The 56,651-nt window shown below is 73.0% G+C and carries 50 protein-coding genes, 6 pseudogenes and 1 riboswitch (1 of these 57 running past the window's edge); of the genes and pseudogenes, 31 read left to right on the forward strand and 25 right to left on the reverse strand.

The features are described from left to right. Positions 1-123 precede the first annotated feature (123 nt). The gene (locus BM536_RS40830) at positions 124-465 is read right to left on the reverse strand and encodes a hypothetical protein (RefSeq protein ID WP_073496513.1); all 342 of its coding nucleotides are present in this window, start codon (positions 463-465) and stop codon (positions 124-126) included. Between the two features lie 181 nt (positions 466-646). Here BM536_RS40830 and serB point away from each other — a divergent pair, with 181 nt between their 5' ends. After that, positions 647-1,873, forward strand: a complete 1,227-nt coding sequence (serB, locus tag BM536_RS21205) for a phosphoserine phosphatase SerB (protein WP_073496515.1) — start codon at positions 647-649, stop codon at positions 1,871-1,873. Between the two features lie 58 nt (positions 1,874-1,931). On the opposite strand, the gene BM536_RS21210 is transcribed toward serB, so the two are convergent. The 4 genes from BM536_RS21210 to BM536_RS21225 form a co-directional block, all read right to left on the reverse strand. Next, positions 1,932-2,450, reverse strand: coding sequence for a SixA phosphatase family protein (locus BM536_RS21210; RefSeq protein ID WP_073496517.1), 519 nt, complete (start codon positions 2,448-2,450; stop codon positions 1,932-1,934). Between the two features lie 105 nt (positions 2,451-2,555). Continuing rightward, on the reverse strand, positions 2,556-2,762 hold the full coding sequence (locus BM536_RS21215; protein ID WP_073496519.1) for a hypothetical protein: 207 nt from the start codon (positions 2,760-2,762) through the stop codon (positions 2,556-2,558). Positions 2,763-2,934: 172 nt separating this feature from the next. Continuing rightward, positions 2,935-3,051 carry an SGM_5486 family transporter-associated protein gene (locus BM536_RS44010; RefSeq protein ID WP_094103334.1) on the reverse strand — a complete coding sequence of 39 codons (117 nt, stop codon included), beginning with the start codon at positions 3,049-3,051 and terminating at the stop codon, positions 2,935-2,937. A gap of 69 nt (positions 3,052-3,120) precedes the next feature. Next, positions 3,121-4,434, reverse strand: a complete 1,314-nt coding sequence (locus BM536_RS21225) for a CynX/NimT family MFS transporter (protein WP_425444657.1) — start codon at positions 4,432-4,434, stop codon at positions 3,121-3,123. 82 nt (positions 4,435-4,516) lie between these two features. Between BM536_RS21225 and BM536_RS21230 the strand changes: the two genes are divergently transcribed. Beyond that, positions 4,517-5,206: a FadR/GntR family transcriptional regulator gene (locus tag BM536_RS21230; protein WP_073496521.1), complete on the forward strand. Its 690-nt coding sequence runs from the start codon at positions 4,517-4,519 to the stop codon at positions 5,204-5,206. Here the strand turns inward: BM536_RS21230 and BM536_RS21235 are convergent. The 3 genes from BM536_RS21235 to fabG all read right to left on the reverse strand — a co-directional run bounded on the left by BM536_RS21235 (position 5,187) and on the right by fabG (position 7,176). Continuing rightward, positions 5,187-5,537, reverse strand: coding sequence for a hypothetical protein (locus tag BM536_RS21235; protein WP_073496523.1), 351 nt, complete (start codon positions 5,535-5,537; stop codon positions 5,187-5,189). The genes BM536_RS21230 and BM536_RS21235 overlap by 20 nt on opposite strands. Positions 5,538-5,698: 161 nt before the next feature. Further along, positions 5,699-6,466, reverse strand: a complete 768-nt coding sequence (fabI, locus tag BM536_RS21240) for an enoyl-ACP reductase FabI (RefSeq protein ID WP_073496525.1) — start codon at positions 6,464-6,466, stop codon at positions 5,699-5,701. A 5-nt stretch (positions 6,467-6,471) separates the two neighbouring features. Continuing rightward, the gene (gene fabG, locus BM536_RS21245) at positions 6,472-7,176 is read right to left on the reverse strand and encodes a 3-oxoacyl-[acyl-carrier-protein] reductase (RefSeq protein ID WP_073496527.1); all 705 of its coding nucleotides are present in this window, start codon (positions 7,174-7,176) and stop codon (positions 6,472-6,474) included. A gap of 244 nt (positions 7,177-7,420) precedes the next feature. On the opposite strand from fabG, the gene BM536_RS21250 reads away from it, so the two are divergent. Genes BM536_RS21250 through tyrS form a run of 3 tightly spaced genes read left to right on the forward strand, consistent with a single transcriptional unit; the run spans position 7,421 to position 11,660 of the window. After that, on the forward strand, positions 7,421-8,944 hold the full coding sequence (locus tag BM536_RS21250; RefSeq protein ID WP_094103335.1) for a TldD/PmbA family protein: 1,524 nt from the start codon (positions 7,421-7,423) through the stop codon (positions 8,942-8,944). Next, positions 8,941-10,335: a metallopeptidase TldD-related protein gene (locus BM536_RS21255; protein ID WP_094103336.1), complete on the forward strand. Its 1,395-nt coding sequence runs from the start codon at positions 8,941-8,943 to the stop codon at positions 10,333-10,335. Before BM536_RS21250 ends, BM536_RS21255 begins: the two co-directional genes overlap by 4 nt. A 56-nt stretch (positions 10,336-10,391) precedes the next feature. Then, on the forward strand, positions 10,392-11,660 hold the full coding sequence (gene tyrS / locus BM536_RS21260) for a tyrosine--tRNA ligase (protein WP_073496529.1): 1,269 nt from the start codon (positions 10,392-10,394) through the stop codon (positions 11,658-11,660). An 86-nt stretch (positions 11,661-11,746) separates the two neighbouring features. Here tyrS and BM536_RS21265 read toward each other — a convergent pair whose 3' ends face one another. Further along, the gene (locus BM536_RS21265; protein WP_073496532.1) at positions 11,747-12,025 is read right to left on the reverse strand and encodes a GlsB/YeaQ/YmgE family stress response membrane protein; all 279 of its coding nucleotides are present in this window, start codon (positions 12,023-12,025) and stop codon (positions 11,747-11,749) included. A gap of 200 nt (positions 12,026-12,225) precedes the next feature. Between BM536_RS21265 and BM536_RS21270 the strand changes: the two genes are divergently transcribed. Together BM536_RS21270 and BM536_RS21275 are read left to right on the forward strand one after the other, a co-directional pair. Further along, complete coding sequence (locus BM536_RS21270; protein WP_073496534.1) at positions 12,226-12,672, forward strand: DUF3099 domain-containing protein; 447 nt, start codon at positions 12,226-12,228, stop codon at positions 12,670-12,672. A 175-nt stretch (positions 12,673-12,847) separates the two neighbouring features. Continuing rightward, complete coding sequence (locus BM536_RS21275; RefSeq protein ID WP_073496536.1) at positions 12,848-13,129, forward strand: hypothetical protein; 282 nt, start codon at positions 12,848-12,850, stop codon at positions 13,127-13,129. Here the strand turns inward: BM536_RS21275 and moaA are convergent. From moaA to BM536_RS21290, 3 genes are all read right to left on the reverse strand, one after another. Continuing rightward, complete coding sequence (moaA, locus tag BM536_RS21280) at positions 13,126-14,115, reverse strand: GTP 3',8-cyclase MoaA (RefSeq protein WP_213084256.1); 990 nt, start codon at positions 14,113-14,115, stop codon at positions 13,126-13,128. The two genes, BM536_RS21275 and moaA, sit on opposite strands and share 4 nt — an antisense overlap. A 160-nt stretch (positions 14,116-14,275) precedes the next feature. Beyond that, positions 14,276-15,913, reverse strand: a complete 1,638-nt coding sequence (locus BM536_RS21285) for a solute symporter family protein (protein ID WP_073496540.1) — start codon at positions 15,911-15,913, stop codon at positions 14,276-14,278. Then, positions 15,910-16,266 (reverse strand): DUF485 domain-containing protein, encoded by a 357-nt coding sequence (locus tag BM536_RS21290; protein WP_073496542.1) that lies wholly within the window; start codon positions 16,264-16,266, stop codon positions 15,910-15,912. The genes BM536_RS21285 and BM536_RS21290 overlap by 4 nt, the downstream gene beginning before the upstream one ends. Before the next feature lie 308 nt (positions 16,267-16,574). Between BM536_RS21290 and BM536_RS21295 the strand changes: the two genes are divergently transcribed. From BM536_RS21295 to BM536_RS21325, 7 genes and pseudogenes are all read left to right on the forward strand, one after another. After that, positions 16,575-18,104, forward strand: a complete 1,530-nt coding sequence (locus tag BM536_RS21295; RefSeq protein WP_094103339.1) for a S8 family peptidase — start codon at positions 16,575-16,577, stop codon at positions 18,102-18,104. A 184-nt stretch (positions 18,105-18,288) separates the two neighbouring features. Next, positions 18,289-19,649: pseudogene (locus BM536_RS21300) on the forward strand (CoA transferase). A 195-nt stretch (positions 19,650-19,844) separates the two neighbouring features. Beyond that, complete coding sequence (locus tag BM536_RS21305) at positions 19,845-20,837, forward strand: DEDDh family exonuclease (protein ID WP_094103340.1); 993 nt, start codon at positions 19,845-19,847, stop codon at positions 20,835-20,837. A gap of 79 nt (positions 20,838-20,916) precedes the next feature. Then, positions 20,917-21,150 (forward strand): hypothetical protein, encoded by a 234-nt coding sequence (locus BM536_RS21310; protein ID WP_073496546.1) that lies wholly within the window; start codon positions 20,917-20,919, stop codon positions 21,148-21,150. A gap of 50 nt (positions 21,151-21,200) precedes the next feature. Beyond that, positions 21,201-22,007, forward strand: a complete 807-nt coding sequence (locus tag BM536_RS21315) for an SURF1 family cytochrome oxidase biogenesis protein (RefSeq protein WP_073496548.1) — start codon at positions 21,201-21,203, stop codon at positions 22,005-22,007. A gap of 147 nt (positions 22,008-22,154) precedes the next feature. Next, positions 22,155-23,945 carry a glycoside hydrolase family 15 protein gene (locus tag BM536_RS21320; protein WP_094103341.1) on the forward strand — a complete coding sequence of 597 codons (1,791 nt, stop codon included), beginning with the start codon at positions 22,155-22,157 and terminating at the stop codon, positions 23,943-23,945. A gap of 5 nt (positions 23,946-23,950) precedes the next feature. After that, a complete protein-coding gene (locus BM536_RS21325) occupies positions 23,951-24,706 on the forward strand; it encodes an SDR family oxidoreductase (RefSeq protein WP_073499202.1) in 756 nt (251 codons plus the stop codon). 17 nt (positions 24,707-24,723) lie between these two features. Here the strand turns inward: BM536_RS21325 and amaP are convergent, their stop codons facing one another. Genes amaP through BM536_RS21350 form a run of 5 tightly spaced genes read right to left on the reverse strand, consistent with a single transcriptional unit; the run spans position 24,724 to position 27,043 of the window. After that, positions 24,724-25,311 carry an alkaline shock response membrane anchor protein AmaP gene (amaP, locus tag BM536_RS21330; RefSeq protein ID WP_211362921.1) on the reverse strand — a complete coding sequence of 196 codons (588 nt, stop codon included), beginning with the start codon at positions 25,309-25,311 and terminating at the stop codon, positions 24,724-24,726. Next, positions 25,308-25,946, reverse strand: coding sequence for a DUF6286 domain-containing protein (locus tag BM536_RS21335; RefSeq protein WP_094103342.1), 639 nt, complete (start codon positions 25,944-25,946; stop codon positions 25,308-25,310). Before BM536_RS21335 ends, amaP begins: the two co-directional genes overlap by 4 nt. Next, the gene (locus tag BM536_RS21340; protein ID WP_094103510.1) at positions 25,943-26,326 is read right to left on the reverse strand and encodes an Asp23/Gls24 family envelope stress response protein; all 384 of its coding nucleotides are present in this window, start codon (positions 26,324-26,326) and stop codon (positions 25,943-25,945) included. The genes BM536_RS21335 and BM536_RS21340 overlap by 4 nt, the downstream gene beginning before the upstream one ends. Before the next feature lie 5 nt (positions 26,327-26,331). Beyond that, positions 26,332-26,517, reverse strand: coding sequence for a hypothetical protein (locus tag BM536_RS21345; protein ID WP_073499200.1), 186 nt, complete (start codon positions 26,515-26,517; stop codon positions 26,332-26,334). Positions 26,518-26,560: 43 nt separating this feature from the next. After that, positions 26,561-27,043: an Asp23/Gls24 family envelope stress response protein gene (locus BM536_RS21350; protein ID WP_073499198.1), complete on the reverse strand. Its 483-nt coding sequence runs from the start codon at positions 27,041-27,043 to the stop codon at positions 26,561-26,563. 87 nt (positions 27,044-27,130) lie between these two features. On the opposite strand from BM536_RS21350, the gene BM536_RS21355 reads away from it, so the two are divergent. Next, on the forward strand, positions 27,131-27,859 hold the full coding sequence (locus BM536_RS21355; protein WP_094103343.1) for an Asp23/Gls24 family envelope stress response protein: 729 nt from the start codon (positions 27,131-27,133) through the stop codon (positions 27,857-27,859). An 84-nt stretch (positions 27,860-27,943) separates the two neighbouring features. Here the strand turns inward: BM536_RS21355 and BM536_RS21360 are convergent, their stop codons facing one another. From BM536_RS21360 to BM536_RS21375, 3 genes are all read right to left on the reverse strand, one after another. After that, the gene (locus BM536_RS21360; protein ID WP_094103344.1) at positions 27,944-28,747 is read right to left on the reverse strand and encodes an enoyl-CoA hydratase/isomerase family protein; all 804 of its coding nucleotides are present in this window, start codon (positions 28,745-28,747) and stop codon (positions 27,944-27,946) included. 118 nt (positions 28,748-28,865) lie between these two features. Next, complete coding sequence (locus tag BM536_RS21365; protein WP_004002281.1) at positions 28,866-29,087, reverse strand: helix-turn-helix domain-containing protein; 222 nt, start codon at positions 29,085-29,087, stop codon at positions 28,866-28,868. Between the two features lie 348 nt (positions 29,088-29,435). Then, the gene (locus tag BM536_RS21375; RefSeq protein WP_073499190.1) at positions 29,436-31,034 is read right to left on the reverse strand and encodes an ABC-F family ATP-binding cassette domain-containing protein; all 1,599 of its coding nucleotides are present in this window, start codon (positions 31,032-31,034) and stop codon (positions 29,436-29,438) included. Positions 31,035-31,598: 564 nt separating this feature from the next. On the opposite strand from BM536_RS21375, the gene BM536_RS21380 reads away from it, so the two are divergent. Then, positions 31,599-32,012 (forward strand): VOC family protein, encoded by a 414-nt coding sequence (locus BM536_RS21380; protein ID WP_073497494.1) that lies wholly within the window; start codon positions 31,599-31,601, stop codon positions 32,010-32,012. A gap of 14 nt (positions 32,013-32,026) precedes the next feature. Here the strand turns inward: BM536_RS21380 and BM536_RS21385 are convergent, their stop codons facing one another. The 3 genes and pseudogenes from BM536_RS21385 to BM536_RS21395 form a co-directional block, all read right to left on the reverse strand. Then, complete coding sequence (locus BM536_RS21385) at positions 32,027-33,463, reverse strand: hypothetical protein (protein ID WP_211362923.1); 1,437 nt, start codon at positions 33,461-33,463, stop codon at positions 32,027-32,029. 182 nt (positions 33,464-33,645) lie between these two features. Next, positions 33,646-34,772: pseudogene (locus tag BM536_RS21390) on the reverse strand (alpha/beta hydrolase). 45 nt (positions 34,773-34,817) lie between these two features. Further along, positions 34,818-35,543, reverse strand: coding sequence for a class II aldolase/adducin family protein (locus tag BM536_RS21395; protein ID WP_073497492.1), 726 nt, complete (start codon positions 35,541-35,543; stop codon positions 34,818-34,820). Between the two features lie 220 nt (positions 35,544-35,763). Here BM536_RS21395 and BM536_RS21400 point away from each other — a divergent pair, with 220 nt between their 5' ends. The 9 genes and pseudogenes from BM536_RS21400 to cobI all read left to right on the forward strand — a co-directional run bounded on the left by BM536_RS21400 (position 35,764) and on the right by cobI (position 48,516). Then, complete coding sequence (locus BM536_RS21400; RefSeq protein WP_073497489.1) at positions 35,764-37,002, forward strand: inorganic phosphate transporter; 1,239 nt, start codon at positions 35,764-35,766, stop codon at positions 37,000-37,002. Between the two features lie 34 nt (positions 37,003-37,036). Continuing rightward, positions 37,037-37,258: a hypothetical protein gene (locus BM536_RS21405; RefSeq protein ID WP_073497487.1), complete on the forward strand. Its 222-nt coding sequence runs from the start codon at positions 37,037-37,039 to the stop codon at positions 37,256-37,258. 131 nt (positions 37,259-37,389) lie between these two features. After that, positions 37,390-37,529: riboswitch (cobalamin riboswitch) on the forward strand. A gap of 101 nt (positions 37,530-37,630) precedes the next feature. Beyond that, positions 37,631-38,599: a cobalamin biosynthesis protein gene (locus BM536_RS21410; protein WP_073497485.1), complete on the forward strand. Its 969-nt coding sequence runs from the start codon at positions 37,631-37,633 to the stop codon at positions 38,597-38,599. Further along, complete coding sequence (locus tag BM536_RS21415) at positions 38,596-40,128, forward strand: cobyric acid synthase (RefSeq protein ID WP_073497483.1); 1,533 nt, start codon at positions 38,596-38,598, stop codon at positions 40,126-40,128. Before BM536_RS21410 ends, BM536_RS21415 begins: the two co-directional genes overlap by 4 nt. Further along, positions 40,125-43,779, forward strand: a pseudogene (gene cobN, locus BM536_RS21420) (cobaltochelatase subunit CobN). The gene BM536_RS21415 and the pseudogene cobN overlap by 4 nt, the downstream one beginning before the upstream one ends. After that, positions 43,776-45,788: a putative cobaltochelatase gene (locus tag BM536_RS21425; RefSeq protein WP_094103347.1), complete on the forward strand. Its 2,013-nt coding sequence runs from the start codon at positions 43,776-43,778 to the stop codon at positions 45,786-45,788. The pseudogene cobN and the gene BM536_RS21425 overlap by 4 nt, the downstream one beginning before the upstream one ends. Continuing rightward, entirely contained in the window at positions 45,788-46,387 is a 600-nt protein-coding gene (gene cobO, locus BM536_RS21430; RefSeq protein WP_073497481.1) for a cob(I)yrinic acid a,c-diamide adenosyltransferase, read from the forward strand. The genes BM536_RS21425 and cobO overlap by 1 nt, the downstream gene beginning before the upstream one ends. Beyond that, positions 46,381-47,770 (forward strand): annotated as a pseudogene (locus BM536_RS21435) (cobyrinic acid a,c-diamide synthase CobB). Before cobO ends, BM536_RS21435 begins: the two are co-directional and overlap by 7 nt. After that, the gene (gene cobI / locus BM536_RS21440; RefSeq protein ID WP_073497491.1) at positions 47,767-48,516 is read left to right on the forward strand and encodes a precorrin-2 C(20)-methyltransferase; all 750 of its coding nucleotides are present in this window, start codon (positions 47,767-47,769) and stop codon (positions 48,514-48,516) included. Before BM536_RS21435 ends, cobI begins: the two are co-directional and overlap by 4 nt. A 488-nt stretch (positions 48,517-49,004) precedes the next feature. On the opposite strand, the gene BM536_RS21445 is transcribed toward cobI, so the two are convergent. After that, positions 49,005-49,769 (reverse strand): ZIP family metal transporter, encoded by a 765-nt coding sequence (locus BM536_RS21445; RefSeq protein ID WP_094103511.1) that lies wholly within the window; start codon positions 49,767-49,769, stop codon positions 49,005-49,007. Positions 49,770-49,876: 107 nt separating this feature from the next. Here BM536_RS21445 and cobM point away from each other — a divergent pair, with 107 nt between their 5' ends. From cobM to cobC, 6 genes and pseudogenes are all read left to right on the forward strand, one after another. Beyond that, complete coding sequence (gene cobM / locus BM536_RS21450; protein ID WP_094103348.1) at positions 49,877-50,695, forward strand: precorrin-4 C(11)-methyltransferase; 819 nt, start codon at positions 49,877-49,879, stop codon at positions 50,693-50,695. Positions 50,696-50,703: 8 nt separating this feature from the next. Next, a pseudogene (gene cbiE / locus BM536_RS21455) lies at positions 50,704-51,941 on the forward strand (precorrin-6y C5,15-methyltransferase (decarboxylating) subunit CbiE). Then, complete coding sequence (cobJ, locus tag BM536_RS21460) at positions 51,938-53,620, forward strand: precorrin-3B C(17)-methyltransferase (RefSeq protein WP_094103349.1); 1,683 nt, start codon at positions 51,938-51,940, stop codon at positions 53,618-53,620. The pseudogene cbiE and the gene cobJ overlap by 4 nt, the downstream one beginning before the upstream one ends. Then, on the forward strand, positions 53,617-54,207 hold the full coding sequence (locus tag BM536_RS21465) for a precorrin-8X methylmutase (RefSeq protein ID WP_073494131.1): 591 nt from the start codon (positions 53,617-53,619) through the stop codon (positions 54,205-54,207). Before cobJ ends, BM536_RS21465 begins: the two co-directional genes overlap by 4 nt. Beyond that, a complete protein-coding gene (locus BM536_RS21470) occupies positions 54,204-55,136 on the forward strand; it encodes a sirohydrochlorin chelatase (protein WP_073494133.1) in 933 nt (310 codons plus the stop codon). Before BM536_RS21465 ends, BM536_RS21470 begins: the two co-directional genes overlap by 4 nt. Beyond that, entirely contained in the window at positions 55,114-56,169 is a 1,056-nt protein-coding gene (gene cobC / locus BM536_RS21475) for an Rv2231c family histidinol phosphate aminotransferase CobC (protein ID WP_094103350.1), read from the forward strand. Before BM536_RS21470 ends, cobC begins: the two co-directional genes overlap by 23 nt. Positions 56,170-56,434: 265 nt before the next feature. Here cobC and BM536_RS21480 read toward each other — a convergent pair. Next, a pseudogene (locus tag BM536_RS21480) lies at positions 56,435-56,651 on the reverse strand (SCO1860 family LAETG-anchored protein); it runs 685 nt beyond the window's last position.

Here is a 56,651-nt window from a genome sequence, read left to right on the forward strand (position 1 = left end):
GTCCGGGACCTCCGCGGTCCGGCCCTCCACGGTCTCGGAGGCGGTCACCGGACGACGGGCCCATGCCGCCGCCCCCGCCTCCTCCGCCGCCACCGCCGGACGGGCCGGGCGGGGGCCGGTGAGTCACGGAAGTGTGTGGTGGAGGCAGACGAGCACGGCCAGTGCGACGGCCGCGGCCGGCAACCCCAGCAACGCGAACCGGGCGGCTCGGGCGAGACGGCGGATGCCGGGGGCGAAGTACAGGGGTGTCAGCACGGCCGCGACGCCGCCGACCTGGAACAGGGTGACTCGCGCCCACGCTGACCATTCCCTCATCGGCTGGGCCCAGGCGGCGGAGAGAAGGGTCAGGAGAAGGAGGGGGCCGAACGCGATCAGTGCCGCCCAGCTCCAGAACAACACGGCGAGGGGGAGACACGCGGGCCAGTCGCCGAGGTCGCGGGGCTTGACGTTCCGTCGTACGTTCACGGATCCAGCCTGCGGTCGGCGCCCGGACGGCGGCATGAGTGCGCCTACTCATCCAGGCCGCGCCCGCTACCTACCGCCGCTCCTCGTCGGGCCCGCCTCACGCGAGACACCCTCCGTTCCGTGTCCGCCAGGCGGACCTCGGCGGCGGGAGGCACTGGGTGCCGGATACGGTGGGTACACCATGAGCGCTTCGCAGACCTCGCCGACCTCGCCCTCCGATGTCCCGACTCTCCTTGTCAAGATCTTCGGCAAGGACAGGCCGGGTATCACGGCGGGCCTCTTCGACACCCTCGCCGCCTACTCCGTCGACGTGGTCGACATCGAGCAGGTCGTCACCCGTGGCCGCATGGTGCTGTGCGCGCTCGTGACCGAGCCGCCGCGCGGGCTGGAGGGGGACCTGCGGTCGACCGTCCACAGCTGGGCGGAGTCGATGAAGATGCAGGCCGAGATCATCTCCGGCCTCGGCGACAACCGGCCGCGCGGTCTCGGGCGGTCCCTGGTCACCGTGCTCGGGCATCCGCTCACCGCGGAGGCCACGGCGTCCGTCGCCGCCACGATCACCAAGGTCGGCGGCAACATCGACCGCATCTTCCGGCTCGCGAAGTACCCGGTCACCGCCGTCGAGTTCGCGGTCTCCGGGGTGGAGACCGCGCCACTGCGCACCGCGCTGGTCACCGACGCGGCGGCACTCGGTGTCGACGTCGCCGTGGTGGCCGCGGGTCTGCACCGGCGTGCCCAGCGGCTCGTCGTCATGGACGTCGACTCCACGCTCATCCAGGACGAGGTGATCGAACTCTTCGCGGCGCACGTCGGCTGCGAGAACGAGGTCGCCGAGGTGACCGCCGCGGCGATGCGCGGCGAGCTGGACTTCGAGCAGTCGCTGCACGCGCGGGTGGCGCTGTTGGGGGGACTGGACGCCTCGGTCGTGGACAAGGTGCGCGCCGAGGTGCGGCTGACGCCGGGCGCCCGCACCCTGATCCGTACGCTGAAGCGGCTGGGCTACCAGGTGGGCGTCGTCTCCGGCGGCTTCACCCAGGTCACCGACGACCTCAAGGAACGGCTGGGCCTGGACTTCGCGCAGGCCAACACCCTGGAGATCGTCGACGGGAAGCTGACCGGCCGGGTCACCGGGGAGATCGTGGACCGCGCGGGCAAGGCGCGGCTGCTGCGCAGGTTCGCCGCGGAGGCGGGCGTACCGCTGTCGCAGACGGTGGCGATCGGTGACGGCGCCAATGATCTGGACATGCTGAACGCGGCCGGACTCGGGGTCGCCTTCAACGCCAAGCCGGTGGTGCGCGAGGCCGCGCACACCGCGGTGAACGTGCCGTTCCTGGACACCGTCCTGTATCTGCTGGGCGTCACCCGGGAAGAGGTCGAGGCGGCGGACACGCACGACGACCAGGAGTGACCGAGGACGACCGCGGGGCCCGGCGTGATGCCGGGCCCTCACGCATGCCGTGCCGGTGTCACTCGGACGGCGCCCAGTAGTCGACCAGCGTGGCCGCGCCCGGCTCCAGGGACTTCCAGGAGCCGTCGAAGGCCAGGACGGCGAAGGCGGCGGCGGGGAAGCCGCGGCGGGTCATCCGCTCGCGGGCGTCGTCCTCGGCGGCGCCGGAGAGGATCTCGGCGAGGCCCTCGATGCCCGGGTTGTGGCCCACCAGGACGATGTTGCGCACGTCGTCCTGCATCTCGTTGAGCAGGGCGATCAGCTCGCCGGGAGAGGCCTCGTAGATCCGCTCCTCGTAGACCGTCTTCGGTCGGCGCGGGAACTCGTGGACGGCGAGTTTCCACGTCTCGCGGGTGCGGGTCGCGGTGGAACACAGGGCCAGCTCGACGGGGATGCCGGTGTCGGTCAGCTTGCGTCCGGCGACGGCTGCGTCCTGGCGGCCCCGGTCAGCGAGCGGTCGCTCGTGGTCGGTCACCTGTGGCCAGTCGGCTTTCGCATGCCGGAAGAGGACGATCCTGCGGGATTCTGCGACGCTCATGGCTCCCAGCTTCGCATGAAACAGGCCATGCGGCGCAGGGAGTTGACATGCGCCTTCACCTGAGGTCAGGGCGTGAAGCGTGCAGCCGGGGCGTGATCGACAGCGCTAGCGCGCGACGAGCTGCCGTACGCGGTCGACGAGGTCCGTGATCGCCGGGTCCCCGGAGGCCGCCTGGGCGTCGGACGGGTTCAGTATCAGCGCGAGGAGGGCCACGAAGGCCAGGATCGGCAGGGCCAGCGCCCACCAGGGCAGCCGGACACCGACGCCGCCCGGGGCGGCCGGGAGGGGCCGGGTGTGCGTTGGGGCCGACATGATCGCCTCCGCTGGTCTTCGAGGGGTCCGGGCCGCGTCACGCGGCCACATCTCGAAGGTACGGACCCGGCGGCCCCCGTCCCATCCGGCGATCCACCCACTTGACCCTGACCCTCACCCCCTAGGGGACAGGGGGGTTAACCCCACCGTCCCCACCCGGGGCCGGGCCGCGTCAGGGGGAGGCGATGGTGGCGATGATCCCGATGATCACAAAAATGAGGAGGAACGAGCCGAAGACGAGCAGCATCTTCTTCTGGCCGTCCTTGGGATGCGGGTCGAGCACTGGCATGCGCCCAGTCTCGCACCCGGCGCACGATGCGCTTCCCGCGGGGTCGGCGGGCGAGGAGAGGGCGCACCCTCAGCGGGCGGCCTCGTCCTCCACCGTGCGGTCGCGGCCGGCGAGGACACCCACGGCCATCTGCGGGATCATCAGCGCCGCCATCAGCGCGAGAGGCAGGCCCCAGCCGCCGCTGTGCTGGTAGAGCACGCCCACCAGGAGCGGGCCCGGGATCGACAGCAGGTAGCCGGCGCTCTGCGCGAAGGCCGACAGCTGGGCCACTCCCCCGCCGGTCCTGGCGCGCATCCCGACCAGGGTGAGGGCGAGCGGGAAGGCGCAGTTGGAGACGCCGAGCAGCAGGGCCCAGGCCCAGGCTCCGGCGACGGGCGCGAGGTACAGACCGGCGTACCCGACGAGACCGCACAGGCCGAGGGCTACGACGATGGGGCCCTGGTGCGGCAGCCGGGTCGCCACGCGCGGGATGACGAAGGCCAGCGGCACCCCCATCACCATGGTGACGGCCAGGAGCAGTCCCGCCGTGCTCGCGGGCACGCCCGCGTCGCGGAAGATCTGCGGCATCCAGCCCATGGTGATGTAGGCGGCGGTGGCCTGGAGCCCGAAGAAGACGGCGAGCGCCCAGGCGGTACGGCTGCGGGTGATGCGCAGGACGGCCGGTGCCTCCCCGCGCGCGGAGGCCTGCCCGGCGGGCGTCGTCCCCCGCTCCCGGGCCGCCAGCGGCAGCCACGGCAGTACGGCCGCTGCCGCCAGGCCCGCCCAGACCGCCAGCCCGGTCCGCCAGTCGCCGCCCAGCGCGTCGGTCATGGGCACGGTGACCGCGGCGGCGGCCGAGGTACCGAGGGCGAGGGCCATCGAGTACAGGCCGGTCATGGAACCGACGCGGTCGGGGAACCAGCGTTTGACGATGACCGGCATCAGCACGTTGCTGACGGCGATGCCCATGAGGGCCAGGGCGCTGGCGGCGAGGAAGCCTGCCGTACCGCCCGCGTACGGCCGTACGAGCAGGCCCGCGGTGATGGCGGCCATGCCCGCGCAGACCACCGCGCCGGCGCCGAAACGGCGGGCGAGGCGGGGCGCCATGACGCCGAAGACGGCGAAGCAGAGCGGGGGCACGGAGGTGAGGAGGCCGGCCACGCTGCCGCTCATGCCGAGGCCGTCGCGGACCTCTTCGAGGAGGGCACCGAGGCTGGTGATGGCGGGGCGCAGGTTGAGGGCGGCGAGCACGATGCCGACGACCACCAGGCGGGTCGCCCACGCGCGCGGGACGGGCGGCCGGGGCACCGGGCGTCCCCGGAGGGCCGGGCCCTCGCCGGCCGGCGGGGGTCCCTCGGTCGCGGGGGCCGTGTCGCGCGTGCTCGTGGTGTCCTTGCTCGCCATGCCGCCCATCATAGAATCATGGGATGATTGGTTGTCCATCCCCGGGTGCCCGCTGCCGGTCCGGCCCGTGCGAAGGTGTGCCATGCCCCTGAGCCATCCCCGTCGCTCGGCGCTGTCCGAGCAGGTCATCGCCGCGCTACGCACCCAGATCACCTCGGGCGAGTGGCCGGTGGGCTCGCGCATCCCGACGGAGCCGGAGCTGGTCGGGCAGCTGGGCGTCGCGCGCAACACCGTCCGCGAGGCCGTCCGCGCGCTCGCGCACAACGGCCTGCTGGACATCCGCCAGGGCTCGGGCACCTACGTGGTGGCGACCAGCGAGCTGGCGGGCGTGATGCACCGCCGTTTCGCGGACGCCGACCCGCGGCACATCGCGGAACTGCGCGCCACCCTGGAGTCGGGCGCGGCACGCCTGGCCGCCGAGCGGCGTACGGAGAAGGACCTCAGGCAGCTGGACACGCTGCTGCTGCGTCGCGAGGAGGCGTGGAGGTCGGGGGACGCCGAGGCCTTCGTGACGGCGGACGCGACCTTCCATCTGGCGGTGGTGGCCGCCTCCCACAACGACGCGATGACCGCCATGTACGCCGATCTCGGCGAGGTCCTGCGGGACTGGCTGCGCGCGGACGTCGGCGAGGAGCTGACGCCGGAGACGCACATGGACCACACACGGCTCGTCGACGCGATCCGCGCGGGGGACGCGGAGACGGCGGCCGTGGAGGCGGCGAGCTATCCCTTCCTGTGCCGGCCCGGACGGTTCACACCCGCTGGTGGCTGACCCAGGCCGTGCCGACCTCCTTCCAGCAGCGCCCGGTCAGCAGTACGGTCACGGCGGGTCCCACGTCGGCGGGGGCGCTGTCGGTGTCGAGGTCCCACCAGCGCGCGCACTCGATGTGCAGGCGCACCCGGTCGGTGGCGGCGTGGGGGTTGTGGCAGTAGGCGGTCACCCGGGACCCCACGACGCTGGTCCGGCACTCCGCGGCAGACGGTTCCTCGGGTACGGCGGCGGACCCTGCCGCCGCGCGCGCGTGGGGCAGCGCGTCGTACGGCAGGGACAGGACGAGGCAGACGGCGACGGTCACTGGGGCCACGCTGCGGAACAGGCGCACAAAGGGACCTCCTCGGCCGGGCTGGGGAGGGAAGCGCCTGACGACGCTCACTTCAGAGTGCGGTGCGCGGCTGCTCCGCCGCCCGGCCGGGTACGCCGAACGGGTGACGCCCCGCTCCCCGCGCGAGGCGGGCGGCGGGGCGTCGACGAGCGGGCGGAGGATCAGGCGCCGATGGCGTGCAGTCCGCCGTCCACATGGATGATCTCGCCGGTGGTCTTCGGGAACCAGTCGCTCAGCAGGGCGACGATGCCGCGGCCGGCCGGATCGGGGTCCTTGAGGTCCCACTCGAGCGGGGAGCGGGTGTCCCACACGGCGGCCAGGTCGCCGAAGCCCGGGATGGACTTCGCGGCCATCGAGCCGAGGGGGCCCGCCGAGATGAGGTTGCAGCGGATGTTCTGCTTGCCCAGGTCGCGCGCCATGTAGCGGCTGGTGGCCTCCAGGGCGGCCTTCGCCGGGCCCATCCAGTCGTACTGCGGCCAGGCGTACTGCGCGTCGAAGGTGAGGCCGACGACGGAGCCGCCGTTCTGCATCAGCGGCAGGCAGGCCATGGTGAGCGACTTCAGGGAGAACGCCGAGACGTGCATGGCCGTGGCGACCGACTCGAACGGCGTGTTGAGGAAGTTGCCGCCGAGGGCGTCCTGCGGGGCGAAGCCGATGGAGTGCACGACGCCGTCGAGGCCGCCCAGCTCCTCGCCGACGACGTCGGCCAGCCGGCCCAGGTGCTCGTCGTTGGTCACGTCCAGCTCGATGACCTTGGTGGGCTTGGGCAGCTTCCGGGCGATGCGCTCGGTCAGCGTGGGCCGCGGGAACGCGGTCAGGATGATCTCGGCGCCCTGCTCCTGCGCCAGCTTTGCGGCGTGGAAGGCGATGGAGGACTCCATCAGCACACCGGAGATCAGGACGCGCTTGCCCTCGAGAATTCCGCTCATGGTGATCAGTGACCCATTCCCAGTCCGCCGTCTACGGGGATGACGGCTCCAGTGATGTACGAGGCGTCGTCCGAGGCGAGGAACCGCACCGTCGCGGCGATCTCGTCGGGCTGCGCGTACCGGCCGAGCGGCACCTGCGAGACGATGTTCGCGCGCTGCTCGTCGGTGAGCGCCTGCGTCATGTCGGTGTCGACGAAGCCCGGCGCGACGACGTTGAAGGTGATGTTGCGCGACCCCAGCTCACGGGCGAGGGAACGCGCGAAGCCCACCAGGCCGGCCTTGGAGGCGGCGTAGTTCGCCTGCCCCGCGGAGCCGAGCAGTCCGACCACCGAGGAGATGAGCACGACACGGCCCTTGCGGGCGCGCAGCATGCCGCGGTTGGCGCGCTTGACCACGCGGAAGGTGCCGGTGAGGTTGGTGTCGAGGACCGAGGTGAAGTCCTCCTCGGACATGCGCATCAGGAGCTGGTCCCTGGTGACGCCGGCGTTGGCGATCAGGACCTCGACCGGGCCGTGCTCGGCCTCGATCTCCTTGTAGGCCTGCTCCACCTGCTCGGAGTCGGTGATGTCGCACTTGACGGCCAAGAAGCCGGCCGGCGGCTCCCCCGACCGGTATGTGATCGCGACCTTGTCGCCGGCGTCGGCGAACGCGCGGGCGATGGCGAGGCCGATGCCTCGGTTGCCTCCGGTGACGAGAACCGAGCGGCTCAACGGATCACCCTTTCCGTAGGGGTCTTGACACACCGCCCGAGACCTGACAGGCAAGGCGGCTTCCCTCGAAACCTATCGGTACGCCGACGCCCTCGGACATCAGGGCACCGACAGCGCGTCACGGGACTGGCTGTGGGGTTTCTACAGAAAGTTGCCGGAGCGGGCCGGAAAGCTGTGGTCCGGGGGTCCGCTCGCGCGACATGATCGGAGCCATCACAGGCGACGACCACAGGGAGATACCCAGGTGCCTCACAGCATCGACGAAAGTTTCACGGCGCTGCCGTTGCGGGCCCTCGCCGACGCCGCCCTGGCACGCGCGCGTGCGCTCGGCGCGGACCATGCCGACTTCCGGTTCGAGCGGGTGCGCAGCGCGTCCTGGCGGCTGCGGGACGCCCGGCCCTCCGGGTCGTCGGACACCACCGACCTCGGGTACGCGGTGCGGGTGGTGCACGGCGGGACGTGGGGCTTCGCGTCCGGTGTGGATCTGACGATGGACGCCGCGGCCAAGGTCGCCTCGCAGGCGGTGGCGATGGCGAAGCTGTCCGCGCAGGTGATCAGGGCGGCCGGTTCCGACGAGCGGGTGGAGCTGGCCGACGAACCGGTGCACGCCGACCGCACCTGGATCTCGTCGTACGAGATCGACCCGTTCACGGTGCCCGACGAGGAGAAGGCGGCCCTGCTCGCCGACTGGAGCGCGCGGCTGCTTGCGGCCGACGGGATCAACCATGTCGACGCCTCGCTGCTCACCGTCCACGAGAACAAGTTCTATGCCGACACCGCGGGCACGGTGACCACCCAGCAGCGGGTACGGCTGCACCCGGCGCTGACGGCGGTGGCGGTGGACGAGTCCAGCGGTGAGTTCGACTCGATGCGGACGATCGCGCCGCCGGCCGGGCGCGGCTGGGAGTACCTCACCGGCACCGGCTGGGACTGGGACGAGGAGCTGGAGCGGATCCCGGAGCTGCTCGCCGAGAAGATGCGGGCGCCGAGCGTCGAGCCGGGTCTGTACGACCTGGTGGTCGACCCGTCCAACCTGTGGCTGACCATCCACGAGTCGATCGGGCACGCGACCGAGCTGGACCGGGCCCTCGGCTACGAGGCGGCCTACGCCGGTACCTCCTTCGCCACCTTCGACCAGATCGGCAAGCTGCGGTACGGCTCGGACCTGATGAACGTGACCGGTGACCGCACCGCCGAGCACGGTCTGGCGACCGTCGGCTTCGACGACGAGGGCGTCGAGGCGCAGTCCTGGGACCTGGTCAAGGACGGCACGCTCGTCGGCTACCAGCTGGACCGGCGGATCGCGAAGCTGACCGGGTTCGAGCGCTCCAACGGGTGCGCGTTCGCCGACTCCCCCGGACACGTTCCGGTGCAGCGCATGGCCAACGTGTCCTTGCGGCCGGACCCGGCGGGGATGTCCACCGAGGGCCTGATCGGCAGCGTGGACCGCGGCATCTACGTCGTCGGGGACCGGTCCTGGTCGATCGACATGCAGCGCTACAACTTCCAGTTCACCGGGCAGCGGTTCTTCCGGATCGAGAACGGGCGGATCACCGGGCAGGTCCGGGACGTGGCCTACCAGGCGACGACCACCGACTTCTGGGGCTCCATGGCCGCGGTGGGCGGTCCGCAGACGTACGTCCTGGGCGGCGCCTTCAACTGCGGCAAGGCCCAGCCGGGCCAGGTCGCGGCCGTGTCGCACGGCTGCCCGTCCGCCCTGTTCAAGGGCGTCAACATTTTGAACACCACGCAGGAGGCCGGCCGATGAGCGCCCGTACCGACAAGCCGCACGAGGTCGTGGAGCGCGCGCTGGAGCTGTCGCGGGCCGACGGCTGTGTCGTGATCGCCGACGAGGAGTCCACCGCCAACCTGCGCTGGGCGGGCAACGCGCTGACCACCAACGGCGTCACGCGCGGGCGCACGCTCACCGTGATCGCGACCGTCGACGGCAAGGAGGGCACCGCCTCCGGGGTCGTGTCGCGGTCCGCGGTGACCGCGGACGAGCTGGAGCCGCTGGTGCGGGCCGCCGAGGCCGCCGCGCGCGGTGCCGCGCCCGCCGAGGACGCACAGCCGTTGGTGACGGGCGTGACGCAGTCCCCCGCCTTCACCGAGGCGCCCGTCGAAACCTCCTCCGCGGTCTTCGCCGACTTCGCGCCGGCGCTGGGCGAGGCGTTCGCCCGCGCGCGGGCGGGCGGCCGGGAGTTGTACGGCTTCGCCAATCACGAGCTGGTGTCGACCTACCTGGGGACGTCGACGGGGCTGCGGCTGCGGCACGACCAGCCCACGGGGACGCTGGAGCTGAACGCCAAGTCGCCGGACCGTACGCGTTCGGCGTGGGCGGGCCGCTCGACGCGGGACTTCAAGGACGTCGACCCGGCGGCGCTCGACGCCGAGCTGGCCGTACGGCTGGGCTGGGCGGAGCGGCGGATCGAGCTGCCCGCGGGGCGGTACGAGACGCTGCTGCCGCCGACCGCGGTCGCGGACCTGATGATCTACCAGCTGTGGTCGGCGTCGGGCCGGGACGCGGCCGAGGGGCGGACGGTGTTCTCCACGCCGGGCGGCGGCACGCGTCTCGGCGAGAGGCTGACGGAGCTGCCGCTGACGCTGCGCAGCGACCCGAACGAGCCGGGCCTGGAGTCGGCGCCGTTCGTCGTGGCGCACTCCTCGGGCGGTGACCGGTCGGTGTTCGACAACGGGCTGCCGATCCCGGCCACCGAGTGGATCCGCGGCGGCGAGCTGAGGCAGCTCACCACGAGTCGGCACAGCGCGGCCCTGACCGGTCTGCCGGTGGCTCCCGGTGCCGACAACCTCATCCTGGACGGCGGTTCCGACCGGTCGCTGGACGACATGGTCGCGAGCACCACGCGCGGGCTGCTGCTGACCTGCCTGTGGTACATCCGCGAGGTGGACCCGGCGACGCTGCTGCTGACCGGGCTGACCCGGGACGGCGTCTACCTCGTCGAGGACGGCGAGGTCGTGGGCGAGGTGACCAACTTCCGGTTCAACGAGTCCCCGGTCGACCTGCTGGGCCGGGCCACGGAGGCCGGGCGCACGGAGAAGACGCTGCCGAGGGAGTGGAGCGACTGGTTCACCAGGTCCGCGATGCCCGCGCTCAGGGTGCCGGATTTCAATATGAGCTCTGTCAGTCAGGGCGTATAACCTCGTAGCCGGTGGTCGCTCGACCGCCCGAAGATCTTCAAGGAGATACGAGAACAGTGACGGACATCGTCGACGAGCTGAAGTGGCGGGGGCTGTTCTCCCTGTCCACTGACGAGGACGCATTGCGCAAGGCGCTCGCGGACGGTCCCGTCACGTTCTATTGCGGCTTCGACCCGACCGCGCCGTCCCTGCACGTCGGGCACCTGGTGCAGGTGCTCACCGTGCGCCGGCTCCAGCAGGCCGGGCACCGGCCGCTGGCGCTGGTCGGCGGCGCCACGGGTCTGATCGGCGACCCGCGTCCGACGGCGGAGCGCACGCTGAACGACCCGGAGACGGTCGCCGGCTGGGTCGGCAAGCTGCGTTCCCAGATCGAGCCGTTCCTCTCCTTCGAGGGGGAGAACGCGGCCGTGATGGTCAACAACCTCGACTGGACGGCCGGTCTGTCCGCGATCGAGTTCCTGCGGGACATCGGCAAGCACTTCCGCGTCAACAAGATGCTGACGAAGGACTCCGTGGCCCGCCGCCTGGAGTCCGACCAGGGCATCAGCTACACCGAGTTCAGCTACCAGATCCTCCAGGGCATGGACTTTCTCCAGCTCTACCGGCGCTACGGCTGCACGCTCCAGCAGGGTGGCAGCGACCAGTGGGGCAACCTCACGGCCGGCCTGGACCTGATCCACAGGCTGGAGCCGTCCGCCTCCGTGCACGCGCTGGCGACTCCGCTGATGACGAAGGCGGACGGCACCAAGTTCGGCAAGACCGAGGGCGGCGCCGTCTGGCTCGACCCGGAGATGACGACGCCGTACGCGTTCTACCAGTTCTGGCTGAACGTGGACGACCGGGACATCTCGACGTACCTGCGCATCCTGTCCTTCCGTTCGCGTGAGGAGCTGGGGGAGCTGGAGCGGCAGACCGAGGAGCGCCCGCAGGCGCGTGCAGCGCAGCGCGCGCTGGCCGAGGAGCTGACGACGCTGGTGCACGGCGCCGACCAGACGGCCGCCGTGACCGCCGCGTCCAAGGCCCTCTTCGGGCAGGGGGAGCTGGCGGAACTCGACGAGAGGACGCTGGCCGCGTCCCTGTCCGAGGTGCCACACATCCAGGTCGCCGAGCCGGGCCTCGTGGTCGACCTTTTCGCCGAGGTCGGCCTGGTGGCCAGCAAGTCCGCGGCCCGGCGGACGGTGAAGGAGGGCGGGGCCTACGTGAACAACGTGAAGGTCACCGCCGAGGACGCCGTCCCGGCTGCGGAGGACCTGTTGCACGGGCGCTGGCTGGTGCTGCGGCGGGGCAAGAAGAACCTGGCCGCCGTCGAGGTGACCGGGTCGTAGGCATCCGAAGGGGCGCGTCCGCCGCGCGGGCCGCGGGTTCGGCGGCCGGTCGCGCGTCGGCCCGCGTCCCTTGCGGATTCGGATGCTCAGGTGCGGTGCTTGCGCTTGCCCAGCGTCGCCATGTACAGCATGTCGCCGAAGGCCACGATGACGATCGCGGCGATCAGCTGGAAGATGTGACGACTCCAGTCGATGCCGTTGGTCTCGTCGACTCCGAAGCCCCGGGCGACGGCATTGCCGACGATCGCGCCCAGGATGCCGAAGATGGTGGTCAGCCACAGTGGGCTGTGCTGCTTGCCCGGGATGATCGCCTTCGCGATCAGGCCCAGCACGAATCCCACGATGATCGCCCACAACCAGCCCATGGCTGCCTCCTCGTACGGCTCTACGCCAGCATTGATCTCAGTGTCGGTCCGGCCTCCGTACGCCGCATGTCGGGTGACGCCGTACGCGGTACGGCGGACCTCGTTCGCCCGGACCGGCGGCGACCCGGTTTCGGGGGCGGCCCGGCAGCGGCGTACCGTGGTGGACGGGGCGAGTTCGAGCGGGCGGATGGTGGATTGTGATGCGGAAGCAACACGGCGGCGGCGACGTCCAGGTGTTCCGGATCACCGGGGCACGTCAGGGGCTCCAGGACGATGTGCGGGGCCGGCAGCGGCGGTACGTCATCTCGATGTCGGTGCGTACCGTCGCGGTGATCCTGGCGGCGACGCTGTGGAACGTGGAACGGCATGTTGCGGTGGTGGCGCTGGTCCTGGGCGTGGTCCTGCCGTACGTCGCGGTGGTGATCGCCAATGCCGGGCGGGAGAACGCGCCGGGGCTCCCGTCGACGTTCGTGACCGCTCCCCTGCCGCCGATGATCACTTCCCCGCGCGCGGACGAAGCGGAGGAGCGGGCGGCGCCGGATGAGCCCCTCGCGAAATCCACGCCGGAGGAACCGGCGTCCGCGCGAGAGGAGACCGAGCCCCTTCCGAAGGACACGGAGGCCGGTCCGGCCGAGCGGCGGCCGTGAGCCGGCCGGGCGCCGGGCCCAATAAAAGCTGTAGTTCCAGTGCCGTGGCCCCGGGTCGCCGTGACATACTTCGTACGCGCTCCGCATCCCCCGTCGGAGCGACGGACCGACGCCGGGCAGCTCCCCCCGTGGCTGCTCGGCGTCGCCTTTTTCAGCGCACCTGTGAGACGAACCTGTGAGTGACGAGACCCCGGTCTGCTCCGCGAAGGGCTGCCGCACCGACGCCCTGTGGGTGCTGGCGTGGAACAACCCCAAGATCCACACGCCGGAGCGCCGCAAGACGTGGCTGGCGTGCGAGGAGCATCGGGAGCATCTGTCACAGTTCCTCGGGGTGCGCGGCTTCCTCAAGGACGTGGTCCTGCTGACGGAGTGGGACTCCCCCGAGAGGGCCACCGGCGGAGCCGCCGGTGAGTCCACCGGGCGCTCCGCGCGGGACGGTCAGGGCGGTTCTTCCTAGCCGCCGATCGCCGACATCGGCCGGTCCGGCTGGACGAACGTCGGGTCGTCCAGGCCCGCGCCCGCCTTCTTGCCCCACATCGCCAGGCGCCAGATGCGCGCGATCTCCTCGTCGGGGGCGTCGGAGCGCAGGGCCGCGCGCAGGTCGGTCTCCTCGCGGGCGAAGAGGCAGGTGCGGACCTGTCCGTCGGCCGTGAGGCGGGTGCGGTCGCAGGCCGAGCAGAACGGGCGGGTGACGGAGGCGATGACTCCGACGCGGTGCGGGCCGCCGTCGACGATCCAGCGTTCGGCCGGGGCCGAGCCGCGCTCCCCCGAGCCCTCCTCGGTGAGGTCGAAGCGGGTGCGCAGGGCGGCGAGGATGTCGCCTGCCGTGACCATGCCGTCGCGCTTCCAGCCGTGCTGGGCGTCCAGGGGCATCTGCTCGATGAACCGCAGTTCGTAGTCGTGCTCGACGGCCCAGGCGAGGAGGTCGGGGGCCTCGTCGGCGTTCAGCCCTGGCATCAGGACCGCGTTGACCTTGACCGGGGTCAGGCCCGCGTCCCGGGCGGCCTGGAGGCCTTCGAGGACGTCCTTGTGGCGGTCGCGCCGGGTCAGGGTCTTGAAGACGTCCGGGCGGAGCGTGTCGAGGGAGACATTGACCCGGTCCAGGCCCGCCGCCTTGAGGGCCGACGCCGTGCGCCGGAGGCCGATGCCGTTGGTGGTCAGGGACATCTGGGGGCGCGGGCTCAGGGCCGCGACGCGCTCGACGATGCCGACCAGGCCGGGGCGGAGCAGGGGCTCGCCGCCGGTGAAGCGGACCTCCTCGATGCCGAGGGAGGTGACGGCTATGTCGATCAGGCGGACGATCTCGTCGTCCGTGAGCAGGTCGGGCTTGGCCAGCCACTGCAGGCCCTCTTCGGGCATGCAGTAGGTGCAGCGCAGATTGCACCGGTCGGTGAGTGAGACGCGCAGGTCGGTGGCGACCCGGCCGTAGGTGTCGATGAGCACGTGGGCCCCCTCCCGCGTAGCGGATCGCAAGTCTTCCGTCACCTGTGAGCCTACGTGACCGCACCGACAACCAGGGGGCCCGGTTTCCACGAGGCACGAAGGGGCCGCGTCGTAGGGATCTACGGATCGCCTGCGACGCGGCCCCTTTCGACGGTGTGCGTCAGTGTGCGCCGGTGCCGGTCAGGGACCGGACCTCCAGCTCCGCGTACTTGCCGGTGTCGGCCTTCTCCTTGGTGAGGACGGTGCCGAGGAAGCCCATCAGGAAGCCGAAGGGGATGGAGATGATGCCGGGGTTCTTCAGCGGGAACCAGGCGAAGTCGACGTCGGGGAACATCGCCTTGGGGTCGCCGGAGACCACGGGCGAGAACAGCACCAGGCCGACCGCCACGATCAGGCCGCCGTAGATGGACCACAGGGCGCCCTGGGTGGTGAACCGCTTCCAGAACAGGCTGTAGAGGATGGTCGGCAGGTTGGCGGAGGCGGCGACCGCGAAGGCCAGCGCGACCAGGCCGGCCACGTTGAGGTCGCGTGCGAGGGCGCCCAGGCCGATGGAGACGATGCCGATGAAGACGGTCGCCCAGCGGGCCGCGCGGACCTCCTCCGCGCCGGTCGCCTCTCCCTTGCGGATGACGTTGGCGTAGATGTCGTGCGCGAAGGACGACGAGGACGCGAGGGTGAGGCCGGCGACCACGGCGAGGATCGTCGCGAAGGCCACCGCCGAGATCGTGGCGAGCAGGATGGCGCCCCAGGCCGAGTCGACGCCGCCCAGGTGCAGGGCGAGCAGGGGTGCCGCCGTGTTGCCGGACGGGTTGGACGCGATGATCTCTTCCTGCGAGATCAGGGCGGCGGCGCCGAAGCCGAGCGCGATGGTCATCAGGTAGAAGCTGCCGATGATGCCGATCGCCCAGTTCACGGACTTCCGGGCGGCCTTGGCGTTGGGCACCGTGTAGAAGCGGATCAGGATGTGCGGCAGGCCGGCGGTGCCCAGGACCAGGGCGACGCCCAGGGAGATGAAGTCCAGCTTGGAGGTGCCGGTGGCGCCGTACTGGAGGCCCGGTTCCAGGAAGGCCGTGCCCTTGCCGCTGTTCTCGGCGGCGCTGCCGAGCAGGTCGGAGATGTTGAAGTCGAACTTCAGCAGCACCAGGAAGGTGATCAGGAGGGTGCCGGTGATGAGCAGCACCGCCTTGACCATCTGTACCCAGGTGGTTCCCTTCATGCCGCCGATGGAGACGTACACGACCATCAGGAGGCCGACCAGGGCGACGATGGCGATCTTGCCCGCGTCGGAGGTGATGCCGAGCAGCAGGGAGACGAGGACGCCCGCGCCCGCCATCTGGGCCAGCAGGTAGAAGATCGAGACGACGATCGTGGAGGTGCCGGCGGCCGTACGGACCGGGCGCTGGCGCATCCGGTAGGCGAGGACGTCGCCCATCGTGTAGCGGCCGGAGTTGCGCAGCGGCTCGGCCACCAGCAGGAGGGCCACCAGCCAGGCGACCAGGAAGCCGATGGAGTACAGGAAGCCGTCGTAGCCGAAGAGGGCGATGGCGCCGGCGATGCCGAGGAACGAGGCGGCCGACATGTAGTCGCCGGAGACGGCGAGGCCGTTCTGGAAGGCGCTGAACTGGCGTCCGCCCGCGTAGAAGTCGGCCGCGTCCTTGGTCTGGCGGCCCGCCCAGACGGTGATGATGAGCGTCGCCACGACGAACAGGCCGAACAGCGTGATGATGAGCGGCCGGTGCTCGCTGGCCTCGTTGGCCGCGAGGTCGGCGGCGAGAAGAGTCTGCTGTGCGGTCATCATGCGTGGCCCTCCATCCGGGACTTGATCGCCTCGGCCTTGGGGTCGAGCTTCGCGGCGGCGTGCCGCGAGTACCACCAGGCGATGAGGAACGTGGTGAGGAACTGGGCGAGCCCGAACGCCATGGCGACGTTGATGTTGCCGAAGAGCTTGGTGCCCATGAAGTCGCCCGCGTAGTTGGACAGCAGGACGTACAGCAGGTACCAGGCGATGAAGGCGACGGTCAGCGGGAAGGCGAAGCCGCGGTAGGAACGGCGCAGTTCACCGAACTCCGCGCTCTCCTGCACCGCGACGAACTCCTGGGTGGAGGGGAGTTGGGCTGGGGATTTCGAGGGGGGCGGTGTCTCGGTGGCCACGGAGTCTCCTCGCGTTGCGGATGTGGTGGTCAAAGGGGACGGCGGGTGTCCTCGCCGTCCCTGCCCAAGGTCACGGCGGCGCACGACGACGGGTTCAACACCTCGCACGGGTTTCCGAAGCGACCTCGGCAGCTCATGGCCAACGAGCGGCGCCCGCCGTAGGTCATGGCCGGTGAACTCACCTGCCGAAGGTCATTGCTGGGCGACGAGTCGGGGAGATAGTTTCGGGCGAGCACCACCCGTCATGTACCTGTCCAGGCACAACCCGTGTCCGGGCAGGTCTCGCTTCCGGATGATGTGGAGACCCCATGGCTCATCTGCCTTCCAGACGCCGCCTCGCCCTCGCGGTGCCCGTCGTGCTGTCGCTGACCGCCTCCCTCGGCTTCCTGCCGACGGCGGCCTCGGCGGCTCCGGTCACGGCTCCGGCCACCCAGACGGCAACCGCCGGAACGCTGGCGTACGTCGTCAACACCAAGGTGGACCACCGCACGATCGAGTCGGTGAAGAAGGCGATCGCCGCGGCCGACGGCACTGTCGTCGCGACCTACGCGAAGATCGGCGTCATCGTCGTGCACTCGGCGAACCCCGACTTCGGCGCCCAGATACGCGCGGTGCGCGGGGTGCAGTCGGCGGGTGCGACCCGCACCGCGCCGCTGAGTCTCGCGGGAACGACCGACGAGGGCGCCGCGAAGCTGATATCCGCGGCCGAGGCCGCGAAGACGGCGAGCGCGTCCGCCGCGGCGGGCGCGAGCGAGCCCCTCGAGGCCGACCAGTGGGACCTGCGCGCGATCGGCGCCGACAAGGCCGCCGAGATCAACCCGGGCAGCAAGAAGGTGACCGTCGCCGTCATCGACACCGGCGTCGACGACACCCACCCCGATCTCGCCCCGAACTTCTCCGCCGCCCAGTCGGCCAACTGCGTGGGTGGCGTGGCGGACACCGCCGAGGGGGCCTGGCGCCCGTACACCGCGGACGACTACCACGGCACGCACGTGGCCGGTGAGATCGCGGCGGCCCGCAACGGCATCGGCGTGGCCGGTGTGGCGCCCGGCGTGAAGGTGTCCAGCATCAAGGTGAGCGACCCCAAGGACGGTCTCTTCTACCCGGAGAACGTCGTCTGCGCCTTCGTGTTCGCCGCCGACCACGGTGTCGAGATCACGAACAACAGCTACTACGTGGACCCGTGGCTGTACAACTGCATGGACGACCCCGACCAGAAGGCCATCGTCGACGCGGTCAACCGGGCGCAGCTGTACGCCCAGAAGAAGGGCACGCTCAACGTCGCCTCGGCGGGCAACTCCAATCACGACCTGGACTCCGACGCGATCGTCGACTCCTCCAGCCCCGACGACTCCACTCCGGTGACGCGGACGATCGACCCGCACGAGTGCTTCGACGTGCCGACCCAGCTGCCGGGGGTCGTCACGGTGAGCGCGACGGGCGTCAAGGGCACCAAGTCGTACTACTCCACGTACGGTCTGGGCGCGGTCGACGTGGCGGCGCCGGGCGGCGACCGGTACCAGATCCCGGAGACCCCGTCGGCCAACGGCCGCATCCTGTCGACGATGCCGAACAACGCGTACGGCTTCCTCCAGGGCACCTCGATGGCCTCCCCGCACGTGGCCGGGGTGGCCGCGCTGCTGAAGTCGACCCACCCGTGGGCCTCTCCGGCGACGCTCCAGGCGCTGCTCAAGGCGCAGGCCGACAACCCGGGCTGCCCGGCCGAGCCGTACGACGGCAACGGTGACGGTGTGGTGGACGCGACCTGCGAGGGCGGCAAGCGCGTCAACGGCTTCTTCGGCTTCGGCGTGGTGAACGCGCTGCGTGCGGTGAAGTAGCCGGGATGTCCGTGCGTGCGGTGAAATAGCCAGGGTGTCCGTGCGTGCGGTGAAATAGCCGGGACGTCCGTGAAGGCCGGGCGGAGTGATCCGCCCGGCCTTTCGGCGTCTTCGATCGATGTGTGCGGCGAGCACGTCGGATCCGCCGCATGGATTGATTCCATCAATGACGCATAGTGCGGTCATGACCGACATCGAGTTCGCCTGGTCCGCGCTGGGCGGCGATCCCGCCCTCCTGGCGCGCGTGTCGACCGTCGTACGGCGGGGCACGCTCCCGGCCCGGCTTCCGGTACGGGAGCTGGCGCGGGCCTCGGTCGGGGCGTGCACGCTGGCCGCGGCCGAGCTGGGGGCAAGGCGGGCCGGGCTCGCCGAGGTGCCGCGGGTGCGTCTGGACGACGGGGCGGTGGCCACCGCGTTCACCAGTGAGCGGCATCTGCTGGTCGACGGGCGGGCGCCGGTCACGTTCGCGCCGCTGTCACGGTTCTGGCGGACCACCGACGGCTGGGTGCGCGCGCACGCCAACTATCCGCACCACCGCGAACGTCTCCTGCGGGCGCTGGACCTCCCCGACGACCCGGCCGCCGTCGGGGCGGCCCTGGCCGAGCGGTCCGCCCTGGAGGTGGAGGAGACGGTGTACGCCGCCGGAGGCCTGGCCGTCGCGGCGCGTACGCCCGCCGAGTGGGCCGCGCACGAGCAGGCGGCGGCGCTCGCCCGGCGGCCCCTCGTCGAGACCGAGCGCCTCGACAGCGCACGCGCGCGCGTGCTCCCGCCGCTCACCGGCAGTCCCCTGCTGCCCGCCGCCGGGCTGCGCGTCCTGGACCTGACCCGGGTGATCGCGGGCCCGGTCGCCACCCGCACCCTCGCCCTGCTGGGCGCGGACGTGCTCCGCCTCGACGCCCCCCGACTGCCCGAACTGCCCGACCAGCACGCCGACACCGGCTTCGGGAAGCGGTCGGCGACGCTGGACCTCGCCGCCGGCCGACGGACCTTCGAGGAGCTGCTGGCCGCGGCGGACGTCGTCGTCACGGGGTACCGGCCGGGCGCCCTCGACCGGTTCGGGCTGTCGGCCGGGGAGCTGACCGAGCGTCGGCCGGGGCTGGTGGTGGCGCAGTTGTCGGCGTGGGGCGCGTACGGGCCGTGGGCCGGGCGGCGCGGGTTCGACAGCCTGGTGCAGGCCGCCACCGGCATCGCGGCGTCGAGGGCAGCCCGGGACACCCCGGCGTGCTGCCGGCCCAGGCCCTCGACCACGGCACCGGCTACCTGCTGGCGGCGGCCGTCCTGCGGGCCCTCACGGAGCAGTCGTCCGAGGGCTACGGCCGTGTCGTACGGCTGTCGTTGGCGCGGACGGCGGCCTGGCTGACGGACGGCATCGAGCCCGGTGCGGGAGGTAGCGGCGGCGGCCCGCCGCAGTCCTGGCTCGCCGAGACCGACAGCCCGATCGGACGGCTGCGGTACGCGCTGCCGCCGGTGTCCTTCGACGGCGGGCCCGGCGACTGGGCGCGACCGCCGGGTCGCTGGGGAGCGGACCCGGCGGGCTGGGCGTAGACGGGCGGCGCCGACGCGGACGGCATCGAGCCCGCGTGGCGGGCGTCGGCCCGCGCGAGCCGGTGCCGGTGCCGAACGCCCGTGCGCCCACCGCGTCTTCCGTCCGGCTTCGTCCCGCACGCGCGTGTGGTGCGTCCGGCGGTGGGGTGGGAGGCGTGCGTCCGCTGTCAGTGGTGGCCCGTATCCTCATTGACCATGCTCGAAGACCGTACGCCCACAGCGTTCTCCCCCACGGAGTGGCCGACCGCGTATCCCCGGCGATACGCGGTCGTTGACGTGGAGACCACCGGCCTGGCCCGCGACGACCGGATCATCTCCGCCGCCGTCTACCGGCTGGACGCGCGCGGTGAGGTCGAGGACCACTGGTACACGCTGGTGAACCCCGAGCGCGACCCGGGCCCGGTGTGGATCCACGGTCTGACGAGCGAGGCACTGGAGGGCGCGCCCCTCTTCCAGGACGTGGCGCAGGAGTTCGCGGACCGGCTCGACGGCCGGGTGCTGGTCGCGCACAACGCGGTGTTCGACTGGCAGATGATCGCCCGTGAGTACGCGCGCGCGAAGCGCGAGGCCCCGGTGCGGCAGCGGCTGTGCACCATCGCGCTCTCCAAGGAGCTGGCCCTGCCGCTGCCCAACCACAAGCTGGAGTCGCTGGCCGCCCACTTCGGTGTCGTCCAACGGCGGGCGCACCACGCGCTGGACGACGCGCGCGTGCTGGCGGAGGCGTTCCGGCCGAGCCTGCGGGCCGCGGCGGCGGGCGGCGTCCGGCTGCCGCTGCACGAGTGCCGGCCGCTGACGGAGTGGCAGGACCGGCCCGCGCCGCGGATCGGTCAGCAGGCGACCGGCCCCGGCGGCTACCGGCCCACGAGCTGGCGTCCGGCCCGCAAGCGGCCCGCGTGCCCCTACCCGAATCCCGGGCGGTACGAAGACGGCAAAAGCCTCAAACAGGGCATGCGGATCGCGTTCTCCGGGGACACGTCGATCGAGCGCGAGCTGCTGGAGGACCGCGCGACCGAGGCCGGACTGCACGTGGCCACGTCGATCTCCCGGCTGACCAGCCTGCTCGTCACCAACGACCCGGACTCGGGCACCTCCAAGGTGGTCAAGGCCCGCCAGTTCGGCACGCCGGTGGTGGACGAGGCGGCGTTCGGCCAGCTGCTGCGCGATGTCGAGCCGGCCGCGCGGCAGTGACCGTACGGACGGGTGATTGGCGGGCGACTCGCCCGGCACCGTCTGGCCCGCGCCGCGGTGACGGCCCACCCTGTGGCGCATGGCGACATGTGAAGTCTGCGGCAACAACTACGGCATGACCTTCGAGGTGCACGCGCAGGGCGCGGTGCACGTCTTCGACTGCTTCTCCTGTGCGATCCACCGCATGGCACCGATCTGCGAGCACTGCCGGGTGCAGATCATCGGTCAGGGCGTGGAGGTCGAGGGGCAGTGGTTCTGCGGTGCCCACTGCGCCCGCGCGGAGGGAAAGGCGGGCATCGTGGACCGGGTCTGAAGCGGGCCCCCACGCGCGGACACCCCGCGACCGGGAGGTACGGTCGTGGGGTGTACCGCTTCCTTTTGTCCCGGCAGTGGGTGATCATCACGCTCGTCGCCCTCCTCCTGATCCCCACGATGATCAGGCTGGGCATCTGGCAGATGCACCGATACGACGAGCGCACCGCCCGCAATCAGCTGGTGTCCGACGCGCTCACCGCCGACCCCGTACCGGTGGAGCGGCTGACCTCCCCGGGGCACACCGTCGGCACCGGTCAGCGGTACCGGTCCGTGACCGCCGTGGGCCGCTTCGACACCGAGCGGGAGGTCGTCGTCCGGCGGCGCGTCAACGGCGACGAGGAGATCGGTTTCCTCGTCCTGACCCCCTTCGTCCTGACGGACGGCAGGGTGCTGCTGGTCAACCGCGGCTGGATCCCCGCCGACGCCCCCACCCAGACCACGTTCCCCGAGGTCCCCGCGCCGCCCGCCGGGCAGATCACCGTGACCGGGCGGCTGATGCCCGACGAGACGACCGCGGCGAGCGGGATCAAGGACCTCCAGGGGCTGCCGGACCGGCAGGTCATGCTGATCAACAGTGAGCGGGAGGCGCGGCGCCTCGGCGAGCGGGTCCTCGGCGGCTATGTCGCGCAGACGGCGCCCGAACCGAAGAACGGCACCCCCGAGCTGGTCGGCCGGCCCGGCAAGGAGGACGCCGCGCTCAACTACGCCTACGCCATCCAGTGGTGGCTGTTCTCGGCGGGCGTACCGATCGGCTGGGTGGTCCTGGTCCGGCGGGAGACGCGCGACCGCAGGGAGGCCGCCGCCTCGAAGGAGACGGCGGAGACGGCGGAGACGGACCAGCCCGCGGCGGTCTGAGCCACCGCCGGACACCCATCCGCCCGGGGCGTCCCGACCCCGCTCGGCCCCGCCGCCGGGCCGCGGTCGGCCGAACATCCCGCCCCCGTGTCACCCGCCCGGCCCCCGCCCCGATTGCCCTGCCGTATCGCCGGGAACCCGCACCCCGTGCACCCCCGCATCGAGGACTACGCCGTCATCGGCGACGAACAGACCGCGGCCCTGGTCGGCATGGACGGCTCGGTCGACTGGCTGTGCCTGCCCCGCTTCGACTCCGGAGCCTGCTTCGCCCGCCTCCTGGGCGACGAGGGGAACGGCCACTGGCGCATCGCGCCCAAGGACGCCGACGGGCAGTACTGCACCCGCCGCGCCTACCGCCCCGACACCCTCGTCCTGGACACCGAGTGGGAGACGGACGACGGCGCGATCCGCGTCACCGACCTGATGCCGCAGCGGCACGCCGCCCCCGACGTCGTACGCGTCGTCGAGGGACTGCGCGGGCGGGTCACCGTCCGCAGCACGCTGCGGCTGCGCTTCGACTACGGCTGGGTCGTCCCCTGGATGCGCCGGGTCGACGGCCACCGGGTGGCGGTCGCCGGGCCGGACGCGGTCTGGTTCCGCAGCGAGCCGGAGGTGCACACCTGGGGCGAGGACTTCGGCACGCACGCGGAGTTCGCCGTCGCCGCGGGCGAGAAGGTCGCGTTCGTACTGACCTGGCACCCCTCCCACCACGCGCGCCCGCCGCTCATCGACCCGTACGAGGAGCTGCGGGCCAGCGTCGAGGACTGGCGGGCCTGGTCGGCGCGCTGCCGCTACGACGGTCCCCACCGGGACGCCGTGGTCCGCTCACTCATCACCCTCAAGGCCCTCACCTACGAACCGACGGGCGGCATCGCCGCCGCGCTCACCACCTCCCTGCCCGAGGAGGTGGGCGGGGTCCGCAACTGGGACTACCGCTACTGCTGGCTGCGCGACTCCACCCTCACCCTCGGAGCCCTGCTGGCGGCCGGCTACGCGGAGGAGGCCGAGGCCTGGCGGAACTGGCTGCTGCGCGCCGTCGCGGGCGACCCGGCGGACCTGCAGATCATGTACGGGCTCGCGGGCGAGCGCCGGCTGCCCGAGTGCGAGCTGCCGTGGCTGTCCGGCTACGCGGACTCCCGTCCCGTACGCATCGGCAACGGCGCCGTGAGCCAGCTCCAACTGGACGTCTACGGCGAGGTGATGGACTCGCTGTCCCTGGCCCGCACCTCCGGCCTGTCACCCAAGCCGCACATCTGGTCGCTGCAGAGCGCGCTGATGAACTGGCTGTGCGACAACTGGCGGCAGCCCGACGAAGGGCTGTGGGAGGTGCGTGGTGGCCGACGTCAGTTCGTCCACTCCAAGGTGATGGTGTGGGTGGCCGCCGACCGCGCCGTCCGCGCGGTCGAGCGCTACCCGCAGCTCAGCGGTGACGTGGCGAGGTGGCGGGCGCTGCGCGAGGAGGTGCACCGCGAGGTGTGCGAGAAGGGCTACGACCCCGAGCGCAACACCTTCACCCAGCACTACGGATCGCGCGAACTGGACGCCTCCCTGCTGCTCATCCCGCGCGTCGGCTTCCTGCCGCCCGACGACCCGCGGGTGGTCGGCACCGTAGACGCCGTCCGTGAGGAACTCGGGCACAGCGGTCTGCTGCGCCGTTACAGCACCGCCGGGCAGGCCGTCGACGGCCTGCCCGGTGACGAGGGCACCTTCCTGGCGTGCTCCTTCTGGCTGGCGGACGCCCTGCACATGACGGGCCGGACCCAGGAGGCACGGGAGCTGTTCGACCGTCTGGTGGCCCTGGCCAACGACGTGGGGCTGCTGGCCGAGGAGTACGACCCGACGGCCGGCCGCCATCTCGGGAACTACCCGCAGGCGTTCAGCCACATCGGCCTCGTCAACACCGCCCTCACGCTCTACGGGGGCGAGGAGGCAGGATAGGGACCATGGATCTTGGACTGAAGGACCGGGTGTACGTCGTCACCGGGGCCACCCGCGGCCTCGGCAACGCCGCCGCGCGCGAGCTGGTCGCGGACGGCGCGAAGGTGGTCGTCACCGGGCGGGACGAGGAGCGGGCCGCCGAGGCGGCGAAGGCGCTGGGGCCGGACGCGGTCGGGGTGGCCGTCGACAACGCCGACCCCGAGGCGGCCGCGCGGCTGATCGCGACCGCGCGTGAGGCCTTCGGCCGCTTCGACGGGGTGCTGGTGAGCGTGGGCGGGCCGCCGCCCGGGTTCGTGGCGGACACCACGGACGAGCAGTGGCAGACGGCGTTCGAGTCGGTGTTCCTCGGCGCGGTGCGGCTGGCACGGGCGGCCGCCGCCGAACTGAAGGCCGGGGGCGTCATCGGGTTCGTCCTGTCGGGGTCGGTGCACGAGCCGATTCCGGGGCTGACCATTTCCAACGGGCTGCGGCCGGGGCTGGCCGGGTTCGCCAAGTCGCTCTCCGACGAGCTGGGGCCGCGCGGGATCCGCGTGGTGGGACTGCTGCCGGCCCGGATCGACACGGACCGCGTGCGCGAGCTGGACGGGCTGTCGGCCGATCCGGCGGCGACCCGGGCCGCGCACGAGTCCCGGATCCCGCTGCGCCGGTACGGGGCGCCGGAGGAGTTCGGGCGGGTGGCGGCCTTCCTGCTGTCGCCGGCCGCGTCCTATCTGACCGGCATCATGGTTCCGGTGGACGGCGGGATGCGGCACGGGTTCTGAGGACCTCCCCCGGGGCGTCAGCTCACCCGTTCCGCCTTGTGCTTGGCCGTCCTCAGACGGACCTCCGCGGGAAGCGACTCCAGTGCCGCCGACTCGCGCGCGTGCGCCAGGGACTCGTTCGCCAGGTGGTCCAGAGCCACGGCCGGGTCCACATGCGGTTCCAGCAGGAGCCGTACGTGGGCCTCGGGGGCGTCCCTGCGGCCCGTGAGATGGGCGTGGCTGTGGGACACGCCGTCCAGGCGGGACGCGTCGCCGGCCAGGACGCCCTCCAGGGCCCGGCCGCGCAGCAGGGCGCCCGCGCCGTCGCCGGTGTCGACGAGGACCTCGCCGAGCCGGCGACGGCGCAGGACCGCGACCAGCCACCACAGGGCGAGCAGGACCAGCACCGTCAGCACGGCGATGACGACCGGCCACCACCAGCCCTCGTGCCGCCATCGGGTGCGCTCGGCGGTGCTGAGCAGAACGTCGTTTCTGCCGTCGTGGAGCCACCAGGAGGGCGGGTTCGCGCCCAGGCCGACGGCGAGCACGGCGCCGCCGACGGCCAGCAGGACGAGGCCCACCAGTCCCAGAGCCACGCGGTTGACGGTCCTGAGCATCGTCGTCATCCCTTCCGTCCGAGCCGGCGCACCCGCACGGACAGCGCGGGCGGCCGGGCCAGGCCCAGGCCGCGGACGGCGTCGCCGAGCACCGCGTCCAGCTCCGTGCGTACGTCGTCCAGGTCGCGGAAGTGGGAGACCGCGCGCACATCGGCCCGGCGGCGCCCGGCGCGCACGTGGACCGACTGCACACCGGCGACCTCCATGGCCCGGTCGCGCAGCACCAGAGCGGCGGCGCCCCGGTGGAGTCCCGCGCGGACGTCGGGGTGGGGCCGCCGCATCGGCAGGACGTCACGCAGGCCCGGCGTGACGGCCAGGAGGATCAGCCACAGGCCGAGGGCCGCGGCGACGCCCGCGCCGACGAGGACCCAGATGTCGTCCAGCGTCCGTTCGGCGAGCTGCCGCGTCAGCTCCCGGCGGACCCACAGGGCCGACCGGTCGGCGCGCACCGCGGCGACGTCGTACAGGAGGACGCCCGCCAGGGCGGCGAGCAGCAGCGCGACGACGGCCGCCGGCACCCGGCGGGCCGACCAGAAGCGTCCGCTGCCCGGCGCGGGGGCGGGCGCGGGTACGTCGTCCTCGGCCGGCTTGTCGAGGACCGGCAGTCGTTGTGTGGTGCCCTCGGAGCCCAGGGGCTCGCTCATGGCGTCCTCCCGTGTGCCACGCCGTGTTCCGCCGTCAGATGCAGACGTTCGACCTGGACGGCGACTTCCGGCACCTCCATTCCCACCAACGCGCCTACCCGCTCGGTGACATGACGACGCACCGCATGACAGCGCGGACCGATGTCGGTCGGGTAGCCGAGTTCGAGGTGGACGCGGATGTGAGCGGCGTCGTGGTGCACGACCACCGTGGCGTGCGGGCGGGACGCGTCGGGCGGCAGGGGTCCCACCGCCTCGCGCGCGGCCTGCGCGGCGATCTTCGCCACGACCCGGTCGGCGATCCGGGTGGCGCCCCGCTCCCCCGGCGGGACCGCCGTCGAGCGGGCGCCGGGCGCGCCGGTCTTCTCACTCACCGGCGTCACGGACGTCACCGGCGCCGGTCGTCGCGCGTGCGGAAGAAGTCGCCGAGTTCCAGGTCTCCCTCGATGAACCGCCCGACGACGAACCCGACGGCGCCCAGCGCCGCCACCAGCAGGAAGGCCCCGAACCCGCCGAAGTATCCGGCGAAGCCCAGCGCCATACCGGCGATCATGCCCACCACGGCCATGTTCACGGTGCACTCCCCTCAGCGGCCCGGTCGCCCGGTGGCCGACTTGTCACTGGAGCCGGGACTCCGGCTCCTCGTCCTCGTCCTCGGGCAGCTTGACGTCGCTCACCGCGATGTTGACCTCGACCACCTCGAGGCCGGTCATCCGCTCGACGGCCGCGATGACGTTCTCGCGCACGTCCCTGGAGACCTCGGTGATGGACACGCCGTAGTCGACCACGATCTCCAGGTCGAGCGCGGTCTGCACCTCGCCGACCTCGGCCTTGACGCCGCGGGTGACGGACTTCGTGCCGCCCGGCACGCGGTCGCGCACCGCGCCGAAGGTGCGGCTCATGCCGCTGCCCATCGCGTGCACGCCGACCACGTCGCGGGCCGCCAGTCCGGCGATCTTCTCCACGACGCCGTCGGCGATGGTGGTGCGCCCGCGGGACCCCGGGTCCCCGCCGCCGCGCCTGGTCGCCTTCCGCGTCGACAACGGCTCCGAGCCGCTGTCCGGGAGTTGCGTCCTGCTCTGTTCCGTCGTCTCACTCATCGCCGTACGTCCTTTTCGGTCGTCGTCCTTCTGCCACCGTAAGCGCGGTGGGCCGTCTCCGCTCCATCGATGGGGCAGGCTGGAGGAATGACGGCGGACAGATGGACGCGCGCAGTGCGCGAACAGCTCGGATTGGGCAGGCTGCTCCCCCTGGGTGAGCCGCGGGACGGTGCGTGGATCGCGGAGGAGGCGGCGGAGGCGGTGTTGCGCAGAGCGGTACGGGAGCTGCCCGGCGTGCGCCTGGGCGTGCTGCGGATCGCGGTGGCGGACCCTCAGCGGACGTACGAGCCGGTGGTTCCGGCGCCGCCGAGCGCGCTGCCGCCGGGGCCGTTGCGGGTGACGGCGGACTTCGCGGCGGCGGACCTGGAACCGCTGCCCGCGACCGCGTCCCGGCTGCGTACGGCGCTGGCGGTGGCGGCGACGGAGCAACTCGGGCTGGTGGTGGCCGAGGTGGACCTGCGGGTGACGGCGCTGCTCGACGAGGAGACGGGGGACGAGCGGCCGGCACCCGAGCCGGCGTCCGGCCGATCGCCCCGGGCGGCCGGGGCGGCGCGGGAGGGCGACGAGGCGCGGGTCGCCGAGGCCGCGCTCGCGGTGCCCGGGGTGTCCGCGCTGACGGACGTGCTCGGGCGGGCGGTGCGCCTGGAGGAGCGGCAGGACGGGACGGCCGCCCTGCCGCGGCGGCACGCGCGCGTGGAGATCGCGGTCCGAGCGGACCACCGGGCGCTGGAGGTGGCCCGGGAGGTCCGCTCGGCGGTGTCGGACGCGCTGACGGGTCAGCCGACGGTGGCGGTGCTGGTGACCGCGCTGGGCTGAACGCCCCCCACGCCACCCAGGCCACCCAGGCCTACCGGACCCGCAGGACCCGCCGGACCCACGGACCCGCCACCGGCACCGTGCTCACTCTCCGAGGCCGGCCAGGTCCCGCAGGCGGCGGGCCTGGGAGGCGCGCTCGGCCGCCCGCTGCTCGTCGTACGTCCTGTCGCCGACGCCGCGCAGCAGCGTCTTCGTCTCGACGACCGCGTCGCGTGGCGCGGCCAGGATCGCCGCGGCCAGCTCTCCGGCCGTGGCGTCCAGTTCGCTGACGGGCACGGCGACGTTGGCGAGGCCGGTGGCGACCGCCTCCTGGGCGTGGACGAAGCGGCCGGTCAGGCAGATCTCGACGGCACGGCCGTAGCCCACGAGGGAGACGAGGGGGTGCGTGCCGGTGAGGTCCGGTACCAGGCCGAGGCTGGTCTCGCGCATGGCGAACTGCACGTCGTCGGCGACGACGCGCAGGTCACAGGCGAGGGCCAGCTGGAAGCCCGCGCCGATGGCGTGACCCTGGACGGCGGCGATCGACACGAGGTCGTTGCGCCGCCACCAGGTGAAGCCCTCCTGGAACCCGGCGATGGCGGCGTCGAGTTCGGCGTCGCCACTGCGCGCGAGATCGACGAAGGACGGCTCGCCCTCGATCCCCTCGGGCAGGAACATCTGCCGGTCGAGGCCGGCGGAGAAGGACTTGCCCTCGCCGCGCAGCACGACCACACGGACGGAGCCCGGCAGCTGCCGACCGGCTTCGGCCAGCGCGCGCCACATCGCAGGGCTCTGCGCGTTGCGCTTGGCCGGATTGGTCAGCGTCACCGTGGCGAGTGCGTCGTCGACGGTGAGCCGTACGCCGTCCTTGTCGAGCAGGGGAACGAGGTCCTGGTCGGGCGTGGCCATGGGGCGCCTCCGATAAGTGCGGTCAGCTAGCGGTCAGCTAAGTGACTGCACAGTAACCACCCGGCCGATCGGAAGACCGACCGGGTGGTCACCATCGAAGCCGATGGGCCGCCCGGGGTCAGGACGAGGCGGCCTTCTTGCCGCGGGTCGCTCCGCCACGCCCACGAAGCGTGACGCCCGACTCGCTGAGCATCCGGTGCACAAAGCCATACGAGCGGCCGGTCTCCTCGGCCAATGCCCGGATGCTCGCACCGGAGTCGTACTTCTTCTTCAGGTCTGCCGCGAGCTTGTCGCGCGCGGCGCCGGTTACCCGGCTGCCCTTCTTCAGAGTCTCGGCCACCCGTGCCTCCTCATGGGAAGTGCGCTCTGGTCCCCTCATGATCACCCCTCCGGGCCCCGATGGCCACCCATTCGGCAAGGTCCGTGCGACAGGGTTTTGACGACAGGAGCGCGTCCCCACAAACGGAAGATGCAATTCCGGCGATGGGTGTTCGTACGGCCGAACGGGTTCTTCCGTGAAGTGCCAGGTCAGGGACGCACGACGGCCGACCCCTGTCGACGAAGGGGTCGGCCGCGAAATCGATGTATGACACACCTCGATACGAGGAGATCTCACACAGATGATGGATCACCGGTAGGCCGAATGATCCATGCGCCGTTGATCACTCCTCCGATCAGGCCGGTGCGATCAGGCCAGGGCGACGAGGTCCGCGTAGTCGGAGCCCCACAGGTCCTCGACGCCGTCGGGCAGCAGGATGATCCGCTCGGGCTGGAGCGCGTGCACGGCGCCCTCGTCGTGGGTGACGAGGACGACCGCGCCCTTGTAGGTGCGCAGGGCGCCGAGGATCTCCTCGCGGCTGGCCGGGTCGAGGTTGTTCGTGGGCTCGTCGAGGAGCAGCACGTTGGCCGAGGAGACCACGAGGGTGGCCAGCGCCAGCCGGGTCTTCTCGCCGCCGGACAGGACACCGGCCGGCTTGTCGACGTCGTCGCCGGAGAACAGGAACGAGCCGAGCACCTTGCGGACCTCGACGAGGTCGAGGTCGGGGGCCGCGGAGCGCATGTTCTCCAGGACCGAGCGCTCCGGGTCGAGGGTCTCGTGCTCCTGGGCGTAGTAGCCGAGCTTGAGGCCGTGGCCGGGGCGCACCTCGCCCGTGTCGGGCTTCTCCACCCCGCCGAGCAGGCGCAGCAGGGTGGTCTTGCCGGCGCCGTTGAGGCCGAGGATGACGACGCGGGAGCCCTTGTCGATGGCCAGGTCGACGTCGGTGAAGATCTCCAGCGAGCCGTACGACTTCGACAGGCCCTCGGCCATCAGCGGCGTCTTGCCGCAGGGCGCGGGCTCCGGGAAGCGTAGCTTGGCGACCTTGTCGGAGGCCCGTACCGCCTCGAGCCCGGCGAGCAGCCGGTCGGCCCGCTTGGCCATGTTCTGTGCGGCGACCGTCTTGGTGGCCTTGGCGCGCATCTTGTCGGCCTGCGAGTGCAGTGCGGCGGCCTTCTTCTCGGCGTTCTGCCGCTCGCGCTTGCGGCGCTTCTCGTCGGCCTCGCGCTGCTGCTGGTAGAGCTTCCAGCCCATGTTGTAGACGTCGATCTGGGAGCGGTTGGCGTCCAGGTAGAACACCTTGTTGACGACCGTCTCGACCAGCTCGACATCGTGGGAGATGACGATGAAGCCGCCGCGGTAGGTCTTCAGGTAGTCCCGCAGCCAGGCGATCGAGTCGGCGTCCAGGTGGTTCGTCGGCTCGTCGAGTAGCAGGGTGTCCGCGTCGGAGAACAGGATCCGGGCCAGCTCGACCCGGCGGCGCTGACCGCCGGAGAGCGTGTGCAGGGGCTGACCGAGCACCCGGTCGGGCAGGTTGAGCGCGGCGGCGATGGTGGAGGCCTCGGCCTCGGCGGAGTACCCGCCCTTGGTGAGGAACTCAGTCTCCTGGCGCTCGTACTGCCTGAGGGCCTTCTCGCGGGTGGCGCCCGCGCCGTTGGCGATGCGCTGCTCGTTCTCCCGCATCTTGCGGATCAGTACGTCGAGCCCTCGGGCGGAGAGGATGCGGTCGCGGGCGAGGACGTCGAGGTCTCCGGTGCGGGGGTCCTGCGGGAGGTAGCCGACCTCGCCGGAACGGGTGACCTGGCCTCCGGCGGGGATGCCCTCACCGGCGAGGACCTTGGTCAGCGTGGTCTTGCCGGCGCCGTTGCGCCCGACCAGGCCGATGCGGTCGCCCTTGGCGATGCGGAAGGAGGCGTTCTCGATGAGGATGCGGGCACCGGCGCGCAGCTCGATGCCGGAGGCGGAGATCACGGACAGACTCCAGAGCGGGTGGGGGCGGGATGGGCGGCTGAGGACGTTCCCGCCGTCTAATGCGCGAGGAGAATGGCCATGGGGGCCATTCTACCGGGGCAGTGCAAGCACTTTTTCTGTGTGCGGGTGTTCGATCTTCACGGCGGCGCGGTGGCGCGGCGCGGGCGGGGAGCGGGCGGGGCCGGCTCCGCTTGCGGGTGGACAGGCCGGCGGCCCCGTGGGCGAGGTGTGGGAGCGCTGCGCGAGGGTGGTGCGGTCTGCCACATGGCCAGGTGGATTTCGGGGGCGTCGGGCGGCACGGGCTCCGTGCGGGGGTGGGCCGGACGCCGGGGCGGCCGTGGGGGACGGCCGGCGTGCGGGAGCGCTTCCTGGGGCGGGTGCGTCGGACGTCTGGACGCACGGGCAGCGGCCGCGGTGGTTCGCACCTCGGGAGAGCGGAGCGGGCGTCCCGCGTCCCGGTCGCGCGGTGCCCGGTCCGGGGGTGTTGTCGGTGGTCGCTGCCAGACTGGGGGTGAGTGACGGTTTTGTCAGGGATCGCGCTGGGATCACAAGGGAGTGATCGGCATGGCAGGCACGAGCGGTGGGCGTCCCAGCATCTATCCGACGGTGCTGTACCGGGACGCGAAAGCGGCGATCCGCCAGCTGACGGAGGCCTTCGGCTTCTCCGAGCTGTCGGTGTTCGAGGGCGAGGACGGCTCGGTGCTGCACGCCGAGCTGGTGCAGGGCAACGGCGCGGTGATGCTCGGCTCGAAGGGCCGCGGCGGTCTCTTCGACGCGGCGATGAAGGACGCCGGCCCGGCCGGGGTGTACGTCGTCGTGGACGACGTCGACGCCCACCACCGGCGGGCCGTGGAGCACGGCGCTGAGGTCCTGATGCCCCCGACGGACCAGGAGTACGGCTCGCGGGACTACATGGCCCGGGACGTCGAGGGCAACATCTGGAGCTTCGGCACGTACGCGCCCGAGATACAGGGCTGACGCCGGCGCCGGGTTCAGCCCCCGGTGTGGACCTGGAAGGCGGCCCGGCGGACGGCCTTGGCCAGTGCCGGGTCGGGGTGCGCGGCGGCCAGCGCCACCAGGACCTGCACGGTGCGCGGATGCCCGACGGAGCGGACCTCGGCGAGCAGCGCGGGCACGGTCGGCTGGAGCGCGGACTCCAAATGCCGTACCAGCATCGGTGCCTCACCGTGGTCGGCGACGGCCGCGGCGGTGTCGACCCACAGCCAGGTGGCCTCCTCGCGGGTGAGCACCTCGTGGGCGTCCTCGGGGTCCACCCCGTCGTGCTCGGCCAGCCACAGCAGGGCGTACGGCCGCAGGGCGGGCTCCTCGACGACGGCCCGGACGTCGGGCTCGGCGGGGGCGCCGACGACGCGCAGCGCCTCGAAGGCGAGGCCGCGCAGCAGGGCGTCCTCGCCGCGGGCGGCGGCGAGCAGGTCACCGACGGCACTGCCGACGGGACGGGCGGCGAGCCAGGCGCGGTACTCGGCGCGGGCGGCGTTGGGGCGGAGCTGGGCGCAGCCGCGGAGCATCTCCTCGGCGGCGACCTCGATGTTGCCGGCGGGGCTCTGCGCGGCGACGCAGATCTGCTCCAGCTTGACCCAGACCGCCCAGCTGCCGAGCGGTGTGAGGGTGGCGTGGCCGTCGCCGCAGGTGAGAGCGCCCACCGAGGCGAGGGCGTGCAGGGCCCAGTCGAGGAGGGGGGCGAGTTCGGCCGCGCGGGCGGGCTCCGCCGGGTCGGCGTCGGCGGAGGGGCCCTGCGGCCTGGGGCTCGTGGTGCCGCCGTCCTCGGGGCCGTAGGAGACCTCGCAGCGCTCGGTGCGCAGTTCGGTGACGCGCTGGCGCAGCAGGTCGAGGAGCTGGTCCACGGGGACCGGGCCGGCGGACAGCTGGAGGAAGGAGAGCACCTGCGGCATGGCCGAGACGACCTCGGCGACGGCGCCGGGCTCCTGGTCGGCGGGTTCCGGGGTGGCCAGCGACCAGGCGTCGAAGAGGGCGACCCAGCCGCGCAGGACGGCGCTGTCGTCGCGGTTCCAGGCGCGCAGCCGCCAGCCGGGGCGGGCGCTGTCGCCGTGCACCTCGACGAGGCCGGCGAGGCGGGCGGTGTCCCAGTCGGCGCGGACCTGAGCCGTGGTCAGTCCCAGATCCGACGCGGCGCGTTCGGCGGTCGTGGCGGAGAGGGTGGCCTTGCCGTCGTCGGTCGCGGCGTCCCGGCCGGGGCCGAGGGCGCTGTCGGCCCAGCGGGCGACACGAGCCGCGGACGCCAGACCGGAGCGCGCCATTCTGGCCAGCTCCGCCGGGGCGGGAGTGCCCTCCGGCGGGCGGGGTGCGGGGCGGCGGGGGCGCCGCTGGTTCACAGCTGAGGGGGCGGCGGCCAGGGGTCGTGGGCGGACGAGTCGAAGCCTGGAGTCGCGCGGGATACGGGACGTCACGGGTGCAGTCTTCCGGTTGACGGTCCGAAAACCCAAACGGAATGTCACGGCGGGCTACGGGGCTGGCCAACGCACGGGGTTCGGGGAGCGGTGAGGAAGCGTGTTCAGGCCAGCGGTACAGCCTTAAACGGAACCTTGGGGACCGCTCGGGGCACCGGAGGGGCGCGGTGCGCTCCGGTGCCTCACATCAGAGGGGTCAGGAAGCGGCGCAGTGCTTCCTCGTACGCGGCCGGGTCGCGGTTCCACATGGCGGCGTGCGGGGCGTGCGGGACGGGGTGGAGCGTGACCAGTCCGGGGCGGCGGGCGGCGAAGCGGCGGGAGGCCGCCCAGGGGGCCACCTCGTCGTCGGGACCGTGGAAGACCAGGGTCGGTACGGCCGGCCGGGCCGGGTCGGCGACACCGTCGGCGGTGCCGGCGTTCAGGCCGACGCGGCCCTCGGCGGCGCGGACGGCCAGCGGCAGCAGCGGGCCCGGCGTGTGCCGGGCGGAGGCGAGGGCCCGCAGGGTCGCCTGCCAGTCCAGGACCGGAGAGTCCAGCACCAGCCCGGACACGAGGTCGCGCAGCCCGGAGCGGGCGGCGGCGCGCAGGGCCATGGTGGCGCCGGTGGACCAGCCGAACAGGATGATGCGTTCGGCGCCGTAGCGGACGGCGTAGCGCATCGCCGCGTCCAGGTCGCGCCACTCGGTCTCACCGAGGTGGTTGAGGCCGTCCGGGGAGCGGGGCGCGCCCAGGTCGCCGCGGTAGGCGAGGGCGAGGACCGGGAAGCGGCGGCGGTGCAGGAAGCCGGTCAGGTTCAGGGCGTGCTCGCGGGTGGTGCCGAGGCCGTGCACGGCGATCACCCAGGTGCGGCGGGCGCCGGGGACGAACCATGCGGGCAGCGGGCCCAGCTCGCCGGGCACGTCGACGTCGGCGTGGTCGAGGCCGAGCGCGGTGTCCGGGTTGCCGACGTGCAGGTTCGGGGTGAGCCACACCGCGTCGCCGGCGCTCAGGGTGCCGTGGGTGACGCGCTCCAGGCGGCGTACGACCGTGTCGGCGGAGTGCGGGGCGGTGGCCAGGACGGGGCCGACGACCGCGTGGGAGCCGTTTCCCGCGAGGCCGTACGTGCCGGGGCGCAGGGCGGCGAGGTCGCGCGTGAGGGCCACCTGGCCGGCCGCTGTGCCGTGCACGGTGAGCCGGGGTTCGGTGGGCAGGGGGCGGCCGGGTGACGCCTTCAGCGCCGCGTCGCTGGCGAGGCGGCCTACGGCCACGCTCGCCGCGCCGGCGGCGAGGGCGCCGCTGCGGTGACTGCGGTTGCGGTGACTGTGCGCACTGGTCCAGTGTCCTGGCCGATCCCCTTCGCGGCCAGTGGTGGGGTTCAGGGCGTCATGGGCGGCGGGTGCTGGTGGGCGGACCTCGGCTCAGGTCGTCTTTGGCCGTAGCCGCTCAGCTTCTCCCCCACCTGCCTCAGCTGCTCCTCCGTCAGCAGGTTCGGGGTGTGGCCCGGGACCGACGCCGCGGTCAGCCACAGCCGGCACATCCATTCCAGCTGGGCCGTGCGGTCGTAGGCCTGGTCGAGGGTGGAGGCGTAGGTGAGGGTGCCGTGGTTCTGGAGGAGGCAGGCCGTGCGGTCGGTGAGGGCGTCGAGGAGGTTGCGGGCGAGTTCCTCGGTGCCGTAGGTCGCGTAGGGAGCGACGCGGACGGGGCCGCCGAGAGCGCTCGTCATGTAGTGGACGGGCGGGAGTTCGCTCACCAGGGTCGAGACGGCGGTGGCGTGCACGGCGTGGGTGTGGACGACGGCGCGGGCGTCGGTGGTGCGGTGGACGGCGAGGTGCATGGGCAGTTCGCTGGTCGGGACGAGGGTGCCGAGGACCTGGCGGCCGTCGAGGTCGACGCCGGTGACGTCGTCGGGGGTGAGGCGGTCGTAGGGGACGCCCGAGGGGGTGACCAGGACGAGGTCCCCGACGCGGACCGAGACGTTGCCGGAGGTGCCGACGACGAGCCGGTCGGCGACGGTGCGGCGGGCCGTGGCCACGAGCTGTTGCCAGGCGTGTGCGACCTCTTCGTCGTGGAGGTCGTGGGTGTCGCGTCGCTGGTCGGTCATGCCGTGATCCTGCCAGGTGACCAACGTCTCTTTCCCGGCCCTGCGGGCCCCCGAAGACGTGGGCTCGAGACCCCGGCCCGTGCGGCGTCTGGGGCGTCGGGGCGGAGTGGAGCGAGTCCCGCCGATTGTGGACACCGTGACGCCCTGTCCAGTTCACCTTCCGTTCACTCAGGTTACCTACGTTCATCCAGCCAATGACCTCGAACGATTGCCTGGGTAAATGGAAAGCTTCTCGCTGATCCTCGCGATTGTGGTAATAACCGCACTCGTGTTCGATTTCACGAACGGTTTCCACGACACCGCCAACGCGATGGCCACCACCATCTCGACCGGTGCGCTCAAGCCCAAGGTCGCGGTGGCCATGTCCGCCGTACTGAACCTTGTAGGCGCCTTCCTCTCCGTGGAGGTCGCGAACACGATCTCCAAGGGTCTCGTCGACGAGACCGGCATCCGTCCCGAGGTCATCTTCGCCGCGCTGGTCGGCGCGATCCTCTGGAATCTGGCGACCTGGCTGGTCGGGCTCCCGTCCAGCTCCTCGCACGCCCTGATGGGCGGCCTGATCGGCGCCACCATCGCCTCTGCGGGTGTCGGCGCGGTCCACGGTGACGTGCTGGTCACCAAGGTCCTGATCCCGGCGATCGCCGCCCCGATCGTGGCGGGCCTCGCCGCGATGCTCGCGACCCGGCTGTCGTACACGCTGGGCAAGAAGGCCGACGGCAAGGCCGCCGCGAAGGGCTACCGCACCGGCCAGATCGCCTCCGCGGGCCTGGTCTCGCTGGCCCACGGCACCAACGACGCGCAGAAGACGATGGGCATCATCACCCTCGCCCTGGTCGCCGGCGGCGCCGTCGCGCCCGACTCCGACCCGCCGCTGTGGGTCATCCTGTCCGCGGGTCTGGCCATCGCGCTCGGCACCTACTTCGGCGGCTGGCGGATCATCCGCACCATGGGCAAGGGCCTGACCGACCTCGAGCCGCAGCAGGGCTTCGCCGCCCAGACCAGCGCGGCCACCGTCATCCTGGCCTCCTCCCACCTCGGCTTCTCCCTCTCCACCACGCACTCGGTCTCCGGATCGGTGATGGGCGCGGGCCTGGGCCGCAAGGGCGGGGTCGTCCGCTGGTCGACCGCCACCCGGATGTTCGTCGCCTGGGGCCTGACGCTGCCGGCCGCGGCCCTGGTCGCCGCGCTCGCCGAGTACGTGACCGGCTTCGGCAACTGGGGCACGGCGCTCGTCGCGGTGTTCCTCGTCGCCTCCAGCGCCGCGATCTGGAAGATCTCGCGCCGCGAGATCATCGACCACACCAACGTCGTCGACGTGTCCGAGGAGCCGCCCGGTGTGGTGACCGCCGCCATCGCCGCCGTGACCCCGCCCCCGGTGGGCACGGTCACCGAGGACCTGACGGCCACCATCTCCGCCCCCGTGGCGGAATCGGCCCCGCCGGCCACCACCAGCGTCTGAGTCCCGCCCCCACCTGTACGAAGGAAGAAGCAGCATGAAGATCGACTGGGCGGCTCTCGGCTCCGTCTTCGGCGTCAGCCTCGTCATCACCGTGGCCCTCGTGGCCCTGTTCACCCTCGGCATCATGGGCCTCTCCCGCCGCGAGCGGGCCGCGGTCCAGGGCGCCTCCGCCACCCTGGCGGTCACCGGCGCGTACGCGTGCTTCGCGGCGTGCGCCGCGGCGGTGGCGTACGGGATCTCGCTGATCGTCGCCTGACGGACGGCGCACACGCGCGTGGGGCGCGGGACGGATCACCGTCCCGCGCCCCACGCGTGCGTGACGGCCGTGACCGCTGGTGTGTGGGGTTCTGCACACTGTCCCGTCGCAGGTCAACGGCGAGTTGACGGCCGTTCCGGGCACGTGGTGGACTGCCGGAGCCATGTACGGCGACAGAAGAGGAAGCCGGTGTGAATCCGGCGCGGTCCCGCCACTGTCACCGGGGTAGACACCCCCGGGAGCCAGGAACTCTCGTCGCCGGTCTCGTCGAACCAGGGCGTGGACACCCTGAGTGAGGACATATCGCCATGCTCGGCTGCCGTTCGAGGTTCAGCACCAGGTCGTTGCCCGACCCGTCGGCCGGCTGAGCCGGTGGGTGCCGATCGCCGCTACGCGTACGGTGCCGCCGCCGGCCTCCTGGGGGACCTGCTTCTCGGCGATCCGCGCCGGGGGCATCCGGTCGCCGTGTTCGGGCGGGCCGCGACCGGCGTGGAGCGGGTGCTGTGGCGGGACCACCGCGGGTGGGGCGCCCTGTACACCGCCGTGTGCGCCGGTGGCGCCGTGGCCCTCGGGGCCGCCGCCACACGCGCCGTACGCCGCTCCCCCGCCGCCTCCGTCGCGTTGACCGGTGCCGCCGCCTGGGCCGTCGTCGGAGGGACCTCGCTGGTACGGGAGGCCCGGACCATCGGGCGTGCCCTGGAAGCGGGGGACGTCGACGGCGCGCGGGCCCGGCTGCCGCACCTGTGCGGGCGGGACCCGCAGTCCCTGGACGCCGACGGCGTCGCCCGCGCGGTCGTCGAGTCCGTCGCCGAGAACACCTCCGACGCGGTCGTGGGCGCCCTGGTGTGGGGAGCCGTCGGCGGGGTGCCGGGGCTGCTCGGGTTCCGGGCCGTCAACACCCTGGACGCCATGGTGGGTCACCGGTCGCCACGCCACCGCCGGTTCGGGTGGGCCTCCGCCCGGCTGGACGATGTCGCCAGCTGGCCGGGGGCGCGGCTGACCGCCGTACTCGCCGCCGTCGCCGGGGGCGATCCGCGGGGTGCGGTGCGGGCCTGGCGGGCCGACGCGCACCGGCATCCCAGCCCCAACGCCGGTCCCGTGGAGGCGTCGTTCGCCGGTGCCCTGGGGGTGCGCCTCGGCGGGACGCTGTCGTACGGCGGGCGGGTCGAACACCGGCCCGTGCTGAACGGGGAGCGGGGGCGGGCCGTCGTGCCCCAGGACATCGAACGTGCCGCGCGGCTCTCCCGCCGTGTCGGTCTGCTCGCGCTCGGCGTCACCGTCGCCGGGCGCGTCATCACCGCGCGCGTCCTCGCCGCGGGAGCGAAGGGGCGTACGTCATGAGCGGGGGTCTCCTCGTCGCCGGCACGACCTCCGACGCGGGCAAGAGCGTCGTCACGGCCGGGATCTGCCGATGGCTGGTGCGGCAGGGGGTCAAGGTGGCGCCCTTCAAGGCGCAGAACATGTCCCTCAATTCGTTCGTGACCCGTGAGGGTGCCGAGATCGGGCGGGCGCAGGCCATGCAGGCGCAGGCCTGCCGGGTCGAGCCGACCGCGCTGATGAACCCGGTGCTGCTCAAGCCCGGCGGTGAGCGGAGCAGCCAGGTCGTGCTGCTCGGGAAGCCGGTCGGGGAGATGAGCGCGCGCGGCTATCACGGGGGGCGGCAGCAGAAACTCCTGGGAACCGTCCTCGACTGCCTCGCCGAGTTGCGGGGCACGTATGACGCGGTGATCTGTGAGGGGGCGGGGAGTCCCGCCGAGATCAATCTGCGGCGGACCGACATCGTGAACATGGGCATCGCGCGGGGGGCGCGGCTGCCCGTGCTGGTGGTCGGGGACATCGACCGGGGCGGGGTCTTCGCCTCGTTCTTCGGGACCGTCGCGCTGCTCTCGCCGGAGGACCAGGAGCTGGTCGCCGGGTTCCTCGTGAACAAGTTCCGCGGTGACGTCTCGCTGCTGGAGCCGGGCCTGGACATGCTGTACGGGCTGACCGGGCGGCGGACGTACGGCGTGCTGCCGTTCCGGCACGGGCTGGGGATCGACGAGGAGGACGGGCTGCGGGTGTCGCTGCGCGGCACCGTCCGGGAGTCGAACGTCTCCCCGCCCGTCGGGGAGGACGTGCTGCGGGTCGCCGTGTGCGCGGTGCCGCTCATGTCCAACTTCACCGACGTGGACGCGCTGGCCGCCGAACCGGGCGTGGTCGTGCGGTTCGTGGACCGGCCGGAGGAGCTGGCCGACGCCGATCTGGTCGTCGTGCCGGGGACCCGGGGGACGGTCCGGGCGCTGGAGTGGCTGCGGGAGCGGGGGCTGGCGGAAGCGCTGAAGCGCAGAGCCCTCGAAGGCCGGCCGGTGCTCGGCATCTGCGGCGGCTTCCAGGTCCTCGGGGAGCACATCGAGGACGAGGTCGAGAGCCGGCTGGGTCATGTCGACGGGCTCGGCGTCCTTCCCGTCCGGGTGCGGTTCGCCCGCGAGAAGACGCTCACCCGGCCCGTCGGCGAGGCCCTCGGCGAGCACGTCGAGGGGTACGAGATCCATCACGGGGTCGCACAGGTCGAGGGCGGCGAGACGTTCATCTCCGATGGCGGCGGACGCAGCCTGGACGGCTGCCGGGTCGGACAGACCTGGGGCACCCACTGGCACGGCTCACTGGAGTCGGACGGTTTCCGCCGGGCGTTCCTGCGGGAGGTGGCGGCCGCCGCGGGCCGCCGTTTCGTGCCGGCCGCCGACACCTCGTTCGCCGCGCTGCGCGAGGAGCAGCTCGACCGGCTCGGCGACCTCATCGAACAGCACGCGGACACGGACGCGCTGTGGCGGCTCATCGAGTCGGGCGCGCCGCAAGGACTGCCATTCATTCCACCGGGAGCGCCCGCATGAGCACAGTCTTGTTGTTGTCGACCGCCGACACGGATCTGCTGGCGCCCGGGCCGCCACCGGTGCCACGTACCGGATCGGCAATCCGACCCGCGTGGACGTCGCGGAGGAGCTGCCGGGCCTGATCGAGGGCTCGGACGTCGCCGTCGTACGGCTGCTCGGCGGGAAGCGGGCCTGGGAGGACGGGCTCGCCGCGCTCAGGGCGTCCGGCATCCCCACGGTGCTGCTCGGCGGGGAGGCGGTGCCCGACGCGGAGTTGATGGCCGAGTCGTCCGTGCCCGCGGGTGTGGTGGCGGAGGCGCTCAGGTATCTCGTCGAGGGCGGTCCCGCCAACCTCACCGAGCTGGCGCGGTTCCTCTCCGACACCGTGCTGCTGACGGGCGAGGGGTTCGAGGAGCCGCGCAGGATGCCCGGGTACGGCGTCCACGGGGACCGCGTGCTCCAGGACGGCCGTCCGACCGTCGGTGTGCTCTTCTACCGCGCCCATGAACTGAGCGGCAACACCGCGTTCGTGGACACGCTCTGCGACGCGATCGAGGCCACCGGGTCCAACGCCCTCCCGGTGTACTGCGGTTCGCTGCGCGACGCCGACCCCGGCCTGTACGAGATCCTCGGCGCGGCGGACGCCCTGGTCGCCACGGTCCTCGCCGCGGGCGGCACGCACGCCTCGCAGGCCTCGGCCGGCGGCGACGAGGAGGCCTGGGACATCGGGGCCCTCGCCGATCTCGACGTGCCTGTCCTGCAAGGGCTCTGCCTGACCTCGTCCAAGGCCGCCTGGGACGCCTCCGACGCCGCCCTGTCCCCCATGGACGCGGCGATGCAGGTGGCGATCCCGGAGTTCGACGGGCGGCTGATCACGGTCCCCTTCTCCTTCAAGGAGCAGGGCCCGGACGACGTTCCGGTGTACGTCGCCGACCCCGAGCGGGCCGCCCGCGTCGCCGGAATCGCCGTACGGCACGCCCGGTTGAAGCACAAGGCGAACGCCGACAAGAAGCTCGCGCTGGTCTTCACCGCCTACCCGACGAAGCACTCACGGGTCGGCAACGCGGTCGGCCTCGACACGCCCGTCTCGGCCGTCCGGGTGCTGGACGCCCTCGCCGGAGCCGGCTACTCGCTCACCGAGTACCCCGACAACGGTGACGAGTTGATCCACCGGCTGATCAACGCCGGTGGCCACGACGTCGAATGGCTCACCGAGGAGCAGCTCGCCGCCGCGCCCGCGCGGGTGCCGCTGGCCGACTACCGGGCCTGGTTCGACCGGCTCGACCCCGACCTCAGGCAGGGCATGCTGGACGCGTGGGGCGAGCCGCCGGGCAGCCTCTACGTCGACGGCGACGACATCGTGCTGGCCTCGCTCCAGTTCGGGAACGTCGTCGTGATGATCCAGCCGCCGCGCGGCTTCGGCGAGAACCCCATCGCGATCTACCACGACCCGGACATGCCGCCCTCGCACCACTACATGGCGGCCTACCGGTGGCTGGAGAACAGCTTCGGCGCCGACGCCATCGTCCACATGGGCAAGCACGGCACGATGGAGTGGCTGCCCGGCAAGGGGCTGGGGCTCAGCGGGGGCTGCGCCCCCGACGCGGTACTCGGTGAACTCCCGCTGATCTACCCGTTCATCGTCAACGACCCCGGCGAGGGCACCCAGGCCAAGCGGCGCGGGCACGCCACCGTCGTCGACCACCTGGTGCCGCCGATGGCGCGCGCCGACACCTACGGCGACCTGGCCAAGCTGGAGCAGCTCCTCGACGAGTACGCGCTCGTCTCCGACCTGGACCCGACGAAGGCGCCGGCCGTGCGGGCGCAGATCTGGACGCTGGTGAAGGCGGCCGAGCTGCACCACGACCTGCATGTCGACGACCAGCCGGACGACGAGGCGTTCGACGAGTTCGTCATGCACATCGACGGCTATCTGTGCGAGATCAAGGACGTGCAGATCCGCGACGGCCTCCACATCCTCGGCGGCGGACCGGTCGGCGAACCGCGCGTGAACCTCGTGCTGGCCGTGCTGCGGGCCTCGCAGGTGTGGGGAGGGCAGGCGAACGCGCTGCCCGGTCTGCGGGCCTGCCTCGCGGAGCACTTCGGGCTCGTCGAGAAGGAGCTGCTCGCCGAGCCGGGGGCGCCGGTCAAGGTCCCGGTGGAGCTGACGGACCTCGTCGACGGCCCGTCCGCTCGGCCGCCGACGCGATCGACCTGCTGGAGCAGTTGTGCCGGCGGATCGCGGAGGGCATGGAGGCGCGGGGATGGGCGGTCGGCGAGAGCCGGGCGCTCGTCGGGGAAGTGCTGGGCACCGAACTCCCGGACGCCGTCGCGGTGGTGGAGTTCGCCTGTGCGGAGGTCGTGCCCCGGCTGGAGAGGACCACCGACGAGATCGGTCACATCCTCAAGGCCCTGAACGGCGGTTACGTCCCGGCCGGCCCGTCCGGTTCGCCGACGCGCGGGCTGGTCAACGTCCTGCCGACCGGGCGCAACTTCTACTCGGTCGACCCCAAGGCCATTCCGTCCCGGCTGAGCTGGGAGGTCGGGCAGGCCCTCGCGGACTCGCTCGTGCAGCGCTATCTCCAGGACACCGGCGAGTACCCGAAGTCGGTCGGCCTCACGGTGTGGGGCACGTCCGCCATGCGCACCCAGGGCGACGACATCGCCGAGATCCTGGCGCTGCTGGGCTGCCGCCCGGTGTGGGACGACGCCTCGCGCCGGGTGACCGGCTTCGCGATCGTGCCGGCGGCGGAGCTGGGCCGGCCCCGCATCGATGTGACGGTCCGCATCTCCGGGTTCTTCCGGGACGCGTTCCCGCACGTCGTCGGGCTGATCGACGACGCGGTGCGGGCGGTGGCCGACCTGGACGAGCCCGCCGAGGTGAACTACGTCAAGGCGCACGCCGACGAGGACACCGCCGAGCACGGCGACCGGCGCCGGGCCACGGCCCGCGTCTTCGGCTCCAAGCCGGGCGCGTACGGAGCCGGGCTGCTGCCGCTGATCGACGCCCGCAACTGGCGCTCGGACGCCGACCTCGCCGAGGTGTACGCCGTCTGGGGCGGGTACGCCTACGGCCGCGGGCTCGACGGGCGCGCGGCGCGCGGGGACATGGAGACCGCGTTCAGGCGGATCGCCGTCGCCGCGAAGAACGTCGACACCCGCGAGCACGACCTCGTCGACGCCGACGACTACTTCCAGTACCACGGCGGCATGGTCGCCATGGTGCGCCACCTGACGGGCGCCTCCCCCGAGGCGTACGTCGGCGACTCGGCCACCCCGGACCAGGTGAAGACCCGCACGCTCGGCGAGGAGACCCACCGCGTGTTCCGCGCGCGGGTGGTCAACCCGCGCTGGATGGCGGCCATGCGGCGGCACGGCTACAAGGGGGCCTTCGAGATGGCCGCGACCGTCGACTACCTCTTCGGGTACGACGCCACGGCGGGCGTGGTCGACGACTGGATGTACGAGAAGCTCAGCGCGGAGTACGTCTTCGACCCGGAGAACCGGGACTTCATGAAGAAGTCCAACCCGTGGGCCCTGCGCGGCATCACCGAGCGGCTTCTGGAGGCCGCCGAGCGCGGCCTGTGGGCCGAGCCGGACGCGGACACGATCGAGCGGCTCCGGGCCACCTACCTGGAGCTGGAAGGCGACTTGGAGGGCGACGACAAGTGAGTACCCCGTTCCCGTTCACGGCCGTCGTCGGCCAGGACGACCTGCGGCTCGCGCTGCTGCTGAACGCCGTGTCACCGGCGGTCGGCGGGGTGCTGGTGCGCGGCGAGAAGGGCACCGCCAAGTCGACGGCCGTGCGTGCCCTCTCGGTGCTGCTTCCGGCGGTTCCCGTCGTTTCCGGATGCCGTTTCTCCTGCGATCCCGCCCGTCCCGACCCCGCGTGTCCGGACGGGCCGCACGAGCCCGGTGCGGGGGTGGAACGGCCCGCGCGGATGGTCGAGTTGCCGGTCGGCGCGTCCGAGGACCGGCTCGTGGGGGCGCTGGACATCGAGCGGGCGCTGTCGGAGGGCGTGAAGGCCTTCGAGCCCGGTCTCCTCGCCGACGCGCACCGCGGCATCCTGTACGTCGACGAGGTCAACCTCCTCCACGACCATCTGGTCGACCTGCTGCTGGACGCGGCGGCCATGGGCGCGTCGTACGTCGAGCGCGAGGGTGTCTCGGTACGGCACGCGTCGAAGTTCCTGCTCGTCGGGACCATGAACCCGGAAGAGGGCGAGCTGCGCCCGCAGTTGCTCGACCGGTTCGGCCTGACCGTCGAGGTCGCCGCCTCGCGGGAGCCCGACCAGCGCGTGGAGGTCGTCCGGCGGCGGCTCGCCTACGACGACGACCCGGCCGGTTTCGCCGGGCGGTGGGCGGAGGAGGAGGCTTCCGTACGGGCGCGGATCGTGGCGGCGCGCGAGCTGCTGCCGTCGGTGCTGCTGGGCGACGGGGCGCTGCGGCAGATCGCGGCGACCTGCGCCGCGTTCGAGGTGGACGGCATGCGGGCCGACATCGTGATGGCGCGGACGGCGACGGCGCTTGCGGCCTGGGCCGGGCGGACCGAGGTGCTGGCGGAGGACGTGCGGCAGGCCGCCCTGCTGGCGCTGCCGCACCGGCGGCGCCGTAATCCCTTCGACGCTCCCGGTCTCGACGAGGACAAGCTCGACGAGACGCTGGAGGAGTTCGGCGGCTCCGACGACGAGGACCCCGACCCCGAGGGCGGCCCGGACGGGCCCGGCGGCGGCGGACGGGGGCGGCGGGGAGCCGCCGTCGGAGGGGCCCGAGGCGGTGACACGGGGGCGCGTCCCGAGGCCGGGGACAGCGGTGAGCCGCAGCCCTCGGGCGGCGGCGGTGAGCAGCGGCCCGCGCGTGCCGCCGAGCCCTTCCGGACGAAGGTGCTGAGCGTGCCCGGCCTCGGCGAGGGCACCGCCGGGCGCCGCTCGCGTGCGCGGACCGAGCACGGACGGACCACCGGGGCCCGGCGGCCCCGCGGGGCGCTGACCAAGCTGCACCTGGCGGCGACCGTGCAGGCGGCGGCGCCGCACCAGCGGGCCCGCGGGCGCTCGGGGCGCGGTCTCGTGGTGCGCCGGGACGATCTGCGGCAGGCGACGCGGGAAGGGCGTGAGGGCAATCTCGTGCTGTTCGTCGTCGACGCGTCGGGGTCCATGGCGGCCCGGCAGCGGATGGGTGCGGTCAAGGGTGCCGTGCTGTCGCTGCTGCTCGACGCCTACCAGCGGCGGGACAAGGTGGGACTGGTGACGTTCCGCGGCTCGGCCGCCGAGGTGGCGCTGCCGCCGACCTCGTCGGTGGACGCGGCCGCCGTACGGCTGGAGTCGCTGCCGACCGGGGGGCGGACGCCGCTCGCGGCCGGGCTGCTCAGGGCGCACGACGTACTGCGGGTGGAGCGGCTGCGGGACCCGGCCCGGCGGGCGCTGGTGGTCGTGGTGACGGACGGGCGGGCGACCGGCGGGCCCGAGCCCGTCGCCCTCGCCGGACGGGCGGCCCGGCTGTTCGCGGCCGACGGGGTCGCCTCCGTGGTCGTGGACTGCGAGTCGGGGCCGGTACGGCTGGGGCTCGCCGGGCAGCTCGCGGGTGAGCTGGGCGGCAGCGCCGTCACGCTCGACGAGCTGCGGGCGGACTCGATCGCCGGGCTGGTCAGGGATGTGCAGGGGACTTCGAGGAGGGCCGCGTAATGCCGCAGGGGCAGCCGAGTGTCGTACCGGACGACGGACTGACGACGCGTCAGCGGCGGAACCGGCCGCTGGTGGTCGTGCACACCGGGGTGGGCAAGGGGAAGTCGACCGCGGCGTTCGGGCTCGCTCTGCGGGCCTGGAACCAGGGGTGGCCCATCGGGGTGTTCCAGTTCGTCAAGTCGGCGAAGTGGAAGGTCGGCGAGGAGCGGGCGCTGCGGGTGCTCGGGGACTCCGGGGAGGGCGGGTCCGTCGCCTGGCACAAGATGGGCGAGGGCTGGTCCTGGGTGCAGCGGGACTCCCAGATGGACAACGAGGAGAAGGCCCGCGAGGGCTGGGAGCAGGTCAAGCGGGACCTCGCGGCGCAGACGTACCAGCTGTATGTGCTGGACGAGTTCGCCTACCCGATGCACTGGGGGTGGGTCGACACCGACGAGGTGGTGTCCGTGCTGCGGGAGCGGCCGGGCAACCAGCATGTCGTGATCACCGGGCGGAACGCGCCCGGGAAGCTGGTGGAGTTCGCGGACCTGGTGACCGACATGTCCAAGGTCAAGCACCCCATGGACGTGGGACAGAAGGGGCAGAGGGGCATCGAGTGGTGACGTCCTCCGTCCCGCGGTTGGTCGTCGCCGCGCCCTCCTCGGGCAGCGGCAAGACCACCGTCGCCACGGGGCTGATGGCCGCGCTCGCCGCGCGGGGGCTCGCCGTGTCCCCGCACAAGGTCGGGCCGGACTACATCGACCCCGGGTACCACGCGCTCGCCACCGGGCGGTTGGGGCGCAACCTCGACGCGTACCTGTGCGGTCCCGAGCTGGTCGCCCCGTTGTTCCTGCACGGGGCGCGGGGCTGTGACATCGCCGTCGTCGAGGGTGTGATGGGGCTGTACGACGGGGCCGCGGGGCAGGGTGAACTGGCGTCCACGGCGCAGGTGGCGAAGCTGCTGCGGGCGCCGGTCGTGCTGGTGGTGGACGCCTCGTCGCAGTCGCGGTCGGTGGCGGCGCTGGTGCACGGGTTCGTGTCCTGGGACCCGGAGGTGCGGATCGGGGGCGTCATCCTGAACAAGGTCGCCTCGGACCGGCACGAGGCGCTGCTGCGGGAGGCGTTGGAGTCGGTGGGGGTGCCGGTGCTGGGCGCGCTGCGGCGGGCCGCGCCGGTGGAGACGCCGTCGCGGCACCTGGGGCTGGTGCCGGTGGCCGAGCGGGAGGGCCGGCGCGGTCGCGGCGGTCGCGGCGATGGCCGCGCAGGTCATGGACGGTTGTGATCTGGAGGGGCTGGTGGCGTTGGCCCGGGGGGCCGGCGCGTTGTCGGGTGCGGCCTGGGACGCGGCCGAGGCCGCGGCCTCGGCCACCCAGGACGACCCGGCCCGTTCTGCCGGGGAGCCGGCGCCCGTCGTCGCCGTCGCCGGTGGGGCCGCGTTCACCTTCTCCTATGCCGAGCACGGTGAACTGCTCGCCGCGGCCGGGGCCGACGTCGTGACCTTCGATCCGCTGCGGGACGGGCAACTCCCACCGGGGACGGGCGGGTTGGTCGTCGGGGGTGGCTTTCCCGAGGTGTACGCCGCCGAGTTGTCCGCGAACGAGGGGCTGCGCAAGGAGGTCGCCGCGCTCGTGGAGAGCGGGGCGCCCGTCGCCGCCGAGTGTGCGGGCCTGCTCTATCTGTGCCGGGAGCTGGACGGGCAGCCCATGTGCGGGGTGCTCGACGCCACGGCCCGGATGACCGGGCGGCTCACCCTCGGGTACCGGGACGCCGTCGCCGTGGGCGACAGCGTGCTCGTCCGGGCGGGGACCCGGATGCGGGGGCACGAGTTCCACCGGACCGTCGTCGAGCCGGGCGCCGGGGCGGCTCCCGCCTGGGGGGTCCTCGCTCCCGAGAAGCGGGTCGAGGGCTTTGTGGAACGCGGTGTGCACGCGAGTTATCTGCACACGCACTGGGCGTCGTCGCCCGGTGTGGCCCGTCGGTTCGTGGAGAGGTGCCGGACGTCATGAGCAGCACGCTGATCGGAGTCGGGGTCGGTCCCGGGGACCCGGAGCTGGTGACCGTGAAGGGCGTGAACGCTCTGCGGGCCGCCGACGTGGTCGTCGTACCGGTGATGGCCGCGGCCGATGGAACGGCGACCGGGGAGCGGGGGCGCGCCGAGGCGACCGTGCTCCACTACGTGCCCGGGGAGAAGGTCGTCCGGGTCGTGTTCGCGCTGAACGAGCGGACCGACCGGGCCCGGCGGGAGGCCGCCTGGGACGCCGCCGGGGAGCGGGTGGCGCAGCTGCTCGCGCGGTACGACCGCGTCGCCTTCGCCACCATCGGCGACCCGAACGTGTACTCGACGTTCACGTATCTCGCCCACACCATCGGCGAGCTGGTGCCGGGCACCGTCGTGGAGACCGTGCCCGGGATCACCGCCATGCAGGACCTCGCCGCGCGGTCGGGGGCCGTACTGACCGAGGGGACCGAGCCGTTGACGCTGGTGCCCGTGACGGCGGGGTCGGCCGTGCTGAAGGACGCGCTGGCCGGGCCCGGCACGGTCGTCGCCTACAAGTTCGGCCGGCAGGCCGCCGAGGTCGCCGAGGCGCTGCGGGAGACCGGGCGGCTCGAGGACGCGGTGTGGGGCTCGGCGCTCGGCCTGTCGGAGGAGTCCATCCGCCCCGCCGCCGAACTGGACGGGGAGCCCCTCCCCTACCTCTCGACGCTCATCGCCCCGGCCCGACGCGACGGCGTCCGCGGCGGCAAGCTGTGAGACGACCTGCGGCACGGGGGCGGACCGCCGGGTCCGACGCACGGTCGGTGACGATCTCACCGACCCGGCCCGTCCGCCGACCGACCGTGATCTCGCCCGACCGGGCCCGGAGTCGGCCGGCGGCGGGGTCGTCCGGCGGGGTCCGGCGTCGATCCGCCGCAGCCGTCCTCGACGAATCCCGGCGTCGATCCGCCGCGGGCTCGCCCAGCCGGGCCTGGAGTCGGCCGGCCGCGGGTTCATCCGGCGCGGGCCGGCGTCATTCCGCCGCAGCCTCGCCCGACGAATCCCAGCCCCCCATCACCACCAGCTCACCCGACGAAGCCCAACCCCCCATCACCACCAGCTCACCCGACGAGGCCCAACCCTCAACCACCACGGGCTCACCCGACGAGACCCAGCGCCGATCCACCACGGCCTCGCCCGCCGGAGCCCCACCTCGATCCACCGCGGCCTCGCCCGGTCGGGCCCTGCGTCCGGGGGTCGGCGTTTCACTCCGACAGTCCCACCACCAGCCAGATGAAGGCCGCGCCCGTGATCGTGCACAGGACCGTCGAGCGGGCGGGGTGCTCGTGGTGGGCCTCGGGGAGGATCTCGGCCGCCGCCAGGTAGAGGAGGGCCCCGGCGAAGAAGCCGAGGTAGGCGCCGAGCAGTGGTTCGGGGATGCTGACGAACGCCGTCGAGGCGGCGCCGACGACCGGTGCGGCGGCGTCCGCGAACAGCATGGCGAGGGCCCTGCGGCGGGCGTTCCCGTACAGGCTCGTGATGGTGTACGTGTTGAAGCCGTCCGCGAAGTCGTGGGCGATGACGGCCAGTGCGACGGCCGTGCCCATGCCGCCGCCGACCTGGAAGGCCGCGCCGATCGCGACGCCGTCCATGGCGCTGTGACCGACCATCGCGGCGGCGGCCGTGAGGCCCACCTCGGGGCTGCGGCCGTTGTGTTCGCCGGCGCCGTGCGTGGCCATGGGGGTCCCCCCGCTCGAGCGAAGTCGAGAGTGGGGGAGGTGGGCCAGCAGACGTTCCACCAGATGGGCCAGCAGGAAGCCCGCCACGAAGAGCAGCAGTGCGGCGGGGACGCCGAAGACCTCCGTGCCGGCCGCCTCCAGGGCCTCGGGCAGCAGGTCCAGGCCGACCACACCCAGCATCAGGCCCCCGGCCAGGCCCAGCACCAGATGGCGGCGGTCGGTCACCCGCTGCGCCGTCCAGCCGCCGGCCAACGTCATCAGGAAAGCGCCGAGCGCGACGATCACCGCCATGTGCCCTTCGTAGCGGATCGGGCCCCGGCCGCGCACCTTCGCCACCACCCGTTTCCGACACCGTTTTCCCCACCGTTTCCCACCCCGTGATGAGAGGACCCGAATCCATGGCCGACGCCCCCACCGGCAAGGTGACCTTCGTCGGCGCCGGTCCCGGCGCCGCCGACCTGCTGACGTTCCGTGCCGCGCGCGCCATCGCCGAGGCCGATGTCGTGATCTGGGCCGCGAGCCTGGTCCAGGCGGAGGTCCTGGAGCACGCGCGCGAGGACGCGGAGATCCTCGACTCGGCGACCATGTCCCTGGAGGACGTCGTCGCCGTCTACGAACGGGCCCACCGCGACGGCATCAGGGTGGCCAGGATCCACTCCGGCGACCCCGCCCTGTGGGGCGGTACGCAGGAGCAGGTGGACCGCTGCGACGAGATCGGCATCGACACCGAGATCGTGCCCGGGGTGTCCTCCTTCTCGGCCGTCGCCGCGCTCGCCCGGCGCGAGCTGACGATCCCGGAGGTCGCGCAGTCCGTGATCCTCACCCGGCTCGGCGGCGGCAAGACGCCGATGCCGCCCGGCGAGGAGGTGCGGGAGTTCGCCAAGCACGGCACGACGATGGCCGTCTTCCTGTCGGCCGCGCGCAGCGGGCAGTTGGTGCGGGAGCTGCTGGAGGGCGGTTACCCGACCACGACGCCCGTCGTCATCGCCTATCAGGCGACCTGGCCGGAGGAGCTGGTCGTGCGGTGCACGATCGGCACGCTGGAGGAGACGGTCAAGGAGCACAAGCTCTGGAAGCACACGCTGTTCCTGGTCGGCCCGGCGCTCGCCGCGCACGGCACCCGCTCGCACCTGTACCACCCCGGTCACTTCCACGGCTACCGCAAGGCGGACCCCGAGGCCCGCAGGGCCCTGCGCGAGCGGGGTGCCAGTACGTGAGCCGTCCGATCACCGTGGTCGGCACGGGCACCGGAGCCCCCGTTCCCGCGGGGGCGACGGCGGGGGCGGACCTCGTCGTCGGCGGGCGGCGGCATCTGGACGCCGTGAACCTGCCGGAGGGCGTCGCGCGGATCGTGCTCGGGCCACTGGCGCCCGCGCTCGACGCGATCGGGACGTACGTCGCCGACGAGCGGCGGGTGGTGGTGCTGGCGTCGGGTGACCCCGGGTTCTTCGGGATCGTGCGGGCGCTCGCCGAGCGGTTCGGCGCGGACCGGCTGGAGGTCGTGCCGGGGGTGTCCTCCGTCGCCGCCGCCTTCGCGCGGCTGGGCCTGACCTGGGAGGACGCCGTCGTCGTCAGCGCGCACGGACGGGACCCGCGGACGGCCGTCCAGCTGTGCCGGGCGTATCCGAAGGTGGCCGTGCTGACCGGGCCCGGCGCCGGTCCCGCCGAGCTGGGCGCCGCGCTGGCGCGGACCTCCCCCGGCCGGATGCTCGTCGTCGCGTCAGCGCTGGGCGATCCGGCGCACGAACGCGTGGAGCGGGTCACGCCCGCCGAGGCGGCGGCCCGCGACTGGGGGCCGGCGGTGAGTGTCGTGCTGTGCCTGGACGAGGCGCGGGCGCACGGTCCGGTGCGGACGCTCGCGGGGCCGGCGCGCCGGCCCGCCGGATGGGCTCTGGACGAGGGCGACTTCGCCCACCGCGACTCGATGATCACCAAGTTCGAGGTGCGGGCGCTGGCCCTGGCCCGGCTCGGGCCGCGCCCCGGCGACCTGGTCTGGGACGTGGGCTCGGGTTCGGGTTCGGTGGCCGTGGAGTGCGCGCGGCTGGGCGCCGCCGTCAGCGCCGTGGAGAAGACCGCGGACGGTGTCGGCCGGATCCGCGCCAACGCCGCCGCGCACGAGGTCGACGTCCATGTGGTGCACGGCAGCGCGCCGGACGTGCTCGGCGAACTCGACGACCCCGACGCGGTGTTCGTCGGCGGCGGCGGGCGGGAGCTGCCCGCCGTCGTCGGGGCGTGCGCGCGCGGGCCCGGCGGACCGTGGTCGTCGCGATGGCCGCGCTGGACCGGGTGCCGGCGGCGCGGGCCGCGCTCACCGGCGCCGGGTTCGACGCGGAGGGCGTGCTCCTCCAGTCGTCACGGCTGGCGCCGCTGCCGGGGGATGTGACCCGGCTGGCGGCGACCAACCCCGTTTTCCTGCTGTGGGGGTCCAGAACCCCTTTCCCCGAAGAAGGAGTTGCTCAGTGATCGGCCTCATTTCCGCCACCGCGGCGGGGGCTGCGGCGCGCGACCGGCTGGCCGCGGCGTGGCCGGACCGCACGCGCGTGTACGACGGTCCCGTCGGGGACGCCGTCCGGCGGGCGTTCGCGGAGTGCGAGCAGCTCGTGTGCTTCCTGGCGACGGGCGCGGTGGTACGGCTCGTCGCCCCCCTGCTGTCCGACAAGGCGTCCGACCCGGGAGTGGTCTGCGTCGACGAGGCGGGCCGGTTCGCGGTCCCGCTGGTCGGCGGGCACGCGGGCGGCGCCAACGCACTCGCCCTCGAGGTGGCCGAGTTGCTGGGCGCGGTGCCCGTGGTGACGACGGCGACGGACGCCGTCGGGATCCCCGGTCTGGACACTCTCGGGCTGCCCGTGGAGGGCGATGTCGCGGGCGTGACGCGGGCCCTGCTGGACGGTGAGCCGGTCGCGCTCGACGCGGAGGTGGCGTGGCCCCTGCCGCCGGTGCCGTTCGCCGAGCGGGGCGCCCACACCGTGCGCCTGACGGACCGGGCCGTGGAGCCCGCCGACCGGGAGGTGCTGCTGCGCCCGCCGTCCCTCGTCGTCGGCGTCGGCGCGTCCAGGGGGGCGCCGGTCGAGGAGGTCCTCGACCTGATCGAGGGCACGCTGCGGGACGCGGGACTGTCCCCGCGTAGCGTCGCCGAACTGGCCACCGTGGAGGCCAAGGCGGACGAACCCGGCATCGTGCGGGCCGCCGCGCGGCTCGGGGTGCCCGTGGTGACGTACTCCGCCGAGGAGCTGGCCGGCGTCGAGGTGCCGAACCCGTCCGCCGCGCCGCTCGCCGCCGTCGGCACCCCCTCGGTCGCCGAGGCGGCCGCCCTGGTCCGCGGCGGCGAACTCCTCGTGCCCAAGCGCAAGTCGGCCGGTGTCCCCGCGACGGCGACCTGTGCCGTCGTACGGCGGCCCGGACGCGGCCGGCTCGCGGTGGTCGGGCTCGGACCCGGCGCCCGCGACCTGCTCACCCCGCGCGCGAAGGCCGAGCTGCGGCGGGCCTCGGTGCTCGTCGGGCTCGACCAGTACGTCGACCAGATCCGTGACCTGTTGCGGCCCGGCACCCGGATCCTGGAGTCCGGGCTCGGCGCGGAGGAGGAGCGGGCGCGCACGGCCGTCGCCGAGGCCCGCCGCGGGCACGCCGTCGCGCTGATCGGCAGCGGGGACGCCGGCGTGTACGCGATGGCCTCGCCCGCGCTCGCCGAGGCGTCCGACGACATCGACGTGGTCGGCGTGCCCGGTGTCACGGCCGCGCTGGCCGCCGCCGCGATCCTGGGCGCGCCGCTGGGCCACGACCACGTGTCGATCAGCCTGTCCGACCTGCACACGCCGTGGGAGGTCATCGAGCGGCGGGTGCGGGCGGCCGCCGAGGCGGATCTCGTCGTGACGTTCTACAACCCGCGCAGCCGGGGCCGGGACTGGCAGCTGCCGAAGGCGCTGGCGATCCTCGCCGGACACCGGGAGCCGACGACGCCGGTGGGTGTCGTGCGCAACGCCTCCCGGCCGGACGGGAGCGCGCGGGTGACGACGCTCGCGCTGCTCGACCCGGCGACGGTGGACATGATGACGGTCGTGACGGTGGGCAACACGGCGACCAGGGACATCGCGGGCCGCATGGTGACGCCGCGCGGCTACCGCTGGCAGGAGGAACCCAAGTGAACCGTGTGGTCCACCCGATCGAGCAGGAGTCCTTCCGGCGGCTGCGCGCCCGCCTGGACACCTCGTGCTTCCCGCCGCTGACCCGGGCGGTGGTGGAGCGGGTCATCCACTCCGCCGCCGACCTGGAGTACGCGAGCGACCTCGTCATGGACGAGGACACGTTGGAGAAGGCGCACGCCGCGCTGCACGCCGGGGCGCCGGTCGTCGTGGACGTGGAGATGGTCGCCGCCGGCATCACCCGCCGGGAGACCGTCTGCCGGCTCATGGACGCCGCCGCCGGTCCCGGACTGACCCGTTCGGCGCACGCGGTCCGGCTGGCGTACGAGCAGGTGGGGCCCGGCGCCCTCTGGGTGATCGGCTGTGCGCCGACCGCCCTGGAGGAGCTGCTCACCCTCGACGCCTCCCCCGCGCTCGTCATCGGCCTGCCCGTCGGTTTCGTCGGCGCGGCCGAGTCCAAGGCCGCGTTGCGCGAGAGCGGCCTGCCCGCCGTGAGCAACGTGTCCGAGAAGGGTGGCTCGGCGGTCGCCGCCGCCGCGCTCAACGCCCTGCTGTACACCCCCCTTTCGCATTCCGAGGAGAAACAGTGACCACCCCGCCGCCCGCCCTGCTCATCGCCGGCCACGGCACCCGGGACGATGCCGGAGCCGAGGCGTTCCGCGACTTCGTCCGGGAGTTGGGCCGCCGCCACCCCGAACTGCCCGTCGCGGGCGGCTTCATCGAGCTGTCCCCGCCGCCGCTGGGCGAGGCGGTGACGGAACTGGTGGAGCGCGGCGTACGGCGGTTCGCGGCCGTACCGCTGATGCTGGTGTCCGCCGGGCACGCCAAGGGCGACATCCCGGCGGCGCTGGCCCGCGAGAAGGAGCGGCACCCGGGCATCTCCTACACGTACGGCCGTCCGCTGGGCCCGCACCCGGCGCTCCTCGACGTGCTGGAGCGGCGGCTGGACGAGGCACTGGGCACGGTGGGGCGTACGCCCGAGGACCTGGCCGACGTGACCGTGCTGCTGGTCGGTCGCGGGTCGACGGACCCGGACGCCAACGCCGAGGTGCACAAGGCGGCCCGGCTGCTGTGGGAGGGGCGCGGGTACGCCGGTGTCGAGACGGCGTTCGTGTCGCTCGCGGCGCCGGACGTGCCGAGCGGACTCGACCGGTGCGTGAAGCTCGGTGCGCGGCGGATCGTCGTTCTCCCCTACTTCCTGTTCACCGGGATCCTGCCGGACCGGGTACGGCACCAGACCGAGGGCTGGGCGGCAGCGCACCCGGAGGTCGAGGTGCGGTCGGCGGACGTCATCGGGCCCGAGCCGGAGCTGCTGGACCTGGTGATGGAACGGTACGCGGAGGCCGTCAAGGGCGATCTGCGGATGAACTGCGACTCGTGCGTGTACCGCATCGCGCTGCCCGGCTTCGAGGACAAGGTGGGGCTGCCGCAGCAGCCGCACTTCCACCCCGACGACGAGGGGCACGACCACGGCCACGGCCACCATCACGGAGGGCATGCGCATTCCCATGCACACTGACGGGCACGACCTGCGCCACCACGGTGACGCGGAGGTGCGTGACGATGGTTCGGCGCTGGTGGACCTCGCCGTCAACGTCCGCGCGGACACGCCTCCCGCATGGCTGCGCGAGCGCATCGCCGCGTCCCTGACCGGCCTCGCCGCCTACCCCGACGGTCGGGCCGCGCGGGCGGCGGTCGCCGCGCGGCACCGGCTGCCGGTCGATCGGGTGCTGCTGACGGCGGGGGCGGCGGAGGCGTTCGTGCTGCTCGCCCGCGCCCTGAAGGTCCGTCGACCGGTGGTGGTGCACCCGCAGTTCACCGAGCCGGAGGCGGCTCTGCGGGACGCCGGGCACAGCGTCGACCGGGTGCTGCTGCGGGAGGAGGACGGCTTCCGGCTCGACCCGGCGGCCGTCCCCGAGGACGCCGACCTCGTGGTGATCGGCAATCCGACGAACCCGACGTCGGTGCTGCACCCCGCCGCCACGATCGCCGGGCTCGCCCGGCACGGGCGGACCCTGGTCGTCGACGAGGCGTTCATGGACGCGGTGCCGGGCGAGCGGGAGGCATTGGCCGGGCGCACGGATGTGCCCGGTCTGGTGGTGCTGCGCAGCCTGACGAAGACGTGGGGGCTGGCGGGGCTGCGGATCGGGTACGTCCTCGCCGCGCCGGAGACCATCCGTGAGCTGGAGCGGGCTCAGCCGCTGTGGCCGGTGTCCACGCCCGCGCTGGCGGCGGCGGAGGCGTGCGTGTCGCCTCCGGCGCTGGCCGAGGCGGCGCGTGCGGCGCACCGCGTGGCTACCGATCGGGAGTATCTCCTGGCGGGACTCGCGGAGTTCGCGGATCGGGGGGTGCAGGTGGCCGGCCCGGCGCAGGCGCCGTTCGTGCTGGTGCGGGTGGCTCGGGCGGGGGCGGTCCGGCGGGAGTTGCGTGCCCGCGGGTACGCGGTGCGGCGTGGGGACACGTTTCCCGGGCTCGGGGATGAGTGGCTGCGGATCGCGGTGCGGGATCGAGGGACGGTGGACGGGTTCCTGCGGGCTGTGGGGGCGGGGTGACGCCCGGGGGGGGTGACGCCCCTGGGAGGCGAGGTGGCGCCGGGGGGGCGTGCCTCCGCCCCCGCCGCCCCATTCCGTCCCGACCCTGGGGGCCGCCCCCGGACCCCCTGTCGGCGCTTCGCGCCTCGTCCTCGGACTCGGACTCGGACTCGCCCGGAGGGGGGCACCCCCAGGCGGGCTGATGTACCCGGGACCTCGCCTTTCATCTCACCGAGTCGGGTGGTGGGTGGGCACAGGCCGGGGTCTGGGGCGGAGCCCCAGTGCCTCAGCCGCGGCGCCGCGTCAGGGCCACCGCTCCCCCGCCCGCCGCCAGCAGGGCCACCGCGCCGCCCGCGACGTACGGCGTCATAGAGCTGCCCCCCGTCTCCGCTAGGCCGACCTCCGCGGGGGCGCCCTGTGCCTTGACGTCCCCGACGGGCTCGGCGCTCGACGAAGCCTCCCCGCCGCGCCCCGCCGGCGTCTCGCAGGTCGCCTCGGCGAGG

Origin of the sequence: Streptomyces phaeoluteigriseus (genome assembly GCF_001896135.2) — a bacterium.
Classification (GTDB): Bacteria; Actinomycetota; Actinomycetes; order Streptomycetales; family Streptomycetaceae; genus Streptomyces; species Streptomyces phaeoluteigriseus.

Excerpts from the sequence above, each read along its gene's own strand:
- BM536_RS21215 (WP_073496519.1), bottom strand. The coding sequence starts at position 2,762 with ATGTCGGCCCCAACGCACACCCGGCCCCTCCCGGCCGCCCCGGGCGGC.
- cobC (WP_094103350.1), top strand. The coding sequence starts at position 55,114 with ATGCGCATTCCCATGCACACTGACGGGCACGACCTGCGCCACCACGGT.
- BM536_RS21255 (WP_094103336.1), top strand. The coding sequence starts at position 8,941 with ATGAGCGCCCGTACCGACAAGCCGCACGAGGTCGTGGAGCGCGCGCTG.
- BM536_RS21325 (WP_073499202.1), top strand. The coding sequence starts at position 23,951 with ATGGATCTTGGACTGAAGGACCGGGTGTACGTCGTCACCGGGGCCACC.
- BM536_RS21380 (WP_073497494.1), top strand. The coding sequence starts at position 31,599 with ATGGCAGGCACGAGCGGTGGGCGTCCCAGCATCTATCCGACGGTGCTG.
- BM536_RS21210 (WP_073496517.1), bottom strand. The coding sequence starts at position 2,450 with ATGAGCGTCGCAGAATCCCGCAGGATCGTCCTCTTCCGGCATGCGAAA.
- BM536_RS21305 (WP_094103340.1), top strand. The coding sequence starts at position 19,845 with ATGCTCGAAGACCGTACGCCCACAGCGTTCTCCCCCACGGAGTGGCCG.
- cobO (WP_073497481.1), top strand. The coding sequence starts at position 45,788 with ATGCCGCAGGGGCAGCCGAGTGTCGTACCGGACGACGGACTGACGACG.
- BM536_RS21400 (WP_073497489.1), top strand. The coding sequence starts at position 35,764 with ATGGAAAGCTTCTCGCTGATCCTCGCGATTGTGGTAATAACCGCACTC.
- BM536_RS21295 (WP_094103339.1), top strand. The coding sequence starts at position 16,575 with ATGGCTCATCTGCCTTCCAGACGCCGCCTCGCCCTCGCGGTGCCCGTC.
- amaP (WP_211362921.1), bottom strand. The coding sequence starts at position 25,311 with ATGACGACGATGCTCAGGACCGTCAACCGCGTGGCTCTGGGACTGGTG.
- BM536_RS21285 (WP_073496540.1), bottom strand. The coding sequence starts at position 15,913 with ATGATGACCGCACAGCAGACTCTTCTCGCCGCCGACCTCGCGGCCAAC.
- BM536_RS21415 (WP_073497483.1), top strand. The coding sequence starts at position 38,596 with ATGAGCGGGGGTCTCCTCGTCGCCGGCACGACCTCCGACGCGGGCAAG.
- serB (WP_073496515.1), top strand. The coding sequence starts at position 647 with ATGAGCGCTTCGCAGACCTCGCCGACCTCGCCCTCCGATGTCCCGACT.
- BM536_RS21405 (WP_073497487.1), top strand. The coding sequence starts at position 37,037 with ATGAAGATCGACTGGGCGGCTCTCGGCTCCGTCTTCGGCGTCAGCCTC.
- BM536_RS21355 (WP_094103343.1), top strand. The coding sequence starts at position 27,131 with ATGACGGCGGACAGATGGACGCGCGCAGTGCGCGAACAGCTCGGATTG.
- BM536_RS21225 (WP_425444657.1), bottom strand. The coding sequence starts at position 4,434 with ATGGCGAGCAAGGACACCACGAGCACGCGCGACACGGCCCCCGCGACC.
- BM536_RS21360 (WP_094103344.1), bottom strand. The coding sequence starts at position 28,747 with ATGGCCACGCCCGACCAGGACCTCGTTCCCCTGCTCGACAAGGACGGC.
- BM536_RS21230 (WP_073496521.1), top strand. The coding sequence starts at position 4,517 with ATGCCCCTGAGCCATCCCCGTCGCTCGGCGCTGTCCGAGCAGGTCATC.
- BM536_RS21265 (WP_073496532.1), bottom strand. The coding sequence starts at position 12,025 with ATGGGCTGGTTGTGGGCGATCATCGTGGGATTCGTGCTGGGCCTGATC.
- fabI (WP_073496525.1), bottom strand. The coding sequence starts at position 6,466 with ATGAGCGGAATTCTCGAGGGCAAGCGCGTCCTGATCTCCGGTGTGCTG.
- cobI (WP_073497491.1), top strand. The coding sequence starts at position 47,767 with ATGAGCAGCACGCTGATCGGAGTCGGGGTCGGTCCCGGGGACCCGGAG.
- cobM (WP_094103348.1), top strand. The coding sequence starts at position 49,877 with ATGGCCGACGCCCCCACCGGCAAGGTGACCTTCGTCGGCGCCGGTCCC.
- BM536_RS21270 (WP_073496534.1), top strand. The coding sequence starts at position 12,226 with ATGCGGAAGCAACACGGCGGCGGCGACGTCCAGGTGTTCCGGATCACC.
- BM536_RS21335 (WP_094103342.1), bottom strand. The coding sequence starts at position 25,946 with ATGAGCGAGCCCCTGGGCTCCGAGGGCACCACACAACGACTGCCGGTC.
- BM536_RS21395 (WP_073497492.1), bottom strand. The coding sequence starts at position 35,543 with ATGACCGACCAGCGACGCGACACCCACGACCTCCACGACGAAGAGGTC.
- BM536_RS21310 (WP_073496546.1), top strand. The coding sequence starts at position 20,917 with ATGGCGACATGTGAAGTCTGCGGCAACAACTACGGCATGACCTTCGAG.
- BM536_RS21445 (WP_094103511.1), bottom strand. The coding sequence starts at position 49,769 with ATGGCGGTGATCGTCGCGCTCGGCGCTTTCCTGATGACGTTGGCCGGC.
- BM536_RS21350 (WP_073499198.1), bottom strand. The coding sequence starts at position 27,043 with ATGAGTGAGACGACGGAACAGAGCAGGACGCAACTCCCGGACAGCGGC.
- BM536_RS44010 (WP_094103334.1), bottom strand. The coding sequence starts at position 3,051 with ATGCCAGTGCTCGACCCGCATCCCAAGGACGGCCAGAAGAAGATGCTG.